General features: G+C 72.9%; 53 protein-coding genes and 3 riboswitches (1 of these 56 running past the window's edge). Of the genes, 32 read left to right on the top strand and 21 right to left on the bottom strand.

Annotation, left to right across the window (positions count from 1 at the left end; all coding sequences use genetic code 11):
• A protein-coding gene (locus ABTY56_RS13645; protein ID WP_350628937.1) for a cysteine desulfurase/sulfurtransferase TusA family protein crosses the window boundary here: on the bottom strand, positions 1–181 show its start. It extends 1,223 nt beyond the left edge of the window; the window shows 181 of its 1,404 coding nt (coding positions 1–181); its start codon is at positions 179–181; its stop codon lies beyond the left edge, outside the window.
• 369 nt (positions 182–550) lie between these two features.
• Between ABTY56_RS13645 and ctaC the strand changes: the two genes are divergently transcribed.
• The 4 genes from ctaC (at position 551) to ABTY56_RS13665 (ending at position 5,023) form a co-directional block, all read left to right on the top strand.
• The gene (gene ctaC, locus ABTY56_RS13650; protein ID WP_350628938.1) at positions 551–1,405 is read left to right on the top strand and encodes an aa3-type cytochrome oxidase subunit II; all 855 of its coding nucleotides are present in this window, start codon (positions 551–553) and stop codon (positions 1,403–1,405) included.
• Entirely contained in the window at positions 1,402–3,177 is a 1,776-nt protein-coding gene (gene ctaD, locus ABTY56_RS13655) for an aa3-type cytochrome oxidase subunit I (protein ID WP_502893100.1), read from the top strand. Before ctaC ends, ctaD begins: the two co-directional genes overlap by 4 nt.
• Positions 3,177–3,596, top strand: a complete 420-nt coding sequence (locus ABTY56_RS13660; RefSeq protein ID WP_350522550.1) for a cytochrome c oxidase subunit 4 — start codon at positions 3,177–3,179, stop codon at positions 3,594–3,596. The genes ctaD and ABTY56_RS13660 overlap by 1 nt, the downstream gene beginning before the upstream one ends.
• Positions 3,597–3,766: 170 nt before the next feature.
• Positions 3,767–5,023, top strand: coding sequence for a L,D-transpeptidase (locus tag ABTY56_RS13665; RefSeq protein WP_350628939.1), 1,257 nt, complete (start codon positions 3,767–3,769; stop codon positions 5,021–5,023).
• A 38-nt stretch (positions 5,024–5,061) separates the two neighbouring features.
• Here ABTY56_RS13665 and ABTY56_RS13670 read toward each other — a convergent pair whose 3' ends face one another.
• From ABTY56_RS13670 to ctaE, 5 genes are all read right to left on the bottom strand, one after another.
• Positions 5,062–5,433: a GntR family transcriptional regulator gene (locus ABTY56_RS13670; RefSeq protein ID WP_350628940.1), complete on the bottom strand. Its 372-nt coding sequence runs from the start codon at positions 5,431–5,433 to the stop codon at positions 5,062–5,064.
• A gap of 110 nt (positions 5,434–5,543) precedes the next feature.
• Positions 5,544–7,202: a cytochrome bc1 complex cytochrome b subunit gene (gene qcrB / locus ABTY56_RS13675; protein WP_350628941.1), complete on the bottom strand. Its 1,659-nt coding sequence runs from the start codon at positions 7,200–7,202 to the stop codon at positions 5,544–5,546.
• A complete protein-coding gene (qcrA, locus tag ABTY56_RS13680; protein ID WP_350628942.1) occupies positions 7,199–8,251 on the bottom strand; it encodes a cytochrome bc1 complex Rieske iron-sulfur subunit in 1,053 nt (350 codons plus the stop codon). Before qcrA ends, qcrB begins: the two co-directional genes overlap by 4 nt.
• A gap of 8 nt (positions 8,252–8,259) precedes the next feature.
• Positions 8,260–9,069, bottom strand: coding sequence for a cytochrome bc1 complex diheme cytochrome c subunit (qcrC, locus tag ABTY56_RS13685; protein ID WP_350628943.1), 810 nt, complete (start codon positions 9,067–9,069; stop codon positions 8,260–8,262).
• Positions 9,070–9,256: 187 nt separating this feature from the next.
• Complete coding sequence (gene ctaE / locus ABTY56_RS13690; RefSeq protein ID WP_350522544.1) at positions 9,257–9,877, bottom strand: aa3-type cytochrome oxidase subunit III; 621 nt, start codon at positions 9,875–9,877, stop codon at positions 9,257–9,259.
• Positions 9,878–10,273: 396 nt separating this feature from the next.
• On the opposite strand from ctaE, the gene ABTY56_RS13695 reads away from it, so the two are divergent.
• From ABTY56_RS13695 to ABTY56_RS13705, 3 genes are all read left to right on the top strand, one after another.
• A complete protein-coding gene (locus ABTY56_RS13695; protein ID WP_350628944.1) occupies positions 10,274–10,699 on the top strand; it encodes a response regulator in 426 nt (141 codons plus the stop codon).
• A gap of 122 nt (positions 10,700–10,821) precedes the next feature.
• Complete coding sequence (trpD, locus tag ABTY56_RS13700) at positions 10,822–11,895, top strand: anthranilate phosphoribosyltransferase (protein ID WP_502893108.1); 1,074 nt, start codon at positions 10,822–10,824, stop codon at positions 11,893–11,895.
• A 109-nt stretch (positions 11,896–12,004) separates the two neighbouring features.
• Positions 12,005–12,123: riboswitch (SAM riboswitch) on the top strand.
• Positions 12,124–12,174: 51 nt separating this feature from the next.
• Entirely contained in the window at positions 12,175–13,542 is a 1,368-nt protein-coding gene (locus ABTY56_RS13705) for an aminotransferase class V-fold PLP-dependent enzyme (RefSeq protein WP_350628946.1), read from the top strand.
• Between the two features lie 14 nt (positions 13,543–13,556).
• Here the strand turns inward: ABTY56_RS13705 and ABTY56_RS13710 are convergent, their stop codons facing one another.
• Complete coding sequence (locus tag ABTY56_RS13710; RefSeq protein ID WP_030240061.1) at positions 13,557–13,838, bottom strand: Lrp/AsnC ligand binding domain-containing protein; 282 nt, start codon at positions 13,836–13,838, stop codon at positions 13,557–13,559.
• Between the two features lie 41 nt (positions 13,839–13,879).
• On the bottom strand, positions 13,880–14,662 hold the full coding sequence (locus tag ABTY56_RS13715; protein WP_350628947.1) for a rhomboid family intramembrane serine protease: 783 nt from the start codon (positions 14,660–14,662) through the stop codon (positions 13,880–13,882).
• 202 nt (positions 14,663–14,864) lie between these two features.
• Between ABTY56_RS13715 and ABTY56_RS13720 the strand changes: the two genes are divergently transcribed.
• The 6 genes from ABTY56_RS13720 to ABTY56_RS13745 all read left to right on the top strand — a co-directional run bounded on the left by ABTY56_RS13720 (position 14,865) and on the right by ABTY56_RS13745 (position 22,142).
• Positions 14,865–15,128: a hypothetical protein gene (locus tag ABTY56_RS13720; RefSeq protein ID WP_350522539.1), complete on the top strand. Its 264-nt coding sequence runs from the start codon at positions 14,865–14,867 to the stop codon at positions 15,126–15,128.
• A 292-nt stretch (positions 15,129–15,420) separates the two neighbouring features.
• The gene (locus tag ABTY56_RS13725; protein WP_502893109.1) at positions 15,421–16,809 is read left to right on the top strand and encodes an NYN domain-containing protein; all 1,389 of its coding nucleotides are present in this window, start codon (positions 15,421–15,423) and stop codon (positions 16,807–16,809) included.
• Positions 16,810–17,009: 200 nt separating this feature from the next.
• Complete coding sequence (locus ABTY56_RS13730) at positions 17,010–18,047, top strand: C40 family peptidase (RefSeq protein WP_350628948.1); 1,038 nt, start codon at positions 17,010–17,012, stop codon at positions 18,045–18,047.
• 336 nt (positions 18,048–18,383) lie between these two features.
• Positions 18,384–18,537, top strand: a riboswitch (cyclic di-AMP (ydaO/yuaA leader).
• A gap of 10 nt (positions 18,538–18,547) precedes the next feature.
• On the top strand, positions 18,548–19,666 hold the full coding sequence (locus ABTY56_RS13735; RefSeq protein ID WP_350628949.1) for an NlpC/P60 family protein: 1,119 nt from the start codon (positions 18,548–18,550) through the stop codon (positions 19,664–19,666).
• A 227-nt stretch (positions 19,667–19,893) separates the two neighbouring features.
• Positions 19,894–20,940, top strand: coding sequence for a C40 family peptidase (locus tag ABTY56_RS13740; protein WP_350628950.1), 1,047 nt, complete (start codon positions 19,894–19,896; stop codon positions 20,938–20,940).
• 35 nt (positions 20,941–20,975) lie between these two features.
• Positions 20,976–22,142, top strand: coding sequence for a hypothetical protein (locus tag ABTY56_RS13745; RefSeq protein WP_350628951.1), 1,167 nt, complete (start codon positions 20,976–20,978; stop codon positions 22,140–22,142).
• Positions 22,143–22,166: 24 nt separating this feature from the next.
• Here the strand turns inward: ABTY56_RS13745 and ABTY56_RS13750 are convergent, their stop codons facing one another.
• The gene (locus ABTY56_RS13750) at positions 22,167–23,537 is read right to left on the bottom strand and encodes a glycosyltransferase 87 family protein (RefSeq protein ID WP_350628952.1); all 1,371 of its coding nucleotides are present in this window, start codon (positions 23,535–23,537) and stop codon (positions 22,167–22,169) included.
• A gap of 214 nt (positions 23,538–23,751) precedes the next feature.
• On the opposite strand from ABTY56_RS13750, the gene ABTY56_RS13755 reads away from it, so the two are divergent.
• Positions 23,752–24,888: a glycosyltransferase family 4 protein gene (locus ABTY56_RS13755; RefSeq protein WP_350628953.1), complete on the top strand. Its 1,137-nt coding sequence runs from the start codon at positions 23,752–23,754 to the stop codon at positions 24,886–24,888.
• A gap of 63 nt (positions 24,889–24,951) precedes the next feature.
• Here ABTY56_RS13755 and ABTY56_RS13760 read toward each other — a convergent pair whose 3' ends face one another.
• Positions 24,952–26,745, bottom strand: coding sequence for an AMP-dependent synthetase/ligase (locus tag ABTY56_RS13760; protein WP_350628954.1), 1,794 nt, complete (start codon positions 26,743–26,745; stop codon positions 24,952–24,954).
• 315 nt (positions 26,746–27,060) lie between these two features.
• On the opposite strand from ABTY56_RS13760, the gene ABTY56_RS13765 reads away from it, so the two are divergent.
• From ABTY56_RS13765 to ABTY56_RS13785, 5 genes are all read left to right on the top strand, one after another.
• Complete coding sequence (locus tag ABTY56_RS13765) at positions 27,061–27,495, top strand: SRPBCC family protein (RefSeq protein ID WP_350628955.1); 435 nt, start codon at positions 27,061–27,063, stop codon at positions 27,493–27,495.
• Positions 27,496–27,519: 24 nt separating this feature from the next.
• Positions 27,520–28,692, top strand: a complete 1,173-nt coding sequence (locus ABTY56_RS13770; protein WP_350628956.1) for an ArsA family ATPase — start codon at positions 27,520–27,522, stop codon at positions 28,690–28,692.
• Between the two features lie 93 nt (positions 28,693–28,785).
• The gene (locus ABTY56_RS13775; protein ID WP_350628957.1) at positions 28,786–29,244 is read left to right on the top strand and encodes a DUF5304 family protein; all 459 of its coding nucleotides are present in this window, start codon (positions 28,786–28,788) and stop codon (positions 29,242–29,244) included.
• Positions 29,245–29,508: 264 nt separating this feature from the next.
• A complete protein-coding gene (locus ABTY56_RS13780; protein ID WP_350628958.1) occupies positions 29,509–30,456 on the top strand; it encodes an ROK family glucokinase in 948 nt (315 codons plus the stop codon).
• Positions 30,457–30,630: 174 nt separating this feature from the next.
• Positions 30,631–31,434, top strand: a complete 804-nt coding sequence (locus ABTY56_RS13785; RefSeq protein ID WP_350628959.1) for an endonuclease/exonuclease/phosphatase family protein — start codon at positions 30,631–30,633, stop codon at positions 31,432–31,434.
• Between the two features lie 45 nt (positions 31,435–31,479).
• Here ABTY56_RS13785 and ABTY56_RS38830 read toward each other — a convergent pair whose 3' ends face one another.
• Both ABTY56_RS38830 and ABTY56_RS13795 read right to left on the bottom strand, forming a co-directional pair.
• A complete protein-coding gene (locus ABTY56_RS38830) occupies positions 31,480–32,331 on the bottom strand; it encodes a hypothetical protein (RefSeq protein WP_502893101.1) in 852 nt (283 codons plus the stop codon).
• On the bottom strand, positions 32,324–33,118 hold the full coding sequence (locus tag ABTY56_RS13795) for an alpha/beta hydrolase (RefSeq protein WP_350628960.1): 795 nt from the start codon (positions 33,116–33,118) through the stop codon (positions 32,324–32,326). The genes ABTY56_RS38830 and ABTY56_RS13795 overlap by 8 nt, the downstream gene beginning before the upstream one ends.
• 200 nt (positions 33,119–33,318) lie before the next feature.
• Between ABTY56_RS13795 and ABTY56_RS13800 the strand changes: the two genes are divergently transcribed.
• The 3 genes from ABTY56_RS13800 to ABTY56_RS13810 are packed head-to-tail and all read left to right on the top strand — an operon-like array spanning position 33,319 to position 36,088.
• Positions 33,319–34,149 (top strand): lysophospholipid acyltransferase family protein, encoded by an 831-nt coding sequence (locus tag ABTY56_RS13800; protein WP_350628961.1) that lies wholly within the window; start codon positions 33,319–33,321, stop codon positions 34,147–34,149.
• 29 nt (positions 34,150–34,178) lie between these two features.
• Positions 34,179–35,396, top strand: coding sequence for a MacS family sensor histidine kinase (gene macS, locus ABTY56_RS13805; protein ID WP_350628962.1), 1,218 nt, complete (start codon positions 34,179–34,181; stop codon positions 35,394–35,396).
• Positions 35,393–36,088 carry a response regulator gene (locus tag ABTY56_RS13810; RefSeq protein WP_350628963.1) on the top strand — a complete coding sequence of 232 codons (696 nt, stop codon included), beginning with the start codon at positions 35,393–35,395 and terminating at the stop codon, positions 36,086–36,088. The genes macS and ABTY56_RS13810 overlap by 4 nt, the downstream gene beginning before the upstream one ends.
• Positions 36,089–36,130: 42 nt before the next feature.
• Here ABTY56_RS13810 and ABTY56_RS13815 read toward each other — a convergent pair whose 3' ends face one another.
• The gene (locus ABTY56_RS13815; protein ID WP_350628964.1) at positions 36,131–38,068 is read right to left on the bottom strand and encodes an anthranilate synthase family protein; all 1,938 of its coding nucleotides are present in this window, start codon (positions 38,066–38,068) and stop codon (positions 36,131–36,133) included.
• Between the two features lie 299 nt (positions 38,069–38,367).
• Here ABTY56_RS13815 and ABTY56_RS13820 point away from each other — a divergent pair, with 299 nt between their 5' ends.
• A complete protein-coding gene (locus ABTY56_RS13820) occupies positions 38,368–39,717 on the top strand; it encodes a class II 3-deoxy-7-phosphoheptulonate synthase (RefSeq protein ID WP_350628965.1) in 1,350 nt (449 codons plus the stop codon).
• Between the two features lie 174 nt (positions 39,718–39,891).
• Positions 39,892–40,197: a (2Fe-2S)-binding protein gene (locus tag ABTY56_RS13825; protein ID WP_350628966.1), complete on the top strand. Its 306-nt coding sequence runs from the start codon at positions 39,892–39,894 to the stop codon at positions 40,195–40,197.
• Between the two features lie 4 nt (positions 40,198–40,201).
• On the opposite strand, the gene bfr is transcribed toward ABTY56_RS13825, so the two are convergent.
• The gene (gene bfr / locus ABTY56_RS13830; protein WP_097238253.1) at positions 40,202–40,681 is read right to left on the bottom strand and encodes a bacterioferritin; all 480 of its coding nucleotides are present in this window, start codon (positions 40,679–40,681) and stop codon (positions 40,202–40,204) included.
• A 244-nt stretch (positions 40,682–40,925) separates the two neighbouring features.
• Here bfr and ABTY56_RS13835 point away from each other — a divergent pair, with 244 nt between their 5' ends.
• Complete coding sequence (locus tag ABTY56_RS13835) at positions 40,926–41,555, top strand: sulfite oxidase-like oxidoreductase (RefSeq protein WP_350522518.1); 630 nt, start codon at positions 40,926–40,928, stop codon at positions 41,553–41,555.
• Between the two features lie 52 nt (positions 41,556–41,607).
• Here the strand turns inward: ABTY56_RS13835 and pknB are convergent, their stop codons facing one another.
• The 4 genes from pknB to thiO form a co-directional block, all read right to left on the bottom strand.
• Positions 41,608–43,386, bottom strand: a complete 1,779-nt coding sequence (gene pknB, locus ABTY56_RS13840; protein ID WP_350629009.1) for a Stk1 family PASTA domain-containing Ser/Thr kinase — start codon at positions 43,384–43,386, stop codon at positions 41,608–41,610.
• 113 nt (positions 43,387–43,499) lie between these two features.
• Entirely contained in the window at positions 43,500–44,297 is a 798-nt protein-coding gene (locus ABTY56_RS13845; RefSeq protein ID WP_350628967.1) for a thiazole synthase, read from the bottom strand.
• Position 44,298: 1 nt separating this feature from the next.
• The gene (thiS, locus tag ABTY56_RS13850; protein WP_350628968.1) at positions 44,299–44,610 is read right to left on the bottom strand and encodes a sulfur carrier protein ThiS; all 312 of its coding nucleotides are present in this window, start codon (positions 44,608–44,610) and stop codon (positions 44,299–44,301) included.
• Positions 44,607–45,788: a glycine oxidase ThiO gene (gene thiO / locus ABTY56_RS13855; protein WP_350629010.1), complete on the bottom strand. Its 1,182-nt coding sequence runs from the start codon at positions 45,786–45,788 to the stop codon at positions 44,607–44,609. Before thiO ends, thiS begins: the two co-directional genes overlap by 4 nt.
• 3 nt (positions 45,789–45,791) lie before the next feature.
• Positions 45,792–45,904, bottom strand: a riboswitch (TPP riboswitch).
• A gap of 85 nt (positions 45,905–45,989) precedes the next feature.
• On the opposite strand from thiO, the gene ABTY56_RS13860 reads away from it, so the two are divergent.
• The 3 genes from ABTY56_RS13860 to thiE are packed head-to-tail and all read left to right on the top strand — an operon-like array spanning position 45,990 to position 48,256.
• Positions 45,990–47,198 (top strand): NAD(P)/FAD-dependent oxidoreductase, encoded by a 1,209-nt coding sequence (locus ABTY56_RS13860; protein WP_350628969.1) that lies wholly within the window; start codon positions 45,990–45,992, stop codon positions 47,196–47,198.
• A 42-nt stretch (positions 47,199–47,240) separates the two neighbouring features.
• Positions 47,241–47,606, top strand: a complete 366-nt coding sequence (locus tag ABTY56_RS13865; RefSeq protein ID WP_350628970.1) for an Rv2175c family DNA-binding protein — start codon at positions 47,241–47,243, stop codon at positions 47,604–47,606.
• The gene (gene thiE, locus ABTY56_RS13870) at positions 47,606–48,256 is read left to right on the top strand and encodes a thiamine phosphate synthase (protein ID WP_350628971.1); all 651 of its coding nucleotides are present in this window, start codon (positions 47,606–47,608) and stop codon (positions 48,254–48,256) included. Before ABTY56_RS13865 ends, thiE begins: the two co-directional genes overlap by 1 nt.
• Before the next feature lie 21 nt (positions 48,257–48,277).
• On the opposite strand, the gene ABTY56_RS13875 is transcribed toward thiE, so the two are convergent.
• Complete coding sequence (locus tag ABTY56_RS13875; RefSeq protein WP_350628972.1) at positions 48,278–49,393, bottom strand: polyprenyl synthetase family protein; 1,116 nt, start codon at positions 49,391–49,393, stop codon at positions 48,278–48,280.
• A 287-nt stretch (positions 49,394–49,680) separates the two neighbouring features.
• Here ABTY56_RS13875 and metF point away from each other — a divergent pair, with 287 nt between their 5' ends.
• Both metF and ABTY56_RS13885 read left to right on the top strand, forming a co-directional pair.
• Positions 49,681–50,595: a methylenetetrahydrofolate reductase [NAD(P)H] gene (gene metF / locus ABTY56_RS13880; RefSeq protein WP_350628973.1), complete on the top strand. Its 915-nt coding sequence runs from the start codon at positions 49,681–49,683 to the stop codon at positions 50,593–50,595.
• A gap of 237 nt (positions 50,596–50,832) precedes the next feature.
• The gene (locus tag ABTY56_RS13885) at positions 50,833–51,702 is read left to right on the top strand and encodes a hypothetical protein (RefSeq protein ID WP_350628974.1); all 870 of its coding nucleotides are present in this window, start codon (positions 50,833–50,835) and stop codon (positions 51,700–51,702) included.
• A gap of 69 nt (positions 51,703–51,771) precedes the next feature.
• Here the strand turns inward: ABTY56_RS13885 and ABTY56_RS13890 are convergent, their stop codons facing one another.
• Both ABTY56_RS13890 and ABTY56_RS13895 read right to left on the bottom strand, forming a co-directional pair.
• A complete protein-coding gene (locus ABTY56_RS13890; protein WP_350628975.1) occupies positions 51,772–53,265 on the bottom strand; it encodes a phytoene desaturase family protein in 1,494 nt (497 codons plus the stop codon).
• Positions 53,266–53,288: 23 nt separating this feature from the next.
• Complete coding sequence (locus ABTY56_RS13895; RefSeq protein ID WP_350628976.1) at positions 53,289–53,918, bottom strand: DUF4126 domain-containing protein; 630 nt, start codon at positions 53,916–53,918, stop codon at positions 53,289–53,291.
• Positions 53,919–54,481: 563 nt separating this feature from the next.
• Between ABTY56_RS13895 and ABTY56_RS13900 the strand changes: the two genes are divergently transcribed.
• Both ABTY56_RS13900 and ABTY56_RS13905 read left to right on the top strand, forming a co-directional pair.
• Entirely contained in the window at positions 54,482–55,066 is a 585-nt protein-coding gene (locus ABTY56_RS13900) for an SAV_6107 family HEPN domain-containing protein (RefSeq protein ID WP_502893110.1), read from the top strand.
• 29 nt (positions 55,067–55,095) lie between these two features.
• Positions 55,096–55,848, top strand: a complete 753-nt coding sequence (locus tag ABTY56_RS13905; RefSeq protein ID WP_350628978.1) for a methyltransferase domain-containing protein — start codon at positions 55,096–55,098, stop codon at positions 55,846–55,848.
• Positions 55,849–56,030: the final 182 nt, after the last annotated feature.

Below are 56,030 nucleotides of genomic sequence, written 5' to 3' on the forward strand. Positions count from 1 at the left end.
CGTCGGCCCGCGCGCCCAGGACCGCGGCGACGGTCTCGCGGGCGGCGTCCAGCAGCATCCGGGCCTGTCGGCCGGAGCGGTACAGCCGGGCCGGATCGGCCCAGCCCTCGTCCAGGGCGGCGGTCAGTGCCTGCCGCGCGACGGGGTGCAGGGGGGCCGTCGAGGCCGCGTCGAAGTACACGGTCACATTTAACGACACACCCGACGCGCGTTCCGGTCCCGTCGCACGGCTCACCCGCCGTCAGTCGATCACCCCGAATGTCCGCTTCGTCCGTGTCCGACGGGTCGTCACGGATGTTGTTCGAGGTCATCCCCCGATCGGGCGTACGGACCTCGAATGCCTACGATGACCTGCGGCGTAGCCCTTGCCGGGCCTGATCGGGCGACCGGGCGGCGCGTTACCGGGGGCTGCCCGTCAGGAGCGCATAAGGCTGGAGTAGGGTTTGGCCCGCATAAGCATTCAAACCGTGCCCGTGGACGGGTCGCCGGGGAGGCTCACAATCCTCCCCGGGGCGACGCGAAGGCGGGCGAGACTTCGGGAAGGCGCTACGTGAGTCCCAACGGCTCCGACCGCTCGCCGCGGCGCACGATGCGGCGGAAGCTGCCTCAGGCGCTGGCACTGGGCCTCGTCATCGCGACCGCCACCGGCTGCTCGGCCAACGACCTCCCCAGGCTTGGCCTCCCGAGCCCCGTCACCGAGGAAGGGCCGTTGGTCCTCCGGATGTGGCAGGGGTCCTGGATCGCGGCGCTGGTGGTCGGCGTACTGATGTGGGGTCTGATCATCTGGAGCGTGATCTTCCACCGGCGCAAGCGCACCGGTGTGGAGATCCCTCCGCAGACCCGGTACAACGTGCCCATCGAGGCGCTCTACACCGCGGTCCCCATCATCATCGTCTCGGTGCTCTTCTACTTCGTCGCCCGCGACGAGTCCAAGTTGACCTCCGTCTCCGAGAAGCCGCAGCACTACGTCAACGTGGTGGGCTTCCAGTGGAGCTGGGCGTTCAACTACGAGAACACCGAGACCCCCGACCCGGCCAACAAGGATGCCGCGTTCGAGGTCGGCACCCCCGGGAGCGCTCCGACGCTCTGGCTGCCGGTCAATGAGTCGGTGCAGTTCCGTCTCACCTCGCGTGACGTCATCCACGACTTCTGGCCCGTCAACTTCCTGATGAAGATGGACGTCATGCCGGGCGTGGTGAACAAGTTCGAGGTCACCCCGAACGTCAAGGGCGAGTACATGGGCAAGTGTGCCGAGCTCTGCGGCACCGACCACTCGCGCATGCTGTTCAACGTCAAGGTCGTCGACCGCGCCGACTACGACAAGCACCTGGCCGAGCTCCGCGCCAAGGGCCAGAACGGTGCGGTGCCCTCCGGCCTCATCGGCATGGGAAGTGAAGAGAAGTGACCATCCTCAACGAGCCCGCCGCAGCCGGCGGGGGCGCCGATGCCGTCACGGTCGGGGCGCAGCGGACCCGGAAGCCGGGTTCGACCATCATCAAGTGGCTGACCACCACTGACCACAAGACGATCGGCACCCTGTACCTGGGCACGTCGTTCGCCTTCTTCCTGATCGGTGGCATCCTCGCCCTGGTCATGCGTGCCGAGCTGGCTCGTCCCGGGACCCAGATCCTGTCGAACGAGCAGTTCAACCAGGCGTTCACGATGCACGGCACGATCATGCTGCTGATGTTCGCGACGCCGCTGTTCGCGGGCTTCGCGAACTGGATCATGCCGCTGCAGATCGGCGCGCCGGACGTGGCCTTCCCGCGTCTGAACATGTTCGCGTACTGGCTGTACCTCTTCGGTTCGACCATCGCGGTCGCGGGCTTCGTGACCCCGAACGGCGCCGCCGACTTCGGTTGGTTCGCCTACTCCCCGCTGTCGGACGCGGTGCACTCGCCCGGCGTCGGCGGCGACATGTGGATCATGGGTCTGGCCTTCTCCGGCTTCGGCACGATCCTCGGTGCGGTCAACTTCATCACCACGATCATCTGCATGCGCGCGCCGGGCATGACGATGTTCCGGATGTCGATCTTCGTCTGGAACGTCCTGCTGACCTCGGTGCTGGTCCTGCTGGCCTTCCCGGTCCTGGCCGCCGCGCTGTTCGCCCTGGAGGCCGACCGCAAGTTCGGTGCCCACGTCTTCGACCCGGCCAACGGCGGGGCGATGCTGTGGCAGCACCTGTTCTGGTTCTTCGGCCACCCTGAGGTGTACATCATCGCGCTGCCGTTCTTCGGCATCGTGTCGGAGATCATCCCGGTCTTCAGCCGCAAGCCGATGTTCGGTTACTCCGGTCTGATCGCGGCCACCATCGCGATCGCCGGTCTGTCCGTGACGGTGTGGGCGCACCACATGTACGTCACCGGGCAGGTACTGCTGCCGTTCTTCTCCTTCATGACCTTCCTGATCGCGGTCCCGACCGGTGTGAAGTTCTTCAACTGGGTCGGCACCATGTGGAAGGGCTCGCTGAGCTTCGAGACCCCGATGCTCTGGACGGTCGGCTTCCTGGTGACCTTCCTCTTCGGTGGTCTGACCGGTGTCCTGCTGGCCTCCCCGCCGATCGACTTCCACGTCTCGGACTCGTACTTCGTCGTCGCCCACTTCCACTACGTGGTCTTCGGCACCGTCGTGTTCGCGATGTTCGCCGGCTTCCACTTCTGGTGGCCGAAGATGACCGGCAAGATGCTGGACGAGCGCCTCGGCCGGATCACCTTCTGGACGCTGTTCTTCGGCTTCCACACCACCTTCCTGGTGCAGCACTGGCTCGGCGCGGAGGGCATGCCCCGCCGCTACGCCGACTACCTGGCCGCGGACGGTTTCACCACCCTGAACACCGTCTCGACCATCGGCTCCTTCGTGCTGGGCCTGTCGATCCTGCCGTTCCTCTACAACGTCTGGAAGACCGCCAAGTACGGCGAGAAGGTCACCGTGGACGACCCGTGGGGCTTCGGCCGCTCCCTGGAGTGGGCGACCTCCTGCCCGCCGCCGCGGCACAACTTCCTCACCCTGCCGCGGATCCGCTCCGAATCCCCGGCCTTCGACCTCCACCACCCGGAGATCGCCGCGCTGGACTACCTGGAGAACCACGGTGAGCCGGCGAAGCACCTCGCCGGTGTGACCCCGGCGAAGTACGACGCCCCGAAGCTGGGCAAGGGCAAGCAGGAGGGTGACGCCTGATGAAGGAACAGGGAAAGATCTTCCTGGGCCTGTCGGTCTTCGTGCTGGCGATGGCCATCACGTACGGCCTGTGGACCAACAACGCCGAGGGCCCGGGTCTGGAGGCCGCCGGTACCACCGCGCTGTTCCTGGCCTTCGCGCTGTGCGCCTTCATCGGGTACTACCTCGCCTTCACCGCCCGCCGGGTGGACAGCGGCGCGGGTGACAACCCCGAGGCCGAGGTCGCGGACGACGCCGGTGAGCTGGGCTTCTTCGCCCCGCACAGCTGGCAGCCGCTGTCGCTGGCGCTCGGTGGCGCGCTCGCCTTCCTGGGCGTGATCTTCGGCTGGTGGCTGATGTTCTGGGCCGCTCCGATCATCCTGATCGGCATCTTCGGATGGGTCTTCGAGTTCTACCGGGGCGAGAACCAGAACCAGTAGGGTTCCGCATCCGACACCAGGGCCGGTCCTCCCGCACGGGAGGACCGGCCCTGGTGCGTCCACGGGGTGACGGCCTCACTCAGCCGGGTGAACGAGGGGTCCCTCGGATGTCGCTCTGCCAGCAGGCGTTCCTACGATCTGATCAATCGTGCGAACCCCCGGAGGCGGTCATGGCCGACAGGCACGGAATCGCAGGCATCGGCAGCATCTCGCTGGCCCTCGCAGTACTGGCCCCGCTGGCCGCCTGCTCGTCCGGTGACGACGAGTCCACCGGGCCTCACCGGATCGACGCGGCCCCACTGGTCCACCTCTCGGCGGACGGCAAGGTCGATCCCTCCCAGCCGATCACCGTGACGGCGGTGCAGGGCAGCCGGCTCACCGACGTCACCGTGGTCGGCCCGGACGGCCGGGTGGTCGCCGGCAAGCTCGCCGACGACCAGCGCAGCTGGCAGACCACCGGCCGGCTGAAGGCCGCCACCACGTACTCCGTCCGCATCTCGGCCGACGACGGCAAGGGCGGCCGCGGCGACACCACCGCCGGCTTCAGCACCATCGCGGCCCAGCGCCTGCTCACCGCCAAGCTCGGCCCGGACTCCTCCGGCACCGGCGTCTACGGGGTCGGCCAGCCGCTCACCGTGCAGCTCTCCGAGGCGGTGAAGGACCCGCAGGCCCGCCAGGAGGTCGAGCAGAGCCTGACCGTGACGTCGCAGCCCGCCGTCACCGGCGCCTGGTACTGGGTGGACGACAAGAACCTGCACTTCCGGCCGGAGGACTACTGGCCGGCCGGGACGACCGTCGCGCTGGCCTTCGACGCCACCGGCAGCCGGATCGCGGACGGCCTCTACGGCGGCGACCGCAGCGCGCTGAAGCTGCGGATCGGGGAGCGGGTCGAGTCGGTGGTCGACGCGGCCGCCCACGAGCTCACCATCAAGCGCGACGGCGAGGTCCTGCGGACCATCCCGGTCACCACCGGCAAGCCCGGCTTCGACACCCGCAACGGCATCAAGGTGGTGCTCGGCCAGGAGCGGTCCGTCCGGATGAGCGGCGAGACCATCGGCATAGCCGCCGGCAGCTCGGAGTCGTACGACCTCGACGTGAAGTGGGCCACCCGGGTGACCTGGAGCGGCGAGTACGTGCACGCGGCGCCCTGGTCGGTCGGCTCGCAGGGCGTGGAGAACGTCAGCCACGGCTGTACCGGCATGAGCACCGACAACGCCAAGTGGTTCTACGAGAACACCCGGGTGGGGGACCTGGTGACGGTGGTGAACAGCCGCGGCGCCGCGATGGAGCCGTTCGGCAACGGCTTCGGGGACTGGAACGTCACCTGGACGGACTGGGTCAAGCACAGCGCCGTCGGACAGCCCCTCAGCACCACGGCACCGGCCGGCCAGGCCCCCGCCTCGGGGATGATCCGCCCGGAGGTCTGACCGGGGCGTGCGGGGCCGGCGCAGGGCCCGCCGGGCCGTCAGGCCTCCGGGTAGGCCAGCCCCAGCGCGGTGACCACCGCGGCCACGGCGTCCGCGTGGGAGAGCCCGAGGCGGCTCGCGCGCTCGGCGTACTCGGTGGCGGCCGCGGCGGCCAGCCGGTGCGCGCTGTCCCCGGCGGCGGCGATCAGCGTGCCGCGCCGGCCGTGGGTCTCCACCACGCCGTCCGCCTCCAGCTCGCGGTACGCGCGGGCGACGGTGCCGGCGGCCAGCCCCAGCTCTTCGGCCAGGGCCCGTACGGTGGGCAGCTTCAGCCCGGTCGGCAGCTCCCCGGTGCGGGCCCGCTCCGCGATCTGGGCGCGGAGCTGCTCGTACGGGGGAGTGGCGGAGGCGGGGTCGACGGAGAGCTGCACGGGAGGCTCCTGGAGACGCGGTCGGGGCGGGGCTGCAGATGCGGAAAGGCCGAGGGCCGCCGACCAGACGAACTCTGGTCAGCGGCCCTCGGGGTGACGCGGGTACGGGATCAGTGGTGGCCGTGGCCGCTGGTGATCTCGTGGTGCTCCTCGGCGGTCGGCTTGGGGATCTGGCCGCCCTCGCCGTAGTAGCCGCGGGACAGCTTGGCCCGGGTGCGGGTGAGGACGCCGGCCTTGCGGGCCACGCCGTTCTCGTCCGCCTGGGCCGGCAGCTCGACCGGCTGGTTCTGCTCGTGCGCGGTGAGCTTGAACAGGTCCTTCTGCGGCAGCTGCGCGTGCACCTCGACGAACTCGCCGTGCGGCAGGCGCTTGATGACGCCCGTCTCGCGGCCGTGCAGCACCTTCTCCTTGTCACGGCGCTGCAGGCCGAGGCACCAGCGCTTGGTGACGATGAAGGTGATGACCGGGACGACGAAGAAGCCGACGCGGACGAAGTAGGTGATCGAGTTGATCGACAGGTGCAGGTGGGTGGCGAACAGGTCGTTGCCACCACCGACCAGCAGCACCAGGTACAGGCTGATCCAGGCGGCACCCAGGGCGGTGCGGACCGGGGCGTTGCGCGGGCGGTCCAGGATGTGGTGCTCGCGCTTGTCGCCGGTGATCCAGCCCTCGATGAACGGGTAGACCGCGATCGCGACCAGGACCAGCGGGAAGATCATCAGCGGGACGAAGACACCCAGGTTCAGGGTGTGGCCCCACAGGCTGATCTCCCAGCCCGGCATGACACGGATCAGACCCTCGGAGAAGCCCATGTACCAGTCGGGCTGGGCGTCCGTGGACACCTGGTCCGGGCGGTACGGGCCGTAGGCCCAGATCGGGTTGATCGAGGCGATCGCCGAGATGGCGGCGATCAGACCGAACACCAGGAAGAAGAAGCCACCGGCCTTGGCCATGTAGACCGGCATCAGCGGCATGCCGACGACGTTCTTCTCGGTCTTGCCCGGGCCCGCCCACTGGGTGTGCTTGTGGTAGAAGACCAGGATCAGGTGCGCCACCAGCAGGCCGAGCATGATGCCCGGGATCAGCAGCACGTGGATGGTGAAGAACCGCGGGATGATGTCGTGCCCGGGGAACTCGCCGCCGTACAGGAACATCTGCAGGTAGGTGCCGACCAGCGGGACGGCGAGGATCGCGCCTTCCATGAAGCGGATACCGGTACCCGACAGCAGGTCGTCCGGCAGCGAGTAGCCGAAGAAGCCGTCGAACATGCCCAGGACCAGCAGCAGGAAGCCGAAGACCCAGTTGACCTCGCGGGGCTTGCGGAACGCGCCGGTGAAGAACACGCGCATCATGTGCACGAGCATCGCGGCGACGAAGACCAGCGCGGCCCAGTGGTGGATCTGACGGATCAGCAGGCCACCGCGGACCTCGAAGCTGATGTCGAGCGTCGACGCGTAGGCCTCGGACATGCCGATGCCCTTGAGCGGGACGTACGACCCGTTGTAGATCACCTCGCCCATGGAGGGCTTGAAGAACAGCGTCAGGTAGACGCCGGTCAGGATGATGATGACGAACGAGTAGAGGCAGATCTCGCCCAGCATGAAGGACCAGTGGTCCGGGAAGATCTTCCGCAGGTTGGCCTTGGCGAGGGAGTAGATCCCCAGCCGGCCGTCCGTCCAGTCAGCCGCGGCCTCCCACTTGCTGGCGGGCTTGGCACGCGTGCTGGACGGCTTGGCGGCACCGGTCGTGGTGCTGCTCGCGCTACTCATCGAGCACGCTCCCAGAAGCTCGGGCCGACGGGCTCCGCGAAGTCGCCGGTGGCGACCAGGTTGCCCTTGTCGTCAGTGGTGATCTTCAGCTGCGGCAGCGGGTGACCGGCCGGGCCGAAGATGACGCGCGCGCCGTCCGCCAGGTCGAAGGTCGACTGGTGGCAGGGGCAGAGCGCGTGGTGGGTCTGCTGCTCGTACAGGCTGATCGGGCAACCGACGTGGGTGCAGATCTTCGAGTAGGCCAGGATGCCCTCGAAGCCCAGGTCCTTGGACGTGTCGTCCTTGATGTCCTCCGGCGCGATGCGCACCAGCATCAGGGCGTCCTTGGCGATCCGCTGCTGGAAGTCCTCGTCGTGGGTGCTCAGGCCCTCGGGCATGGCGAAGGTCAGCGAGCCGACGGCGACGTCCTGCGGCTTCAGCGGCAGCATGGTGTTCATGTTGACCAGCTGCAGCGGCTTGGCCGGCGTCGCCTCCTTCCAGCCGGTCTCCTGGAGCTTCTTCTCCGGGAGCGGGCCGAGGTCGCGGAGCAGGACCACGCCGGAGAGCGGGACCAGCGCCATCGAACCGATGAGGGTGTTGCGGATCATCTTGCGGCGGCCGAAGCCGGACTCGGCGGCGCCGGTCTTGAACTGCTCGATGACGTCCGCGCGGACCTCGTCGTCGGCCTCGATCGGGTGACGCTCGGCCGGCAGCTCGACGTCCGACATCAGGGTGCGGGCCCAGTGGACCGCGCCCGCGCCGATCATGAAGAGGGCGACACCCAGGGTCAGGCCCAGCGCGAAGTTCATCGCGCTGACGTGGCCCAGCGGGAAGATGTAGACGATCTTGTCCGGGTCGATCGCCACGTACGAGACGATGAAGCCGACGGTGGCGATCATCGAGATCACGAACATCAGCGAGACCTGGCGCTCGGCGCGCCGGGCCGCCTGCTCGTCGATGTCGGTGCGGCGGGGCTCGTGGGCGGGCAGGCCCGGGTCGGCGAACGGGTTGCCGTGCTCGGCCACCTCGCCGGCGGAGCCGTGGGACTCCGGGAGCTTCTCTTCTGACATGTCGTGGCTCATGACTTCTTGGCCTTGGTGGTGTGGGCGGCGACCCAGATCGCGACCGCGATGAGCGTGCCAAGACCGAAGATCCAGCCGAACAGACCCTCGGTCACCGGACCGAGGCTGCCGAGCGTGAGACCGCCGGGGTTGGGCTCGTCGCTAGTGGTGTGGCGGACGAAGGCCACGATCTGCTTCTTCTGCTCCTCGGGCATGGTGGTGTCCGGGAACGACGGCATGTTCTGCGGGCCGGTCTGCATGGCCTCGTAGATGTGCTTGGGATCCACGCCCTCCAGCGACGGGGCGTACTTGCCCTTGGTCAGGGCACCACCCTGGCCGGCGAAGTTGTGGCACTGGGCGCAGTTGGTGCGGAACAGCTCGCCACCCTTGGAGATGTCGTCGGGGTTGGTCGAGGTGTACTGCTCCTCCGTCGGGATCACCGGGCCGGGGCCGAGGGAGGCGACGTAGGCGGCGAGCTGGTCGATCTCGGCCTGCGTGTAGATGGCCTTCTTGCGCGGCACCTGGGCGCCGGGCTGCTGGGCCGGCATGCGACCGGTGCCGACCTGGAAGTCGACGGCGGCGGAACCGACGCCGACCAGGCTCGGACCGTCACTGCTGCCCTGGCCGTTCAGGCCGTGGCAGGAGGAGCAACCGACGGCGAAGAGCTTCTTGCCCTCATCGATCGCGAGCGACTGCGCGGCGACGTCGGCCTGCGCCTTGCCGGCGGGAGCGAACGCGGCGTACAGCCCCCCGGTTGCCGCCAGGGCGAGAAGTAGGACGACCAGCGCCGCCAATGGGTGGCGCCGTCGTGCGGAGAGCTTTTTCACGGAATAACCCCGGTGTCAGGATCTGGTCGACTGGTGGGTGCACCCGGCGGCCGGTCTGGCCGGCACGAGGCTGCCTGTCTAGGGCTGCGCGCGCGGTCGGTCGGTGGGAGCGTCGGCACCGGCAGAAGCGGCCCGTCGCCGGTGAGGGCGGGGGCCGCAGCCGGTGGCCAGCGACCTGATCAGCTGGTTACTTGATCAGGTAGATGGTCGCGAACAGGCCGATCCACACGACGTCGACGAAGTGCCAGTAGTACGACACGACGATCGCGGCGGTGGCCTGCTCGTGCGTGAAGCGCTTGGCTGCGTACGTCCGTCCCAGGACCAGCAGGAAGGCGATCAGACCACCCGTCACGTGCAGGCCGTGGAAGCCGGTGGTCAGGTAGAACACCGTGCCGTACGGGTCGGAGGACAGCGACAGACCATCCTTCTTGACCAGCTCGGTGTACTCGTAGACCTGGCCGCCGATGAAGACCGCGCCCATGACGAACGTGATGATGAACCACATGCGGAGCTTCTTCACGTCACCGCGCTCGGCGGCGAACACGCCGAGCTGGCAGGTGAGCGAGGAGAGCACCAGGACGGTGGTGTTGACCGAGGAGAACGCCACGTTGAGGGCGTGGGCCTTCTCGGTCCAGAACTCGGCTCCCTTCACGGAGCGGAGCGTGAAGTACATCGCGAAGAGGGCCGCGAAGAACATCAACTCGGAACTGAGCCAGACGATCGTTCCGACGCTGACCATGTTCGGCCGGTTGACCGATCCGTGCGCGTGCCCGGTTTCTACTGCTGTTGCTGTCGCCACGACGGACATTATGTCGGTCCCTTATTCCGTCTTCACGCCGGGGGGTGTCCCTCGGAGTGTCCGGTGCGTGCGGTATGCCCGCTTGGGGGTCGACATGGTGGCCGGACGGGGGCTGAGCAGCGGCGTGTCCCTTTTCTGACGGTTCCTCGGAGCACTCTACGACCCCGTTGCCCGGCGCGTCGCTGCACGGTCGGAGCAGCCGCGGGAGGTAGGGGAGTGGGCCCGGGGTCGGCCGTACGGGTGGACCGGGCGGGTCCGGGTGACGGGCCGTCCTCCAGGAGGGTGAGACCAGGGCGCGGCGGCTTGAGGAGGAACGTGCGCGAGGGGCACTCGGCGGAGGGTGATCGGGAGTAGCATCCGGATCAGGCGAACGTGGTCCGGATCACACTTGAGGGAGCAGGGTCCATGGCGTACACGACCGATGAGACGCTCACCGTCCTCGTCTACAGCGACGACCGCAACACCCGCGAGCAGGTGCTGACGGCGCTCGGCCGTCGGCCCGCCGAGGATCTTCCGGAGCTGTCCTACCTGGAGTGCGCGACCACCCCGGCGGTGCTCAAGGCGCTGGAGAAGGGCGGCGTGGACCTCTGCGTGCTGGACGGCGAGGCGGTCCCGGCCGGCGGGCTGGGGCTCGGGCGCCAGCTGAAGGACGAGATCTACGGCTGCCCGCCGGTGCTGGTGCTGATCGGCCGGCCGCAGGACTCCTGGCTCGCCGCCTGGAGCCGGGCCGACGCCGCGATCTCCCACCCGGTGGACCCGGTGGCGCTGGCCGAGGCGGTCGCCACCCTGCTGCGGGCGCGGGTGGCCAAGCGGGCACCGGCGGCCCGCTGAGCGGCGGCGTCTCAGTACTAGAGAAGACGGGGCCATGGGGGCCCCGCCGGTCGATAGGCTGGCTCCATCCGTACGGACGCCCCCCGGAGCGGGGGGACAGACGACAGCTGGAGTCAGCCATGGTGAACGTGAACCCTGCGAACGGCGGTAGCGACCCCGCGCAGGTGGTCCGCTCCTGGCCGGATCTCCTGACGGCGCTGTTGAAGGGGGAGGACCTCGACCGCTCCTCCACCGCGTGGGCGATGGACCGGATCATGAGCGGCGAGGCCTCCCCCGCCCAGGTGGCCGGCTTCATGATCGCGCTGCGGTTCAAGGGCGAGACGGTCGACGAGGTCACCGGCCTGGTGGACGCGATGTACGCGCACGCCGAGCCGCTGGACATCGCCGGCCCGGCGGTGGACATCGTCGGCACCGGCGGCGACCGGGCGAAGACCGTCAACATCTCCACGATGTCGGCGATCGTCGCGGCGGCGGCCGGTGCCAAGGTGGTGAAGCACGGCAACCGTGCCGCCTCCTCCTCCAGCGGGTCCTCGGACGTGCTGGAGAAGCTCGGGGTGGCGCTGGACCTCTCCGCCCGGCGGGTCGCCGAGGTGGCCGAGGAGGTCGGGCTCACCTTCTGTTTCGCGGCGAAGTTCCACCCCTCGATGCGGCACGCCGCCACCGCCCGGCGCGACCTCGGGGTGCCGACCGCCTTCAACATCCTCGGCCCGCTGACCAACCCGGCCAAGGTCACCTCCCACGCCATCGGCTGCTTCGACACCCGGCTGGCCGGGCTGATCGCCGGGGTGCTCGCCCGGCGCGGCTCGACGGCGCTGGTCTTCCGCGGCGACGACGGGCTGGACGAGCTGACCATCACCACCACCTCGCGGGTGTGGGTGGTGCGCGACGGGGTGGTCACCGAGACCTCCTTCGACCCGCGGGAGGTCGGCATCGAGCTGGTCGGCATCGAGTCGCTGCGCGGCGGGGACCCGGCGTACAACGCGGAGGTTGCGCGCCGTCTGCTGGCGGGGGAGCGCGGGCCGGTGCGGGACGCCGTCCTGCTGAACACGGCGGCGGCGCTGGTCGCGCTCGACCTGGGCGACGCGCCGCTGGTGGAGCAGCTCGCGGCGGGCATGGCGCGGGCGGCGGAGGCCATCGACTCGGGCACCGCGCAGGAGCTGCTGCGGCGTTGGTCGGAGGCCACCAGCCGTAGCTGAAGCGGTAGTCGGGAGCCCGTGCCGGAACGACCGGCGCGGGCTTCTCGGCTGTCCGGATGGTGGATGCCCGTTTGACCACCCGCCGGACCCGACCCTAGAGTCGGCGCCAGGTCATGAGTGACAGCGTCAAGCCCCAGCTTGCTGTCCGGCAACCCTCCGTCCGTGGCGGGGTGCCCTGGGTGAGGACCGGGTCGCCACGGCAAACCGTCCGTGCGACAAGCGCGGACACCCGACGAGTGGCACTCCCGGGGTCCCAGGCCCTTGAAGGAGTGCATCCTCATGTCCCTTTCGACCGAAATCTGCTCCCCGCTCGCCGTGCTCGGCTCCGACGTCCGGGTCCCGCTCGCCAGCGGTGAGAAGGTCGGCTACGCGGCGCTCGACTACGCGGCCAGCGCGCCGGCGCTGCAGCGGGTGTGGGACGACGTCGCCGCCTACGCGCCGTACTACGGCAGCGTGCACCGCGGTGCCGGGTATCTCTCGCAGCTGTCCACCGACCTCTTCGAGCAGAGCCGCCGCACCGTCGCCGAGTTCCTCGACCTGCGCGAGGGCGACCAGGTGGTCTTCACCCGGGCCACCACCGACTCGCTCAACCTGCTGGCCGCCGCCGTGCCGGCCGGCACCCGGGTGTTCGCCTTCGAGACCGAGCACCACGCCTCGCTGCTGCCCTGGGCGCACGCCGGACTGGACGTGACCTACCTGCGCGCGCCGCGCTCCCGGGCCGAGGCCGTGGCCGCCCTGGACACCGCGCTCGCCGAGGCGCCAGAGGGCCCCAAGCTGCTCTGCGTCACCGGCGCCTCCAACGTGACCGGCGAGCTCTGGCCGGTCGCCGAGCTGACCGGGACGGCGCACCGGCACGGCGCCCGGGTGGTGCTGGACGCCGCCCAGCTGGCCCCGCACCACCGGGTCTCGGTGCGCGAGCTGGACGTCGACTGGATCGCCTTCTCCGGCCACAAGCTCTACGCGCCGTTCGGCGCCGGGGTGCTGGCCGGCCGGGCGGACTGGCTGGACGCGGCCGAGCCGTACCTGGCCGGCGGCGGGGCGACCCGGACGGTGGCCCGGGAGGCGGACGGCTCGGTGGCCGTGCAGTGGCAGACCGGACCGGCCCGGCACGAGGCCGGCTCGCCGAACGTCATCGGCGCCTACGCGATCGCCTCGGCCTGCCGTGCGCTGGGCGAGGCCGGCTTCGACGCGCTGGAGGCCCGCGAGCGGCAGTTGGTCGACCGGCTCACCGCGGGGCTGGCGGAGGTTCCGCAGGTCAAGGTGCTGAACCTGTTCGGCGCCGGCTCGGCCCGGGTGGGCGTGCTGTCCTTCGTCGTCCGGGGCTGGAACAGCTCGCACTTCTCGGCCGCGCTGTCCGCCGAGTACGGCATCGGGGTCCGCGACGGCCTCTTCTGCGCCCACCCGCTGGTGCGCACCCTGCTGGACGACGAGGCCACCGCCGTCGAGTCCAGCTGTGGCGCTCCGGACCCCTCGCTGCCGGGCGAGCGCAGCCTGAACGCGATCCGGGTCAGCTTCGGCGCCGGGACTCCGGACGAGCACATCGACCGCTTCCTCGCCGCCGTCCGCGAGCTGGTCACGGACGGCGCGGCGTGGAACTACCGCAACGAGGGCGGGCGTTGCGTCGTGGACACGCGTCGGGAGGGCTGAGCGCGGGCGCTCCGCTACTCGTCCAGGCCGAGGGCGAAGGCGGCTTCCAGATCGTGCTGGGAGTAGGTGCGGAAGGCGATCTGGGTCTCGGTGTGGGCCACCCCCGGGACCTTGTTGAGCCGGCCGGGGATGACCTCGGCCAGGTCGTCGTGGCGGCGGACCCGGACCATCGCCACCAGGTCGTACCCGCCCGTCACCGAGTAGACCTCGCTGACGCCCTCGATGGCGGCGATGGCTTCGGCGATCTCCGGGATGCGGTCGACACTGGTCTTGATCAGGACGATGGCGGTGATCACTGTTCGGGCTCCTTTGTGGGGTGCCGCCAGCGTATCGGGCGTCAGCCGGGCCGTCGCGGGGGGTTGCGGGCCAGGGTGCAGGCGTAGAGGAAGCCGGCCGAGAAGCCGATCACGTGGACCAGGTAGGCCACCCCGGGGCCCGCCGAGTGCACCGACCACCACTGCAGCGCGAACCAGAGGCCGAGCACCAGCCAGGCCGGGAAGCGCAGCGGCAGGAAGAACAGCAGCGGGACGAGGGTGGTCACCCGGGCGCGCGGGTGGAAGCGCAGGTAGGCGCCCAGGACGGCGGAGATCGCACCGGAGGCTCCGATGAGCACCCGGGTGCAGTCCGGCGAGTGCGCCTCGGCGAGCGCGAAGCCGTACGTGGCCAGGCTGCCGGCGGCGAGGTAGAAGACGGCGTACCGGGCCCGGCCCAGCCGCCGCTCGACGGTGGGGCCGAAGACGTGGAGGAAGAGCAGGTTGCCCAGCAGGTGCAGCCAGCCGGCGTGCAGGAAGAGGCCGGTGAGGGCGGACAGGGCCGGGTGCTTGCCCGGGGTCGGGGCGGCCGGGCAGCCGGGAACCGGGTCGGGGGCCTCGGTCAACTGTTCGGCGGTGAGCGGCCGTCCGGTCAGCAGTTCGGCCGGAACGGCGCCCCAGCGCTGCTCGTACCGCTGCTCCGCGCAGACCCGGGTCCGGCCGGTGCCGTACAGCGGATTGAGCCCGGCGGCCGGGCCGAGGAGGAAGACCAGGGTGTTGACGGCGATCAGCGCATACGTGACCGCCGGGGCGGCCACCTCCGGCCGGCCGCCCCGCGCGGCGGTGTGGTCGGGGGCCGCGAGCGCCATGCGGCCAAGCATCCCTCCGGGCGCCGCAGGTGACACGGCGGTTTACGGCAGGTGGACTAGCCCCGCTATTCCGCTGACCGGTGGTCGCGACGGTTGCCCCAGGCAATAGGCTTGGGGCGGGCATTCCCGCCTCCCGCCGCCGACGCCGGGGCTCCGGGGGGAGCGCCTGGCCCACGCAGGGACCACCCGAGAGGACCCCCCGATGACCGTCCCCGCCCTGACCGCCGAGACGCGCTGGCGCTGCACGCTGTGTGGCAATCTCACCCGGTTCGACGTGACCCGCACCGCGCGGGTGACCGAGTTCCTGCACTTCGACCTGGCCGGAGACTCCAAGGTCGAGGAGACCGAGGTGCTGAGCGAGACCGTCGAGTCGGTGCGCTGCCGCTGGTGCAACGCCGTCGACCAGGTCGAGCTGGTGGCCCGTCCGGGCGCCGAGGGCGCGGAGGCCCCGGCCGAGCAGGGCTGATCCTCGCCGGTGCGGCGGGCGGTGCGCGGCGCGCCCGTCCGCCACGCCGGACAATGCAGAACAAGAACAAGACGCACGGAGCGTGACGACGGGGGGTCGCGGCCGTACCCCGCCGGAAAACAGGATCGGAGCCGAGGACGTGGTGGACGCAGCGAAGGAGCCCGGCGAAGCGCAGGGGCTTCGGCCCGCTGCGCAGGCGCAGGTGTCGGACGCCGGGACCGGGCCGGCGGAGGGCGCTGTGCCCGGCGCCGTCGACGCGGCGGCCGTCGGCCCCGAGGCCGTCGAGGCGGAGATCGGTTCGTCCGACCCGTCCGATCAGTCCGGCCCGTCCGACTCCTCCGATGTCTCCGAGTCCGCGTCGGAGCGTGGCGCCGAGAAGCTGGACCGGCCGCTGCCCGAGGGGGTGCGCCGACGCGTGGTCGGGCTGGCCTCGGACGCGCTGGGCGGACTGCCGCCGGGCGAGCTCCCGCAGAGCCTGCGTCAGTACGTGAAGTTCACCCCCGCGCGGCGCGCCAAGTACGCGGCCACCGCGCTGGCGGCCGCGCTGGAGGCGGAGCCGGCCTTCCGGGTGCGGATAGCGGAGCGGCTGCGACTGGGGCAGCCGGACCTGGTGAGGGCGCTGGAGTCGGGAAGCGTCCCCGGCGCCGCCGATCCGATGGATGTCGCCGCCGCCGCCTACCTGGTGCGCTCGGCGGGTTGGAGCCGGCTGGTCGCCGAGGCCGGCGAGGAGGCCGAGCGGGCCGGCGCCGAGGACGCGGCCGCGGAGGCGGCCCGGCTGGTGGAGAAGCTGCAGGCCGAGCTGGCCGAGGTGCGGGCCACCGCGCGGGCGGACCTGGACCGGCAGCGCGCGGAGTTCGAGGGTGTCCGGCGGGAGGCCGAGTCGCTGCGCAAGAAGGTGCGGTCGCTGGAGAGCGACACCCGCCGGGCGCAGGCCGAGACGCGTCGGGTGGCCGGGGAGCTGGAGGCCGCGAAGGCGCAGGGCGCGGCCGAGCGCGGCGCGGCCGAGACCGAGGCGCGGCGGCTCAAGCACCGGGTGTCCGAACTGGAGAACGCCGCCGAGCAGGGCCGCCGGTCGGCCCGCGAGGGGCGCAGCGTCGAGGACATGCGGCTGCGGCTGCTGCTGGACACCGTGCTGCAGTCCGCCCAGGGCCTGCAGCGGGAGCTGGCGCTGCCGGTCTCCCAGATCCGCCCGGCGGACCTGGTGGAGGCGGTGGTGCCGGGCGCGGCCTCGCCGCACGACGTGGCGCGGCGGGGGCTGGCCGAGGACGACCCGGCGCTGCTGGACCAGCTGCTGGCGATCCCGCAGGTGCACCTGGTGGTGGACGGTTACAACGTGACCAAGACCGGCTATCCGACGCTGCCGCTGGAGCAGCAGCGGATCCGGCTGCTGGGCGGGTTGGCGATGCTGGCCCAGCGCACCCAGGCGGAGGTCACCTGTGTGTTCGACGGGCAGGACCTGGACGTTCCGGTGATGATGGCGCCGCCGCGCGGGGTCCGGGTGCGGTTCAGCCGGACCGGGGAGACCGCGGACGAGCTGATCCGCCGTCTGGTGCGGGCGGAGCCGCAGGGCCGTCCGGTGGTGGTGGTCTCCGCCGACCGGGAGGTCGCGGAGGGCGTGCGGAAGGCGGGCGCGCGCCCGGTGGCGTCGGTGCTGCTGCTGAACCGGCTGGCGCGGCCCTGAGCGTCGGCCCGGTAGGATGACACCTGGTCAGCGTCGTGTCCGCGACGGTGTGCGGGTGTGGTGAAGTCGGTGTGGGGAACGGAGTTCACGCCTTCGGGGGAGTGGCAAAGCGGATAGATCCGCACTAGGGTCTGGCGTCAAACCTATTTTCCGGTATCTCATCCGATCGGGTGAGTCCGTTGGAAGAAGGAGCCGGTCCCTTGGCCTCCCACCGCCGTCCCAAGCAGCCGAGCCGCGCGCGGGTCTCCGTGCTCACCGCTGCCGCTGCGACCGCGGTCGCCCTCTCCGCCCAGGTGGCCGCGCACGCCGCGCCGCAGCCGAACAAGACGGACGTCAAGGCGCAGATCGACCAGCTCCAGGAGGAGCAGGAGCAGGCGGCGGAGAAGTACAACGGCGCCAAGGAGCGGGCCGACCAGCTGCGCAAGCAGGCCGACCAGCTGCAGGACCAGGTGGCCCGCGGCCAGGAGCAGATGACCCAGCTGCAGGGCGGCCTGGCCGAGGTGGCGGGCGACCAGTACCGCAGCGGCGGCATCGACCCGTCCGTCCAGCTGATGCTCTCTTCCGACCCGTCCGGCTACCTGGACAAGGCCTCCACCGTCCAGCAGGCCAGCACCACCCAGGCCGAGGCGCTCAAGTCGCTGCTGGACGAGCAGCGCCGGCTGGACCAGGAGAAGACCGAGGCGGCCGCCGTGCTGGCCTCGCTGGACAGCACCACCAAGGACCTGAACCAGGCCAAGGCGGACGTCAACACCAAGCTGCAGGCCGCCCAGGACCTGCTGAACTCGCTCAGCGCCGCCGAGCGCACCGCGCTGAAGGCCCAGCAGGCGCAGGACGACCGGGCCTCGCGCGGCAGCGACCGGGTCGACCTGAGCAACCTGCCGCCGGCCAGCGGGTACGCCGCGGTGGCCGTCGCCAAGGCGATGAGCAAGCAGGGCTCGCCGTACGTGTGGGGCGCCACCGGCCCGAGCACCTTCGACTGCTCCGGTCTGATGCTCTGGGCGTACGGCCAGGCCGGCGTCTCGCTGCCGCGCACCTCGCAGGAGCAGGGCCACTACGGCACCGCGGTGCCCGGACTGGCCGCGGCCCAGCCCGGCGACCTGGTCATCTACGGCGGCGACATGCACCACGTCGGGATGTACATCGGCAACGGCATGGTGGTCCACGCGCCGCACACCGGTGACGTGGTGAAGGTGATGAAGGCCGACGCGATGCCGATCAACACCATTCGCCGGGTCTGACGGCCCGACACGCCGGAGGGCCCCCGACGGCCCCTGTGATCCGCGCCACCTCCGACGGGGGTGGCGTTCGGGTTTTCGACCGTTTCGCGGCGGACGGGTGAGACCTGATCAGCCTTGCGTGCGGTCGCGATCACCATCGGTCATTTTCACAAAAGAACTTGGGTAATCTTCCGTCTTTTTTCTGACAAGGATTTGAACCGATCACGGTTCAGTTACTAGGGTCGTGCCCCGAACCACCGCACTGTCGATCACCCAGCCAGGGTGGCGGCGGTGGTTACCGTCGAGTTCGCAAGGCAGCGGGGCAGGTCGAAGCGACTGCCCGACAGGGGAGCCCAGTGGTCGGGGGCGCTGCGGAGCGGAGCCGGGGAACCACGTTCCTCCGGGGTGAATCGGCGCCAGGTCGGCCGCTGGAACGGCCGTGAGGCGTCGTAGGGCATGCTTCCGGCCCGAACCCGTCAGCTCACCCGGTAGGCGGACGTAGGAAGAAGGAGCCCGCCTTCGTGGCGTCCCATCGTCGTCCCAAGCCAGCCAGTCGCGCCCGGGTCTCGATCCTGACCGGTGTCGCCGCCGCTGCCGTCGCCCTCTCCGCGCAGTCCGGTGCCCACGCCGACCCGCAGCCGACCAAGGACCAGGTCAAGGAGCAGGTCGACCAGCTCAACGAGCAGGCCGAGGTGGCGACCGAGCAGTACAACGCCGCCCAGGAGAAGCAGCAGACCCTGGAGAAGCAGGTCGCCGGTCTGCAGGACCAGGTGGCCCGTCAGCAGGCCCAGGTGACCGAGCTGCAGGGTGGTCTCGCCGAGATCGCCGGGGAGCAGTACCGCAACGGCGGCATATCCCCGACCGTCCAGCTGATGTTCTCGTCCAGCCCGGACAGCTTCCTCAACCAGGCCGGCGCGCTGAACCAGGCCGGTGACACCCAGAAGAACCAGCTGAAGCAGCTCCAGGAGCAGCAGCGCAAGCTCGACCAGGACCGCACCGAGGCCCAGGGCAAGCTCGCCGAGCTGGAGTCGACCACTCAGCAGCTGAAGGCCTCCAAGGACGAGGTCCAGACCAAGCTGAAGGCCGCCCAGGACCTGCTCAACACCCTGACCGAGCAGGAGCGCCAGGCGCTGCGCGCGGCCGAGGAGAAGGCCGCCGCCGACGCCAAGGCCCAGGCCGACGCCGCCGCGAAGGCGCAGCAGAACGCCGACCGCGCCTCGCGCGACAACAGCCGCACCGACATCTCCACGCCGTCGTCCACGCCGGTCAAGCCGATCGTCGCCGGCAGCTCGCGCGGCGGCGCGGCCCTCTCGGCCGCCGCCTCCAAGGTCGGCAGCCCGTACGTGTGGGGCGCCACCGGCCCGAGCTCCTTCGACTGCTCCGGCCTGATGGTCTGGGCGTTCAACCAGGTCGGCGTGTCGCTGCCGCGCACCTCGCAGGAGCAGGCCCACGCCGGCACCCGGATCGGCACCGACCTGTCCCAGGCCCAGCCCGGCGACCTGCTGATCTTCTACGGGGACGCCCACCACGTCGGCATCTACGCCGGCAACGGCCAGGTGCTGCACGCTCCCAAGCCGGGTGCCTCGGTCCGCTACGAGGCCGTCACCAACATGCCGCTGAGCGGCATCGTGCGGGTCTGACCCCACCTCGGCTCCTCCCAGGCCCGGCCTTCCACCACGGAAGGCCGGGCCTGCGGCGTTGGCGGCCGCTCGGGCCAATGTCCGATTACGGGTCAAATATTCGGGTCCGGTGGGGTTTGGACTCGCTTGCCCGGACTCGCTAACGTCTGCCACCGGACTCCCGCTCGACGGCCGCCCGCCATGGGCGGCCGCGGGGGCCGCGCCGCAGGATTGGAGCCGCTGCCGCCATGCCCGTGCACCGCCGTTCCCAACTGCTCGCCCGTGCGCTGGTGCTGACGGCGGCCGCCACCACCGCGCTGGGCGTGGCGACCGGCGGCGGCGCCCACGCCGCCCCCGGCAGCCCGGACCCGGCCGACCGCAAGGACGTCCAGGCGCAGGTCGAGCAGCTCTACGAGGAGGCCGAGCAGGCGTCCGAGCAGTACAACGCCGCGCAGGAGGCCCAGCGCCGGCTCCAGGGGGAGACCACGATCCTGCAGGGCGAAATCGCCGTCGCCCAGGACCAGCTCAACGAACTGCGCGGCGACCTGGCGACCGTGGCCGGGGCCGAGTACCGCGGCGGCGGGATGACCCAGACCGCGCAGCTGATGCTGTCCTCCGACCCGGAGGGCTACCTCGCCCGCGCCCGCACCATGGGCCAGGCGGCGCAGCGGCAGCAGGAGACGCTGCACGAGCTCGTCATCCGCCAGCGCCGGCTCGACCAGCGGCGGACCGAGGCCACCGGCAAGCTCGCTGAGCTGGACCAGGCCCGCCGCTCGCTCGCCGACGGCAAGCAGCAGATCCAGCAGCGGCTGGCCAGGGCACAGAAGCTGCTCAACGGCCTCGGAGCCGCCGAACGGGCCAGGATGGCCGCCCAGGACGCCCGGGACGCCGAGCAGCGCGCCACCCGCGGCACCGACCGGCTGGACCTCGGCACCGCCCCGCCCGCCTCCGAGCGCGGCGCGGCCGCGCTGGCCGCCGCGGTGCGGATGATCGGCTCGCCGTACGTCTACGGAGCCACCGGGCCCCGCGCGTTCGACTGCTCCGGTCTGATGTACTACAGCTGGCGGCAGGCCGGAGTGACCCTGCCGCGCACCTCGCAGGCCCAGGCGTACGCCGGCCGGCGGATTAACCTCTCCGAAGCGCGACCGGGAGACCTGGTGATCTTCTACCGGGACATGCACCACGTCGGCATGTACGCCGGCGGTGGCGTGATCGTGCACGCCCCCTACCCGGGCGCCAAGGTCCGCTACGAGAGCGTCAACGCCATGCCGGTCTCGGGGGTGGTCCGGCTCTGAGCGCGTCGCAGTCCGGCCCCGCCGGACCCGTTCCGGTGCACATACCCCGCCGCGCGCTGTCCCGGCGGGGTGCGCTGCTGCTCGCCGTCGGCGGGCTGGCCCAGCTGTCGCTGCCGCCGCTCGCCCCGGCGGCGGCACCGGCCCGGCCGGCCGCCGACCGGCGCGCCGAGGTGGCGGCCGTGTTGGCGGAGCGGGCGCGGACGCTGTCGGCCCGGTCGGGGCTGCCGGTGGCCGAGGCGGCGTACCGCAACCTGGTGCTCGCCGCGGGCGGCGGGCCCGACCGGCTGACCGCCGCGGCCGACCTGGCGGTGCGGATCGCCGGGTACGACGACCACCCCGTGGTGTACCCGCGCCGGATCGAACTGGCCGCAGCCGCGGACGGCTGGCGGGTCGAGAGCGAGGAGAGCGCCGACGGGCTGCCGGCGCTCTGGGACTTCGGCCCCGCGCGATCGGCGCCGGGCACGCACAGCCTGGTGCTCGGTTCGGCCGACGGCCCCGACCCGGCCGGGCTGGTCGCGGTGGCCGACCGCGCGGTGCCCGCCGTCGCGGAGGTCTGGGGAGACGCCTGGCCCGGCCGGCTGCTGCTCGAACTGCCCGCCACCGAGGAGCGGTTCGCCCGGCTGCTGGAGGGCGACCCGGCCGGCTGGGCGGGCATGGCGGCGGTCACCGTGGCCGCCCCCGGCGCGCCCCGGAACACCCCGGCGGACCGGGTGCTGGTCAACCCCGAGGCGTACGGTCGGCTCAGCGACTTCGGCCGGCAGGTGGTCGTCACGCACGAGGCCACCCACGTCGCGACCAGGTCCGACACCCGGGCCTGGACACCACTGTGGCTCTCCGAGGGCGTCGCCGACTGGACCGCCTACCGCGACAGCGGCCGCAGCCCGCAGCAGATCGCCCCCGAGCTGGCCCGGGACGTCGCCGCCGGGAGACTCCCCGCCGAACTGCCCGCCGACCGGGACTTCGCCGCCGGCGCCACCGGCATCGCCCAGGCCTACGAGCAGTCCTGGCTCGCCTGCGAGCTGATCGCCCGCCGCAACGGGCCGCAGCGGCTGGTCGCCTTCTACCGGGCGGTCGGTGCGGACGACGGGCAGGGCGAGGACCGCGAGCGCCGCACGGACCGGCTGCTGCGCGCCGAACTGGGCGTCGGCCTGGCCGAGTTCACCCGGCTCTGGCTGGACGAGGTGGCGGCGCTGAAGGACTGAGGCCGGCGGGCCGCAGCGGCAGCGTCAGCGCCGCGGCTCGGCCGGCGTGCCCAGGTGGTCGATGCCGTCCAGCAGGTCCTGCTCGTACGCGATGCCCGGGCGCACCGGGTAGCCGGCGGCCGGCAGCGCGGCCGGCTCGCGGTCCAGCACCACGGTCGCGGGCAGCGGCGCCTCGCCGCGGGTGGAGCGCCAGAGCCGGACGCAGGAGAGCACGGTGGCGGCCAGCAGCAGCAGGTTGCGCAGCGCCAGCACCGTGACGGCGCCGGGGTCGCTCGCCAGGACCTGGGTGAACATGGTCGGGAACTCGACCAGCGTCAGCGGGCAGGCGAGCAGGACCAGCAGCGCCACCGGCCGCTGGCTGGTGCCGCGCACGGTCAGGCAGACCGCCGCGACGCCGACCAGCCAGACCAGGTACTGCGGGCTGATCACCCGGCTGGTCACCACGAAGATCAGCAGCGCGCACAGCGCCGCGTCGTACATGGTGGCCGCGTTGCGGCGCTTGGAGGTGAAGCGCCACAGCAGCAGCCAGAGGAAGCCCAGCACGGTGCCGGCCATCATCACCTTGCTGATCACGCCGACCCACGGCCCGAGCATCTCGGGGGAGCCGTAGTTCATGGTGACCCGGCCGTCCCAGCCCCCGGCGATCCGGGCGACGTGCAGCGGCAGCGCGCCGACCGACTCGACCTCGATGCCGCGGTCCTTCTGGAAGGCCAGGAAGTCGAAGGCGCCGTTCATGCCGGCCGCGAGCAGGAAGCCGATCGAGACGGCGGTGGCCCCCGCCAGCGTCCAGGAGCGGCGGGTCCGGCGGCCGGAGGGGGTGCCGATCAGGCCGAGCAGCGGCCAGACCTTCACGATGCCGCCCAGGCCCAGCAGCAGCCCGCCGACCGCCGGGCGGCGGATCAGCGCCAGCAGGCCGGCCAGGGCGACCGCGGTGACGATCATGTCGAAGCGGTTGTAGATCATCGGGCCGAGCAGCGGGACGCCGACCACCCACATCCAGGCGCCGGTCAGCGCCCGGCCCCGGCGCAGGCCGGTGCGGATCAGCAGCGCGGCCGCGGCGGCGTCGGCGATCCCGCAGATCACCCAGAACGAGACCAGGTACGACCAGGGCAGCAGACCCGGCAGCAGGATCACCAGGGCGGCGCCCGGCGGGTACTGCCAGGTCACGTCGTCGAACGGGAAGGTGCCGGTCTGCAGCACGCCGTACCAGGCGTGGTAGATCATCCACACGTCGGCGGTGACGTCGCCGCCGGGGGACTTCAGCACGCCGGTGATCAGCAGTACCAGCACGGTGCGGGTGGCCACCCAGGTCGCGCCGAGCGCGGCCAGCGCCCCGAGCGGGCGGCCGAGGCGGCCGCGCGAAGAACCGGGCTCGGTGGCCGGGGCCAATTCCACTGCGCTCCCTCGTTCGTCTCGGACGTCCTCACCGGAGGCGTCGTACTGACGGACGCCCGGGCCGCGTCGCACGGCGGCCTAGGTACTAGGACTGACCCGGCGGTCAAACGGTTGCCGTGCGCGCTTCCGTTCCCGGCGGGCCATGGTGTTGACCTATCGTACGGATCACCCAGCGGTACACCGAGCACCCCCCGACCGAGCGAGCCGTGGCCTGATGCACAGAACCTTGATCGTCACCAATGACTTCCCGCCCCGACCGGGAGGTATCCAGGCCTTCGTGCACAACATGGCCGTCCGTCAGCCCGCAGGAAGCATCGTGGTGTACGCCTCGACCTGGCGCGACGGCAGCGAGGTGCGGCGCTTTGACTCCGAGCAGCCGTTCCCGGTGATCCGGGACCGGACGAAGGTGATGGTTCCCACACCCCGGGTCACCCGGCGGGCCGCCGAGATCCTGCGCGCCGAGAAGTGCGACTCGGTCTGGTTCGGTGCCGCCGCCCCGCTCGGCCTGATGGCGCCCACGCTGCGCCGGGCCGGCGCCGGACGGCTGCTCGGCATGACCCACGGGCACGAGGCCGCCTGGGCCCAGCTGCCGGTCTCCCGGCAGCTGCTGCGCCGGATCGGCGCGGGCACCGACGTGCTGACCTACCTGGGCGAGTACACCCGCTCCCGGATCGCCGCCGCGGTCGGGCCGCAGGCCGCGGCCCGGATGGTGCAGTTGCCGCCGGGCGTGGACGAGACGACCTTCCACCCGGGCTCCGGGGGCGCCGAGGTCCGCCGCCGGCTCGGACTGGCGGACCGGCCGGTCGTGGTCTGCGTCTCCCGCCTGGTGCCGCGCAAGGGCCAGGACACCCTGATCGAGGCGATGCCGCAGATCCTGGCCGACGTGCCGGACGCGGTGCTGCTGATCGTCGGCGGCGGCCCGTACCGGGCGGACCTGGAGAAGCTGGCCGACGCCAAGGGCGTCCGGGACTCGGTGCGGTTCACCGGCTCGGTGCCGTGGGAGGAGCTGCCCGCCCACTACGGGGCCGGGGACGTCTTCGCGATGCCCTGCCGGACCCGGCGCGGGGGGCTGGACGTCGAGGGCCTGGGCATCGTCTACCTGGAGGCCTCGGCGACCGGCCTGCCGGTGGTCGCGGGGGACTCCGGGGGCGCCCCTGACGCGGTGCTGGAGGGCGAGACGGGGTACGTGGTGCCCGGCGGCTCGGCCGCGGCGTCGGCCGAGCGGATCGTGCGGCTGCTGCGCGACGAGGAGCTGCGCCGGCGGATGGGCGAGGCCGGGCGGCGGTGGGTGGAGCGCTCCTGGCGCTGGGACCTGCTGGCCGGGCGGCTGACCTCGCTGCTGGCGGCCTGACACGACGACGGCCCCGCCTCCTTCCCGGGAGGCGGGGCCGTCGTCGTTTCCGGTGACTTCCGGTTACTTCTGGTAGATCGCCTCGATGTCGGCCGCGAAGTCCTGCAGGACGACGTTGCGCTTGAGCTTCAGCGAGGGCGTCAGGTAGCCGCTCTCCTCGGAGAACTCGGTGTTCAGCACGCGGAACTTCTTGACCGCCTCGGCGTGCGAGACGGCCGCGTTGCCGTCGTCCACCGCGGTCTGCAGGGCGGCCAGCAGGTCCGGGTCCTGGGCGAGGTCGGCGACGGTGGCGGCGGCGGGCTTGCCGTTGAGCTCCTTCCACTTCGGGAAGAAGTCCTGGTCGACGGTGACCAGGCAGGCGATGAAGGGCCTGCGGTCGCCGACCACCATGACCTCGCCGACCAGGGCGTGGGCCCGGATCCGGTCCTCGATCACCGCGGGGGCGACGTTCTTGCCGCCCGCCGTGACGATGATCTCCTTCTTGCGGCCGGTGATGGTCAGGTAGCCCTCGGAGTCCAGCGAGCCGATGTCGCCGGTGGCGATCCAGCCGTCCTTGAGGGTGTCGGCGGTGGCCTGCGGGTTGTTCCAGTAGCCGGTGAAGACGTGCGGGCCCTTGAAGAACACCTCGCCGTCCTCGGCGATCCTGACCGAAGCGCCGGGCACCGGCTGGCCGACCGTACCGATCTTCGGCTTGTCCCACGGGTTGAAGGTGGTGGCCGCGCAGGTCTCCGTCAGGCCGTAGCCCTCCAGGACGGTGAAGCCGATGCCCCGGTAGAAGTGGCCCAGGCGCTCGCCGAGCGGGGCGCCGCCGGAGATGGCGTGGGTGGCCCGGCCGCCGAGCGCGGCGCGCAGCTTGCTGTAGACCAGCTTGTCGAAGACCGCGTGCTTGAGCCGCAGGACCAGGCCCGCGCCGCCGGCGTCCAGTGCCCGGCTGTAGGCGATCGCGGTCTCGGCGGCCTTGTCGAAGATCTTGCCCTTGCCGTCGGCCTGGGCCTTGGCGCGGGCGGTGTTGTAGACCTTCTCGAAGACTCTGGGCACGCCCAGGATCAGGGTGGGCTTGAAGGCGGCCAGCTCGGCGGTGACGTCCTTGATGTCGGAGACGTGTCCGAGCTTCATCGGGGCCATCGCCGGGCAGATCTCGGCGATCCGGCCGAGCACGTGGGCCAGCGGCAGGAAGAGCAGGACGGAGCTCTCGCCGGTGCGGAACAGCGGGGCCAGGCGATCGACGATGTTGCCGCACTCGGCCATGAAGTTGCCGTGCGTCAGCTGACAGCCCTTCGGGCGGCCGGTGGTGCCCGAGGTGTAGACGATGGTCGCGATCGAGTCGGAGGTGGCGGTCGAGCGGTACTCGGCGACGGTCTCGTCGGAGACCTCACGGCCGGCCTCGGCCAGCGCGGCGATCCCGCCCTGCTCGATCTGCCAGGTGTGCTTCAGCTCCGGGAGGCGGTCGCGGACCTCCTCGACCACGGTGCGGTGCTGGTCGGTCTCGGTGATCACGGCGACCGCGCCGGAGTCGCCGAGGATCCACTCGACCTGCTCGGCGGAGGAGGTCTCGTACACCGGCACGGTGACGGCACCGGCCGACCAGATCGCGAAGTCCAGCAGCGTCCACTCGTACCGGGTGCGGGACATGATGCCCACGCGGTCGCCGGGGCGGATGCCGGTGGCGATCAGGCCCTTCGCGGCGGCGTGCACCTCGACCAGGAACTGGGCGGCGGTCAACTCCTGCCACTGGCCGTCCACCTTGCGGCTGAGGACCGCGACGTCCGGGTGCCGCTCGGCGTTCTGGTGCACGAGGTCGGAGAGGTTACCGCCGCTCGGTACCTGGTAGAGGGCCGGAAGGCTGAAGTCGAGCAAGACTGCTCCTCGTTCGCGACGCTGCGGGACGGCAGGACGTTACTGCCCGGTAGGCAGCTTCGGCCAGGGGGGTCGGGCCCGGTGTTCGAAGTGTCACACCCGGCCTGGTCCGACCAGGCCGTGACCAGGTCGTTCGAATGGCACCCTACGGTAGCCCCGTGGTGACCGGCCGGTAGCATGCCCCGCCGCCGCTCGCCGGGCACCGACCGCGCGGCCGAGGGGATCCCCGGTCGCGATAGCCTGCTCCGGGCGGACCGGGCCGAGCGCGTCCCGGACGGACCGGCAGGCAGTAGGGACGACGCGGAGGGCCATTCCATGGCGGAGCACACCAGGTCGAGCATCACCATCGACGCGACCCCGGCCACGGTCATGGCCGTGATCGCCGACTTCGCCGCCTACCCGGCCTGGACCGGCGAGGTCAAGGAGATCGAGGTCCTGGAGACCGGCGAGGACGGCCGCGCCACCCAGGTCCGACTGCTGCTCGACGCCGGCGCCATCCGCGACGAGCACGTCCTCGCCTACACCTGGGACGGCGACCGCGAGGTGAGCTGGACCCTCGTCCGCAGCCAGATGCTCCGCTCGCTGGACGGCTCCTACACCCTCGCCCCGCTGTCCGGCGGCCGCACCGAGGTGACCTACCAGCTCGCCGTGGACGTCAAGATCCCGATGCTGGGCATGATCAAGCGCAAGGCCGAGAAGGTCATCATCGACCGTGCCCTGGCCGGACTGAAGAAGCGCGTCGAGGGCTGACACCGCGGAACGGGGGCCGACGGCATGACGGCGACACGCACCATCCTGGTCAGCGGCGACGCGGGCGCGCCCGCGGTGGCCGCCGCCACCGCCCTGCACGCCGCCCGGCGCGGCCACCGAACCTGGCTGCTGGCGGCCGACGACCCGCACCGCGCGCTGGACTCCGCCCTCGGCACCCGGCTGGAGCCCGAACCGCTCGGCTACGCGCCGGGCCTGACCGTCTCCCGGATCGACGAGCAGGCCGCCTTCCGCTACGCCGTCGGCGAGCTCACCGGCCGGCTCAAGCCCGCCCTCGACCTGCTCGGCGCCGAACAGCTCGACCCCGAGGAGCTCACCGCCCTCCCCGGCATCGCCCGGCTCGCCCTGCTGCGCGCCCTGCCCGCCGCCGACCAGGACGTCCTGGTGGTGCTCGCCCCGCCGCCCGCCGAGCTGATCGCCACCCTCGCCCTGCCCGAGCAGCTGGCCCGCTACCTGGACCGGCTCGTCCCCGAGCAGCGGCAGGCCGCCCGGGCGCTGCGACCGCTGCTGGCCGGACTGGCCGGGGTCCCGATGCCCGCCGACTGGCTGTACGAGGGCCGCGGCAAGGCCGCCGCGGCGCTCGCCGAGTCCCGCGCCGCGATCACCGACCCCGGGACCAGCGTCCGCCTGGTCGTCCCGGCCGACGGCCACCCGTACGAGGAACTGCGCCGGATCCGGGCCGGGCTCGCGCTGCACGGGCACCGGCCGGACGCCGTGGTCGTGCACGGCGCCCTGCCCGACGCCGCCGTCTCCTCGCCCGACCCCTGGCTGGCCGCGCTGGCCCGCCGCCGGCAGGAGGAGCTGACCGGGCTCGCCGCCGGGACCGACGCCCCGGTCCTGGTCGCCGGCCTGGCCGACGCCACCCTGGAGGCCGTCGCCGACCGCCTGTACGGGGACGGCCCCGGCCCCGAGCGGCTCGCCCCGGCACCCTGGACGGTCGAGGACCGGCTCGCCGCGGACGGCCTGCTGGTCTGGCACCTCGACCTGCCCGGCGCCGACCGGGCCGAGCTGGACCTGGTCCGCCGGGGCGACGACCTGGTGGTCGGCCTCGGTACCCACCGCCGGGTGCTCGCCCTGCCCTCCGCGCTGCGCCGTTGCACGGTGGCCGGGGCCGGGCTGCTGGACGGGGTGCTCTCGGTGCGGTTCGCGCCCGACCCCGCGCTCTGGCCGCAGGGCTGACGGGCCGTGCGGCCTTTCCGGGGCGTACGGCCGGTCGGGTAGCGTCGGGCCGGAGGGCCGCGGGGTGCGGCCACGGCTGAGGAGGCGCCCGCGATGACCACCACCGACGACTGCACCGAGCCCGTCGGCGACCGCGCCGAGTCGGCCCGCGACCACGCCGAGCCGGTCGGCGGCGGCGCCGAGTCCGCGGGCGGCGGTACCGGGGCGGGCGACGGGCAGGCCGGGCCGGAGGCCGACGGTCAGGCCCACCCGTTCGGGCCGGAGCTCGGCCCGCTGGTGGACGAGGTGCGCCGGTTCGCCACCGCGCTCGGGGAGAAGGCCCAGGAGACCAGCGCCACCACCCTGATCACCCTCGCCGGCCTCGCCGACCGCCTGCGCACCCAGCAGCCGGAGGTCTACGGCCACCTCGCCGCCGCCGGCTCCGGGATCGCCGCCGCGGGCGCCGAGCTGCTGGCCGCCTACCGCGCCGCCGTGGTCGGGCACGAGGGCCGCTGGACCGCCGGCGGCAGCGCGGCCGCCGAGAAGATCGACCTGGACGGGCCCGAGGCCTGACGAGCCCGAGGCCGGCCGGGCGCGAGGCCTGACGGGCCTCACGGGTCTGACGAGCCGTCCGCCAAGCAGTGAAACCGTATCTTTCGGAGGGTGATCGCGCTGCTCTCGTGCGTCACTAAGAAGGAGTCTAGGTACGACTTTTGAAGCATCGCGGCCAGGTTGCGCCAGAATTGTCTTCGAATAATGTATGCGAGGCTGTGTACGGGAGCGGACTTGGGCGGTACCGTTCCGTCCAGCGGGAACGAGTGAATAGCTGAGGGACACATGGCTCTGACCATCGGCGTCGATGTCGGCGGGACCAAGATCGCGGCAGGCGTGGTCGACGAGGCGGGCGCGATCCTGGCCCGGACCAGGGTGCCCACCCCGGCCGACCCGCAGTGGGCGGTCGATGCCATCGCGCAGGCCGTGCGCGAGCTCAAGGAGCAGCACCCCGGCGTCGCCGCGGTCGGCGTCGGCGCCCCCGGCTTCGTCGACAGCAACCGCTCCACGGTGATCTTCGCGCCCAACATCGACTGGGAGAACGAGCCGCTGCGCGGCCGCGTCGAGGAGCTCACCGGCCTCGCCACGGTGGTCGAGAACGACGCCAACTGCGCCGCCTGGGCCGAGTTCCGCTTCGGTGCGGCCGCCGACCACCAGGACATGGTGCTGATCACCGTCGGCACCGGCATCGGCGGCGGCATCGTCCTGGACGGCCGGCTGCACCGCGGCCGCTTCGGCGTGGCCGGCGAGATCGGCCACCTCAACATGGTCCCGGACGGCCTGCAGTGCGGCTGCGGCGGCAAGGGCTGCTGGGAGCAGTACGGCTCCGGCCGGGCGCTGCGCCGCTACGGCCGGGAGAAGGCGGCGGCCGACCCGGTGCGCGGCCGGCGGATGCTGGAGCTCAACGACGGCGTCGCCGAGACCATCCGCGGCATCCACATCACCGAGGCCGCCGAGGACGGCGACCCGCTCGCCCTGGAGTGCTACGCCGAGCTGGCCGACTGGCTGGGCCGCGGCATGGCCGACCTCGCCGCGCTGTTCGACCCGGGCGTCTTCGTGCTCGGCGGTGGCGTCTCCGACTCCGGCCGCCTGCTGCTCGACCCGGTCGCCAAGGCCTTCGAGCACTACCTGACCGGCGGGGTGCACCGCCCGCGCGCCGAGGTCGTGCTGGCCTCGATGGGTTCCGCCGCCGGCATCGTCGGTGCGGCGGACCTCGCCCGCATTCCCGCGTAGCCGCTCCTCCCCTTCACCTCCGGGGCGCACCCCTGCCCCCTCCCAGCCCGCCGACGGCGGTGCGACCGGGCCCCGACCGATCCCGGACGCACCGCCGCCGTCGCACGTCCGGCCCCCGCCGCGTACGGTCGGACCCGGTGACGACGCACCCGGTGACGACGTACAGGGAGGGCCATGACCGCCGCGACCACGCCCGAGGCGACCACGCCCGCAGCGACCACGACCGCTCCGAGCGCCGTGACGGCCGAACCGCTGCCGCCGGGCGGCCCGCGGCGGCTGCGCCTGCTCAGCTACAACATCCGCTCGCTGCGGGACGACCGGCGGGCGCTGGCCTGGGTGATCCGGGCCTGCGCGCCCGACGTGGTCTGCATCCAGGAGTCACCGCGCTACTGGCGCCCCGAGGGCCAGGCGGCCTGGCTGGCCCGCAGCACCGGCACGGTCGTCCTGGCGGGCGGCGGCCGCACCGCCGCCGGGCCGCTGCTGCTCGGCCGGCCCGGCGCGGTGGACGTGCTGGGCGTGCACGACCGGCTGCTGCCCAAGACCCGCGGCCTGCACGCCCGGGGCTTCGCCACCGCGCTGCTGCGGCTGCCCGGCACGGCGCCGTTCACCCTCACCAGCTGCCACCTGAGCCTCGACGCCGAGGAGCGGTACGGGCAGTTCGAGCTGCTGCTCGACCAGCTCGGGATCACCGAACACGGCGTCGTGGCAGGGGACTTCAACGAGCACCCGGACGGGCCGGGCTGGCAGCTGCTGGCCTCCCGGCTGCAGGACGGGTACCCGACCGCGCCCTGGGGCGGGGAGTACACCTCCGTACCCGAGCGCCCCTACCAGCGGATCGACGCCGTCTTCGCCACGCCCGGGATCGCCGTCCTGGGCTGCGGGGTGCCGCACGGACTGCCCGGTGTCACCGAGGCCGACCTGCGGGCCGCGACCGACCACCTGCCGGTGCTCGCGGTGCTCGAACTCCCCGAGGGCTGACGGGGGTCCGTCCTCACACCCTCGCCTGCGGGCCGACGCCGGGTCCTAGACGACCGCGCCGTTGTCCGGATCCTCCGGCTCGTCCTCGTCGCGGTCCCGCATCCGGGCCACCAGGGTGACGAAGCCGCCGAGGAAGGCGGTGATCCCGACCCAGGCGGGCCAGCCGGAGATCTCGCGCCAGACCACCGCGTCGATCAGCAGCAGGGCGGGGCCGCCGAGCACGGCGAGCCAGGCGAACTTGGCGGTCACGTCGGCGGGGGGCAGCGGCGGGGGCTCCGGCGGGACGTAGTGGTCCTCGTCGGTCTCCTCGTCCAGCTCGAAGTCGCGCGGGCCGGCGCCGGCGGCCGGCATCACCGGTCGGCCGGAGCGGGGGCGGGGCTGCGGGGCGAGGTCGGCGAGGTCGTCGCCGCCGTGGGCGCCGGTGCCGTCCTTGTAGCCGCCCTTGAGCTCGTTCTGCGCGCGGAGGTTCTCGACCTCGGGCCAGTCGGGGTTGTTGAGGTCGACCGGGTCGTCGAACTGGGCGATCAGGGCGGCGAAGATCTCGTCCTGCTCGGCCTGGCTGCGCTCGGGCGCGCGGCGCGGCCGGGGCTCGGCGGGGGCCTCCGGTCCGGCGGCGTCCTCGGCGGCGTCCTTCCCGGCCGAGGACGCGGCCGCCGATGCCGATGCCGACGCCGACGCCGAGGCGGATGTGGACGCGGGCGTCACGGCGCCGTCCGCGCCGGTCCGGTCCGCCGACGCACCGCCCCGGGCGCCGTCGTTCGTACCGTCGTCGTTCGTCGCGCCGTCCCTCGTGCCGCTGTCCCTCGTGCCGCCGTCGTTCGTCGCGCCGTCCTCGCGGGGAGCCTCGTCCCCGCCGCCCGCCGTGCTGCTCTCGTGCACTTCCGGCCCTTCAGCCATGGTGATCATCCGATTCGACCCGGGTTGCGCCCGCCGCGTGCGCGGGGGCCAGCCGTCGGATGAAGTCCTGGCTGGCCGCGAATATTTCCGCCGCGTCGTGGTCCAGCGTCGCGACGTGGAAGCTGCGTTGGCACAGCCGCTCCGTCACGTCGGTCGAGGATATCCGGGCCAGCACCAGTTCCGAGTTGGCCGGCGAGACCACGTGGTCCTGCGGGCTGTGGAAGAGCAGCACCGGCTGGGTCACCTCCGGCAGACGGCTCTGGACCTCCTGCCACAGCCGGCTCAGCGACCAGGCGGCGTGCAGCGGGGTCCGGTCGTAGCCGAGCTCGGTCGCGCCGTCCTTGGCGATGTCGTTCGCGATCCCGGGCAGGCTCGGGACGAGGTGGCGCAGCACCGGAAGCAGCACACTCGCGGGGGTGTCCGAGCGCACCGACGGGTTGACCAGCACCAGCCCGGACACCGTCGGACCGTGCAGCGCGGCGAGCCGCAGCGACAGCGCCCCGCCCATCGACAGCCCGAAGACGAAGACCCGCTCGCACTCGTCGGCCAGCGCCAGCAGCTCGCGCTCGACCTCGGCGTACCAGTCCTCCCAGCGGGTGAGCTGCATGTCCTGCCAGCGGGTGCCGTGTCCGGGCAGCAGCGGCAGCGAGACGGTGAACCCGGCCGCGGCCAGCTCCTCGGCCCACGGGCGCAGCGACTGCGGCGACCCGGTGAAGCCGTGGCAGAGCAGGACCCCCACCGGTCCGCCGTGGTGGCGGTACGGTTCGGCACCGGGCAGCAACGGCATGGCGGACTCCTTCGCGGGCGGGTGGCGCTGGGGGAGGAACGCTGAACGGGAAGCTGCAGGAATCCGCATCGTCCCACGCCCCGAGCCGGGTCGTACACCCCCGCCGACGGGGCCGGGCACCACACACTTCGGCGGGGCCGGGCACAGCGGGGGGTCGCGGGGCATTAGGATCGACCGGTCCGCATAACAGGAGGCCCGGGTTGTTCTACCGACTGATGAAGATGATCGTCGCGCCACTGCTTCGGATCTTCTTCCGGCCGTGGATCGAGGGTGAGGAGAACATCCCCACCGAGGGTGCGGCGATCATTGCGAGCAACCACCTGTCCTTCTCGGACTCGTTCTTCTTCCCCGCGCTGATCAAGCGCCGGGTCACGTTCATCGCGAAGGCCGAGTACTTCAACACCCCGGGCCTCAAGGGCCGGCTGACCGCCGCCTTCTTCAAGGGCGTCGGCCAGCTGCCGGTGGACCGCTCGGGCGTGCGCGGCGCCGGCGAGGCCGCGATCCGCAGCGCCATCGCGGTGCTGGACCGCGGCGAGCTGTTCGGCGTCTACCCCGAGGGCACCCGCTCGCCCGACGGCAAGCTGTACCGCGGCAAGGTCGGCGGTCTGGCCCGCGTCGCGCTGGCCACCGGCGCCCCGGTCATCCCGGTCGCCATGATCGACACCGAGAAGGTGCAGCCGCCCGGCCAGGTGGTCCCGAACTTCGGCACCCGCCCCGGCATCCGGATCGGCCGCCCGCTCGACTTCTCCCGCTACCACGGCATGGAGAACGACCGCTTCATCCTCCGTTCGGTGACGGACGAGGTGATGTACGAGATCATGCGGCTCTCCGGCCAGGAGTACGTGGACATCTACGCGACCGCCGCCAAGCGCCAGATCGCCGACGACAAGAAGAAGGCCGACGCCGAGCGCCGCGCTGCCGCCAAGGCGGAGAAGGCGGAGGCCGCCGAGGCCGAGAAGGCGGAGAAGGCGGCCGAGGCGGAGAAGGCCGAGAAGGCGGCCGAGACGGACAAGGACACCGGCTCGGCCTGACGGCCCGACCGGGCCAGGGGGAGGGGCGGATGACGGACGGCGGCAGAGCCGGCGAGGTGGGCGGCACGGTGGCGGCCGGCGGGATGTCCGTCGAACTCCCGCTGTGGCGGGCCATCTCCTACTTCCGGGTGCTGGCCCTGTGCTACGCGCTGCTGCGGTACTTCAACTCGTACCTGCACTTCCTGCACCCCGTCGCCGGCTGGATCTTCTTCGGCGCGCTCACCCTCTGGACCCTCGCCACCACCCGGGCCTTCGCCAACCCGCAGCGCTGCACCTGGTACGTCCTGGGCGTCGACCTCGTCCTCGCCGTGACCGGCATCGTGATGAGCGGCCTGACCGACGCCCCGGCCCGGATCAGCCACGGCGCGCCCACCCTGCCCACCATCTGGGCCGCCGGTACGGTGCTCGGCTGCGCCGCGAAGGGCGGCTGGCGTCCGGCGGCGGCGGCGGGCTCGGTGATCGGAGTCGCCAACATCCTCGGCCACGGCGGGCCGACCGGCGACAACATCCACAACATCGTGCTGCTGATGGTCGCCGGGTGCGCGATCGGCTACGTGATCGAGCTGGCCCGGGCCAGCGAGGCCACGCTCACCCGGGCGCTCCAGGTCGAGGCGGCCACCCGGGAGCGCGAGCGGCTCTCCCGGGACATCCACGACGGCGTGCTGCAGGTGCTGGCGCTGGTCCAGCGGCGCGGTGCGGAGCTGGGCGAGGGGACGGACGGCGGCACCGGCGGTGCGGACTTCGCCGAGCTGGGCCGCCTGGCCGGCGAGCAGGAACGCGCGCTGCGGACGCTGATGACCGGCGGACCGATCCCGGCCCAGCGCGGGCCGCAGCAGCCCGACGCGACCGAGCCGCGCGACCTCACCGCGCTGCTGCGCCCGTACGCCGACGAGCGGATCACGCTCTCCGCCCCCGGCACCCCGGTGCTGCTGCCCGCCCCGGCGGCGGGCGAGCTCGCCGCCGCGGTCGGTGCGGCCGTCGACAACGTCCGCCGGCACGCCGGGGAGGAGGCCCGGGCCTGGATCCTGGTCGAGGACGAGCCGGAGGCGGTCACGGTCAGCATCCGCGACGACGGCCCCGGCTTCGCCCCCGGCCGGCTCGGCGAGGCGGAGCGGGCCGGGCGGCTCGGTGTCTCCCAGTCCATCCGCGGCCGGCTGCTGGACCTCGGCGGCTCGGCCGATCTGTACTCGGCGCCCGGGGAGGGCGTCGAGGTCGAACTGCGCGTCCCGAGGAAGGCCACTCAATGACCGACCAGCTGATGACGGATCAGCCGACCGCCGACCGGACGGTGCGGGTGATGGTGGTGGACGACCACCCGATGTGGCGGGACGCCGTCTCGCGCGACCTCGCCGAGGCCGGGCTGGACGTGGTGGCCACGGCCGGCGATGGCGAGGAGGCCGTCCGCCGCGCCCGCGCCTGCTCGCCGCAGGTCGTCGTGCTGGACCTCAACCTGCCCGGGCTGCCCGGCGCCGAGGTGTGCCGCCAGGTCGTCGCGCAGGACCCGGCGGTGCGGGTGCTGGTGCTGTCGGCCAGTGGGGAGCACCAGGACGTGCTGGAGGCGGTGAAGTCCGGCGCGACCGGGTACCTGGTGAAGTCGGCCGGGCGCGACGAGCTGCTGGAGGCGGTGCGCCGCACGGCGGTCGGCGACGCGGTGTTCACCCCGGGCCTGGCCGGCCTGGTGCTCGGCGAGTTCCGCCGGCTGGCCGCCGAGCCGGCCCCGGCCTCGGCGCCGGCCGCTCCGCGGCTGACCACCCGGGAGACCGAGGTGCTGCGGCTGGTGGCCAAGGGCCTGTCGTACCGCCAGATTGCCGACCGGCTGGTGCTGTCGCACCGCACGGTGCAGAACCACGTGCAGAACACGCTCGGGAAGCTGCAGCTGCACAACCGGGTGGAGCTGGTCCGGTACGCGATCGAGCAGGGCCTGGACGACGAGATCTGACCGGCCCCGGGCGGGTGCGTCCGCCCGGGGCCCGTCGACTCCTCAGCGCTGCGCGACCGCGGCCTCGCGCAGCAGGCCGGCCACGATGTCCACGCCCTCGCGGGTGAGCACCGACTCGGGGTGGAACTGGAGGCCGGCGAAGCCGGGCCCGCGCAGGGCGTGGACGTCGCCGGTGGCGGCGTCCCGGGCGACGTCGATGCCCTCGGCGGCGAGCCTGGCCACGTCGGCCTCGGTGCAGCGCGCGGTGAACGTGTTGTAGAACCCGACCGTCCGCTTGGTGCCGAACAGGTCGATGCTCTCCTGCGCCCCCTGGTACGGGACGGCCTTGCGGCCCAGCGCCAGTCCGAGTTCGGCGGAGAGCAGCTGGTGGCTGAGGCAGACCGCGAGCAGCGGCGCCGACCGGGAGCCGGCTCGGGCGGCGGCGAGCGCGTCCGCGACGATCGGCCGCAGCACCGCCATCTTGGGGTCGTCGGCGACGGCCGGGTCGCCGGGGCCGGGGCCGAGTACCAGCGGGCCGCGGTGCGCCGCGACCAGTGCGCGCAGCTCCGGCGTGTCGTAGCGGACGACCGTCACCCGGTGGCCGAGCGAGCCGAGCAGGTGGGAGAGCATCGAGGTGAAGGTGTCCTCGCCGTCCACGACCAGGGTCGGCTCCGTCTCGGTGACCTGGGCCGGGGTCTGCATCCGCAGCCAGAACGGCGCGAGGCCGGCCCGGCGGGCGCCCAGTGCGGTCTGCACCCGGTGGTCGTCGGCGAGCCGGGGGCCGGTGGGGTGGGGCAGCCGGGCGGGCGCGGGCCGGGCGCCGATCGCGGTGAGCACCCCGGCGGCCTTGGCGTGGGTCTCGGCGACCTCGGACTCCGGGACGGAGTGGCGCACCAGGGTGGCGCCGACCCGGACGACCAGTCGGCCGGTGGCCGGGTCGATGTCGGCGGTGCGGATGCAGATCGGCGAGTCCAGCAGCTGCCCGCCGCTGGCGGAACGTCCGATCAGGGCGAGCGCACCGGAGTAGTAGCCGCGCCCGGAGGGCTCGTAGCGCCTGATGACCCGGGTGGCGTTCTCGACCGGGCTGCCGGTGACGGTGGCGGCGAACATCGTCTCGCGGAGCACCTCGCGGACGTCCAGCGAGGTGCGCCCGCGCAGCTCGTACTCGGTGTGGGCGAGGTGGGCCATCTCCTTGAGCCGTGGCCCGAGCACCTGGCCGCCGAGGTCGCCGACCGTGCACATCATCTTGAGCTCCTCGTCCACGACCATGGTGAGCTCCTCCAACTCCTTCGGGTCGTGCAGGAATTGGAGCAGCGAGTCGATGTCGGAACCGCCCGCCGGATAGCGGTAGGTGCCGGAGATCGGATTCATCACGACGGTGCCGCCGCTCTGCCGGACGTGCACCTCGGGCGAGGCGCCGACCAGGACGCGGTCACCGGTGTGCACCAGGAAGGTCCAGTAGGCGCCGCGCTCCTGTTCCAGCAGCCGCCGGAACAGCGTCAGTGCGAGCTCCGGCCCGAAGTCCTCCAGGGTGGCGTGGAAGTCGCGCCGGATCACGAAGTTGGCGCCCTCGCCGTTGCCGATCTCCTCCTCGATCACCCGGCGGACGATCGAGGCGTACGAATCGTCGTCCACGTCGAACGCGCCACCGGCAAGATTCACCGGCAACTGCGGTAGGGCGGAGGTGAATTCGGCCAACGGAAGAACGTGCTGCTCGGTGACCGAGAGGGCCTGCAGCGGGGTGCCGTCGTCGTGCGCGTCGAAACCGCGCTCGCGGATCTGCCGGTACGGGACGAGCGCGAGCAGGTCGTGCACCGGGGAGCCGCCGGCCGGGACGCCGCCGGGCACCGGGAGGTCGGCGAGGTGCTCGTAACTGCCGACGGTGCCCAGCAGCACCTCGACGGTGTCCGGGGCGAGTCGGGGGGTGCGGCGGTGCAGCACGGCGAAGGCGGGGGCGGCGGGGGCGGTGAGACGGGTGAGCAGGTCGGTGGCGGTGGTCACGGTACGGCTTCCTTCCGGGTGGATGGCGAGGGCGGTGCTGGTTCCGCTCCCGGAGGGCCGTCTGCTCAGACGCCGACGGCCGCCCCGAGGGGCGGCCGTCGTGTTCGTCTAGGAACGCGCGATCGGTGGGCCACCCTTGGGGGAGGTCCACCACCAGGAGTGGTTGTGCGGCGCGTGCATGGGTCGAGCGTAGCGGATTCGGCAGGACGGGTGAGCGAGCTCACGCCTTTGTCCGAGATGTGTCTCACCCCTCGGGCAATGGTCACGAATCGCTCGCGCCACCCCGTAGCCTTGGCCGTGTGACCGCTACGACTGACACTTCGAGGGCTGCCCACTCCTGGCAGTCCCTGCCCGCGGCGCAGCAGCCTGAATGGCCGGACCAAGAGGCTCTGCGCAAGACCCTTGCCGAGCTCGCCGCCTATCCGCCGCTCGTCTTCGCCGGCGAGTGCGACCAGCTGCGCGCCCGGCTCGGAGCCGTGGCGCGCGGGGAGGCCTTCCTCCTCCAGGGCGGTGACTGCGCCGAGGCCTTCGACGGTGTCTCGGCGGAGCACATCCGCAACAAGCTGAAGACCCTGCTGCAGATGGCCGCCGTGCTGACGTACGCAGCCTCGGTGCCGGTGGTGAAGGTCGGCCGGATCGCCGGCCAGTACTCCAAGCCGCGCTCCAAGTCGACCGAGACCCGCGACGGCGTGACCCTGCCGGTCTACCGGGGCGACTCGGTGAACGGCTTCGAGTTCACCCCCGAGTCCCGCATCCCGGACCCGGAGCGCCTGAAGCGGATGTACAACGCGTCCGCCGCGACGCTCAACCTGGTGCGCGCGTTCACCACCGGTGGTTACGCCGACCTGCGCCAGGTGCACGCCTGGAACCAGGACTTCGTCCGCAACTCGCCGGCCGGCCAGCGCTACGAGCAGCTCGCCCGGGAGATCGACAACGCCCTGGCGTTCATGAACGCCTGCGGTGTCGCGCCGGAGGAGTTCAAGACCGTCGAGTTCTTCTCCTCGCACGAGGCGCTGGTCCTCGACTACGAGACCGCGCTGACCCGCGTGGACTCGCGCACCGGCGAGCTGTACGACGTCTCCGGCCACATGGTGTGGGTCGGTGAGCGCACCCGGCAGCTGGACCACGCGCACATCGAGTTCGCCTCGAAGATCCGCAACCCGATCGGCGTCAAGCTCGGCCCGACCACCTCGGTGGACGAGGCGCTCGCCCTGATCGAGAAGCTGGACCCGGAGCGCGAGCCCGGCCGGCTGACCTTCATCACCCGGATGGGCGCGGGCAAGATCCGTGAGCACCTGCCCGCCCTGGTCGAGAAGGTCACCGCCTCCGGCGCCAAGCCGGTCTGGATCTGCGACCCGATGCACGGCAACACCTTCGAGGCCTCCAGCGGCCACAAGACCCGTCGCTTCGACGACGTCCTGGACGAGGTCAAGGGCTTCTTCGAGGTGCACCGCGCGCTCGGCACCCACCCGGGCGGCATCCACGTGGAGCTGACCGGCGACGACGTCACCGAGTGCGTCGGCGGCGGCGACGAGGTCATGGTGGACGACCTGCACCAGCGCTACGAGACGGCCTGCGACCCGCGGCTCAACCGCAGCCAGTCGCTGGACCTGGCGTTCCTGGTGGCGGAGATGTACCGGGGGCAGTGAGCCCCGCGCACGGCCGGCCCCCGGGCCGAATGTGACGAAAGCCCCTCCGGATTCGGGGTTCCCGAGCCCGGAGGGGCTTTTTCGTACCCGGATCGCCGGGTAAGGTGAGGCTTAGTGAACTAAGGCAAGCCTTAGTCAAGATCCACTCGGCGCTTCACCCTGGGAGAGACCGCGATGTACGTGTGCATGTGCCATGCGGTCACCGAGGACCAGGTGAAGAAGGCGATCGACGGGGGTGCCAACACCCCCCGCCAGATAGCGAAGGGCTGCAAGGCCGGCACCGACTGCGGGTCCTGCGTGCGCCGGATCCAGGCGCTGCTCGGCGAGCACGGCGCCCGGCCCTGCCCGACCGCCCGGCTGGCCGCGAAGCTCGGCCTCGCCGACCCGGAGCCGCAGCCCGCGCCCGCCGCACCAGCGCCGGCCGCACCGGCGCCCGCCTCCGGTCCGATCGCCGCGGTGCTCCCGCTGCGCGTGGCCTGAGGCCTCAGGACTCCGGCTGCTCGATCAGCTGGGCGAGGTAGAGCGGCTCGCCGAGCTTCGCCAGGAGCTCCAGCTGGGTGTCGAGGTAGTCGATGTGGTGCTCCTCGTCCGCCAGGATGTCCTCGAAGATGTTCGCCGAGGTGACGTCGTTCTTGGCCCGCATCACCACGATCCCGCGCTTGAGCCGGTCGATCGCCTCGACCTCGACCTGGCGGTCGGCCTCGAACATCTCCTGGACGGTCTGGCCGATCCGGACGTGGAACAGCCGCTGGTAGTTGGGCAGCCCCTCCAGGAACAGGATCCGGTCGGTGAGCGTCTCGGCGTGCTTCATCTCGTCGAAGGACTCGTGCCGGGTGTACTTGGCGAGCTTCGTCCAGCCGAAGTTCTCCTGCATCTTGGCGTGCAGGAAGTACTGGTTGATCGCGGTCAGCTCGGCGGTGAGCTGTTCGTTGAGGAACTCGATGACCTCGGGATCGCCCTGCATGGCGGTGCCTCCTGCGCTCGTTCCGGGGTGGGTCCTGTCCTGGGGTGGGTCCTGCGCTGGGAATCCTGGCACCGCGACGGGAAGGAATTCCAGTAAGTTCACACTCACTAGGACATGTGTCGGAATATCCGATTTGGGGGGAACGGGCGGGTGGGCGGCCGACTGTTGACCCGTACGGGCGGGGCGTGAATCCTCACAAAGGGGCGCGCGCCGGGGCTCGTCCGCCGTCTGTCACCATGGATCCATGGGTCAGTCCAAACACGAACCGCTGCAGCCGTCTGACCCGAGGCTCCCCCCGGGCCAGCGCGTACAGCGCGGCTGGCCCGCCCTGCACTACGGGCCGGTGCCCCGCTTCAAGCCGCTGACCTGGGACCTCCAGGTGTTCGGCGCCACCGCCTCGGCGGAGAAGCACAGCTGGGACTTCGAGGCCTTCAACGCCCTGCCGCGCACCACCGTCGTCGCGGACCTGCACTGCGTGACCAAGTTCTCGGTGCTCGGCAACGAGTGGACGGGCGTGTCGGCGGCCGCCGTGCTCGACCTGGTGCCGCCGGCGCCCGGCGTCACCCACGTGATGGTCTGGGCCGAGTACGGCTACAGCGCCAACCTGCGGCTGGCCGACTTCGCCGACCCGCGCACCCTGCTCGCCACCCACCGCAACGGTGAGGCGCTGACCGCCGAGCACGGCTTCCCGGTCCGGCTGGTCGTGCCGCAGCTGTACGCCTGGAAGGGCCCCAAGTGGGTCCGCGCGGTGGAGTACATGCGGGCCGACCGGCGCGGCTTCTGGGAGGAGCGCGGCTACCACAACCTCGCCGACCCCTGGCGCGAGCAGCGCTACTCCTACCAGGAGGAGCCCGGCGAGGGCCCGCTGCGCTGAGCCCGTCCGAAGGCCGGAACGGGTCGCCGGGAGCGGACGCGCCGGAAGGCGGCTAGAAGAGCGAGAACCTGACCGTCACCACGCTGTGCTGCGGCCGCCGCTCGCCGGCCGCCGGGGACTGGCCGTTGACCTTGACCGCGCCGAACACGTCCCAGCCGGTGGTCTGCATCGTGAAGCCCGCCGCCTGCAACGCCTTCTGCGCCTCGTCCTTGGTCAGCCCGGTGACGTTCGGGACCGGCACCATGCCCTTGCTGACCACCAGCGAGACGGCGGCGTTCTCCTGCAGCTGCTGCCCGGCCGCCGGTGAGCTGCTGATCACCGAGCCCTCTGGCACGGTGTCGTCGTACGTCTCGGTCACGCCGCCCCTGGACAGCTGGGCGGCGGCCAGGGCCGCCGCGGCGTCGGCGGCGCTCCTGCCGACGACGTCCGGCACCGCGATCCGCTTGGGGCCCTTGGAGACGGTGACGGTGATGCTGTCGCTGCGGCGGGTGCGCGCGCCCACCCCGGGGTCGGTCGAGACCACCTGCCCGGACGGAACGGACTCGCTGAACGCCTCGACGAACCTCCCGTGCAGGCCCTCCTTGTCCAGGATCCGCTGCGCCTCGGCCCGGTCCTTGCCGAGCACCCCGGGCACCGCGCCGTACAGCCCCTCGGACAGCCCGTAGGTGGCGCCGCCGACCGCGAGCACCAGCGCGGTCAGCGCGGCGGCCCAGATCATCGTCCTGCGGGGGACCCGGCGCAGCAGGCCGGGCCGACGCTCGCGCACCGGGGCGGGCTCGTCGTACGGGCGCGGCTCGGTGAGCAGCTGGTCCATCAGCTCCGGCGGCACGTCCAGCACGCTGGTGCGCTCCGTCGGCGGGGCGTCGGCGGGCTGCGGCAGCGGCTCGATCACCGAGGTCGGCTCGCTGGTCGGGTAGCGCGGACTCGGCCGGGTGGAGGCTGGCGGCTCGGCGTCCAGCTCGGCCGGGGCGAGGGTGCGGCGGGCCCGCTGGAGCGCGGCGAGCAGCTCGACCGCGTCGTACGGGCGGGCGTCGGCCACCCGGGCACAGGCGGCGGCCACTATGGCGTCCAGCTCGGGGCCGACCGCGGGGGCGATCAGGGAAGGGGCGGGGACGTCCTCGTGCAGGTGCTTGTACATGACCTGGACGGGGTTGTCGCCGGTGTGCGGGCGGCGGCCGGTCAGCATCTCGTACAGCAGGATGCCTGCCGCGTAGACGTCGACCCGCTGGTCGGTGGGGGCGTCCGGGAGGATCTGCTCGGGGGCCAGGTAGGAGACGGTGCCCAGGACGGTGCCGCCGGTGGCGGTGTCGGCCGAGGTGGGCGCGCCGTCGGCGGTGCCGAGCACCCGGACCAGGCCGAAGTCGGCGACCTTGACCAGGCCGTCCTCGGTGATCAGCACGTTCTCCGGCTTGACGTCGCGGTGGACCAGCCCGGCCCGGTGGGCGGCGCCGAGGGCGGCGAGCACCGGCTCCAGGACGTCCAGCGCGGCCCGGACGGACAGCGCGCCGCGGTCGCGCAGCAGGTCGCGCAGGGTGCGGCCGGGGACGTACTCCATGGCGAGGAAAACGTTTCCGCCGTCCGCGCCCTGGTCGAAGACGTTGACCACATTGGGGTGGGTGAGCTTGGCGACCGCCTTGGCCTCGCGGATGAAGCGGGAGGTGAAGCCCTCGTCGCCGGCGAGCGCCGGGTGCATCACCTTGAGGGCGACCACCCGGTCCAGCCGGGTGTCGGTGCCCTTGTAGACGGTGGACATCCCTCCGGTGGCGATCCGCTGCTCGACCCGGTACCGGTTGTCGAGCAGGGTGCCGATCAGGGGGTCGTGCAGTGCCATGTCCACCCGGCGAGTCTAGTGCCGGGCCGGGCGGCCGGACCCGGAGGACACCGCCTCAGGACCCGGCTGTGCCCGGCTTGTGACACGCCGGGCCCGCCCCGGACGCCGGTCGTTCAGAACGCCGGTCGTTCCCGGGTGTCGAGGTCGGCGCGGCCGGCCATCGCGGAGGAGGCCTCGGCGTGGAAGCGGCGCGGGATGCGGCCGGCCCGGTGGGCGAGCCGGCCCGCCTCGGCGGCGTGCCGCATCGCCTCGGCCATCAGCACCGGGTCCTGAGCCCGGGTCACCGCCGAGGCCAGCATCACCGCGGAGCAGCCCAACTCCATGGCCAGCGCGACGTCGGAGGCGGTGCCGGCACCCGCGTCCAGGATCACCGGAACACCCGCGGCCTCCACGATCAGCTGGAAGTTGTGCGGGTTGCGGATGCCGAGGCCGGAACCGATCGGCGAGCCCAACGGCATGATCGCGGCGCAGCCCACGTCCTCCAACTTCCGGGCCAGCACCGGGTCGTCGTTGGTGTACGGCAGTACCGTGAAGCCGTCGTCGACCAGGGTCTCGGCGGCGTCCAGCAGCTCGATCGGGTCCGGCAGGAGGGTCCGCTCGTCGGCGATCACCTCCAGCTTCACCCAGTCGGTGCCGAGCGCCTCGCGGGCCAGCCGGGCCGTCAGCACGGCCTCGCCGGCGGTGAAGCAGCCGGCCGTGTTGGGCAGCACACGGATGCCGTTGCGGGTCAGCACGTCCAGGACGGAGCCCTGGGTGGTGGCGTCGACCCGGCGCATCGCGACGGTGGTCAGCTCGGTGCCCGAGGCGAGCAGTGCGCGCTCCATGACCTCCAGGCTCGGCGCACCGCCGGTGCCCATGATCAGCCGGGAGGAGAAGGTCGTCCCGGCGATGGTGAGCAGGTCGTCGGCCATCTCAACCTCCCTGTACGGCGGTGAGGATCTCGATCCGGTCGCCCGCGCGCAGCGGCGTCTCGGACCACGAACTGCGGGGCACCACCGCCTCGTTGAGGGCGGCGGCGACGCCGGTGTTGGACCGGCTCACGGTGGCCACCACCTCGGCGAGGGTGGTCGTGGCGGGCAGCTCGCGGGGGGCGCCGTTGACGGTCAGGACGATCCCGGTCGGCGCCGTCTCGGCGGGAGCCGCGGGAGCCGCGGGAGCGGCGCCGGCGGCGGGCTCGTTCTCGGTCGCGGGCGGTGTGGATTCGGTCGGGGTGGTCTCGGTCATGCCAGGGCCTTCGTGGTGGAGCGGGCGGAGTCGGGGCCGGAGAATCGGGTGGGGGCGAACGGCTTTGCCAGATCCGGGAGTTCACCGGTGGCCAGGTACTCGGAGAGCAGGTCGGCGGTCACCGGGGTGAGCAGCACGCCGTTGCGGTAGTGGCCGGTGGCGGCGACCAGTCCGGGCAGTGCGGTCGGGCCGAGCAGCGGTGCGTTGTCGGGCGAGCCGGGGCGCAGGCCGGCCGAGGTCTCCGCCAGCGGGAGTTCGGTGATGCCCGGGACCAACTCGTGCGCATCGCGCAGGAGTTCGTACACCCCTCCGGCGGTGACGGTGGTGTCGTAGCCCTGCTCCTCGGTGGTCGCTCCGATCACCAACTCGCCGTTCTCCCGGGGCACCAGGTAGATGTGCCGGCCGCGCACCACGGCGCGGACGTTGCGGGAGAGGAAGGGCCGGAAGGCGGCGGGGACGCGCAGGCGCAGCACCTGCCCCTTCACCGGGCGGATCGCGGGCAGCACGCCCTCGGGCAGGCCGGCCAGCCGGTGGCTGTGCGGGCCCGCGGCGAGGACGACCTGCTCGGCGGTCACGGTCTCGTCGGTGCTCAGCCGGGCGCCGACCGCGCGGCCCTCCTCGACCAGCAGCTCCACCGCCTCGGCACGCCGGACGACGACGCCCGCCCGCTCCCCGGCCAGCAGGAGGGCGGTGAGCATCCGCCGGCCGTCCACCTGGTGGTCGTCGGCGACGTGCAGGCCGCCGCGTACCCCGGGGGCGAGCATCGGCTCCAGCTTGCGGGCCTCCCGGCCGGTCAGCCACGTCGAGTCCAGGCCGAGCCGCTGGTGGAAGGCGTGCAGTTCGCGCAGTTCCTCGCGGTCGTCGGAGTCCAGCGCGACGGCGACCGTGCCGCACCGGCGGTAGCCGGTGTCCTGGCCGCCACTCGCCTCGGTGAGCTCGGCGGCGAAGTCCCCGTACCGCTCGTTGGAGGCCATGCCGAGGCGCAGCAGCGGCTCCTCGCCGTACTGGAGCTCGGTGACCGGGGCGAGCATCCCGGCCGCGACCAGGCCCGCCCCGCCGCCGGGGGAGGGGTCGACCACGACGGTCCGCAGCCCGCGCCGCGACGCCCGCCAGGCGACGGCGAGGCCGATGATGCCCCCGCCGATCACCAGGACGTCGGCGTGGACGCCCGATGGCATGCGTGTCAAAGCTGCTCTTCTCCCTTCGCCGGTATGACCCGGATCAGGTTCGGACGGTCGCAGGCCGTGCCAGCCCGCCTCTCAGCCCGGTTCGCCGGGCTCCCGTGATGGTGTCCCCACCATAACGCCGGGGCCCGGGGCGGCCGAAGGGCCGTACGAAGGGTGGGACGGCTCCCGGGCGGCCGCGTGGTGCTGAGTACAGTGACGGGCGTGGCAGAGCTGAGCGGAACGGATCAGGTGGTCGTCGTCGGAGCCGGGCTGGCCGGGGCGCAGTGCGCCCTGAAGCTGCGGCAGGGCGGATGGCGGGGGCGGATCACGCTGGTCGGCGAGGAGCCGCACGCGCCGTACGACCGGCCGCCGCTCTCCAAGGACGTGCTGCTGGGCAAGAGCGACAGCACCACCCTGGACATCGACTACGCGCACCTCGGCATCGAGGTCCGCACCGGCCTCCGGGCCACCGGCCTCACCCCGGGCGTGCTGCACACCGACGGCGGCGACCTCCCGTACGGCTCACTGGTGATCGCCACCGGCGCCGTCCCGCGCGCCCTGCCCGGTGCCGAGCGGGCGCACCTGCTGCACACCCTGGACGACGCGCTGGCGCTGCGCGCGCTGCTGCGCCCCGGCCTGCGGCTGGTGCTGGTCGGCGCGGGCTGGATCGGCGCCGAGGTGTCCACCGCCGCCCGGGAGGCCGGCTGCGAGGTGACCGTGGTCGAGGCGGGCCCGGCGCCGCTGCCCGGCGCGCTGCCGACCGCGATCGGCTCGGCGATGGCCGCCTGGTACGCCGAGGCCGGCGTCGACCTGCGCTGCGGGGTCGGCGTGGCCGCCGTCGAGCCCGGCGCGGTGCTGCTGGCGGACGGCTCGCACCTGCCCGCCGACGAGGTGGTGGTCGGCATCGGCGCCCGGCCCGCGACCGCGTGGCTGGCCGGCTCCGGGATCGAGCTGGACCGCTCCGGCGCCGTCGTGGTGGACGCGCGGCTGCGCACCAACCTGCCCGGCGTCCTCGCGGCCGGCGACTGCGTCAGCTACCCCTCGGCCCGGGCCGGCGCCCGGCTGGCCGTCCAGCACTGGGACCACGCGCTGCAGTCCGGCGAGGCGGCGGCCGCCGCCGTCCTCGGCACGGACGCGCCGCCGTACGATCCGGTGCCGTACTTCTGGTCCGAGCAGTTCGGGCGGATGGTGCAGTACGCGGGCCGGCACACCGAGGGCGACCGGCCGCTGTGGCGCGGCAGCCCGCAGGACGCCTCGTGGGCGGTGCTCTGGCTGCGCGATGGGGTACCGAGCGCGCTGCTGACCGTGGACCGGCCGCGCGACCTCACCCAGGGACGGAAGCTGATCGAGCGCGGCACGGCCCTGGATCCGGCCCGCGCGGCGGACCCGGCGGTGCCGCTGAAGTCGGCGGTCGCGGGGTAGCGGCTGGTGCGCGACGGGCCGCGGAGGTGGCAGTCTGGTGGCGTGAGCGAGATCGAAAGCAAGATTGAAGAGCTGGTCCCCGAGTGGATGTACCTCCCCGACATCTCGGAGCAGTGGGGGGTGCGGGTCACCGAGGTGCGTGACCTGGTCCGCAGCGGCGGGCTGATCGCCGTCCGCCGGGGCCCGAACAAGTCGCTGCAGGTCCCTGCGGCGTTCATCGACGGCACCGGGCTGGTCAAGCACCTGTCCGGCACCCTGACCGTGCTGCGCGACTGCGGGTACAACGACGTGGAGATCCTGGAGTGGCTCTTCACCGAGGACCCGTCGCTGCCCGGCAGCCCGATCCAGGCACTGCGGGAGAACCGCGGCACCGAGGTCAAGCGCCGTGCCCAGGCGATGCTGATCTGATGGCGGCGGACACGCTGCGCGCCCGTCTGGCGGACGCGCGCCTCTACCTGTGCACCGACGCGCGCCGCGAGCAGGGCGACCTCGCCGAGTTCCTCGACGCGGCGCTGGCGGGCGGCGTGGACATCGTCCAGCTGCGCGACAAGGGCCTGGAGGCCAAGCAGGAGCTGGCGGCCCTGGAGGTCTTCGCCGACGCCTGCCGCCGGCACGGCAAGCTGCTGGCCGTCAACGACCGCGCCGACGTCGCGCACGCGGCCCGGCCGGACGTGCTGCACCTCGGCCAGGACGACCTGCCGGTGTCGGCCGCCCGGGCGATCCTCGGCGAGGACGTCCTGATCGGCCGGTCCTGCCACGCCGAGTCCGAGGTGGACGCGGCGATCGCCGAGCCCGGGGTGGACTACTTCTGCACCGGCCCGGTCTGGCCGACCCCGACCAAGCCGGGCCGCCCGGCGCCGGGCCTCGGCCTGGTCTCGTACGCGGCGAAGCAGGTCACGGACCGGCCGTGGTTCGCCATCGGCGGGATCGACCTCGGCAACCTGGACGAGGTGCTGGCCGCCGGTGCCCGCCGGATCGTCGTGGTCCGGGCCGTCACCGCCGCGGAGGACCCGCGGGCGGCGGCCGCCGAGCTGTCCCGTCGCGTGCGTTCCAGCTGATCCCCGGGCCGCCGCCGTCCCTCAGTACTTGCGGACGGTGGCGGCCTCGGCCAGCGCCAGCAGGACCCCGCGGGCCCGCTCGTCCACCAGCGGCGCCGCCGCCAGCGCGGCCAGCGACTGCCGCATCAGTTCCTCGATCCGGCGCTCCACCAGCTCGGGCGCGCCGCTGCGGGCGACCAGCTCGCGCAGCCCGGCGACCTCCTCGGGCGCCAGGTCCGGCGCGCCGAGCCGCTCGTCCAGGTGCCGGGCGTCCTCGGCGGGCAGGCCGCGCATCGCGTGCGCGACCAGCAGCGTGCGCTTGCCCTCGCGCAGGTCGTCCCCGGCCGGCTTGCCGGTGACCGCGGGGTCCCCGAACACGCCGAGCAGGTCGTCCCGCAGCTGGAAGGCCTCGCCCAGCGGCAGCCCGAACGCGCCGAGGGCCTCGACCAGCTCCGGTCCGGCCCCGGCCAGCAGCGCGCCGACCTGGAGCGGGCGCTCGATGGTGTACTTCGCGGACTTGTAGTGCAGCACCGTCCGGGCCCGGTCCAGCGCGCCGTCGTCCGTCGAGTCGCCGGCCACCGGCTCCAGCACGTCCAGGTACTGGCCGAGCATGACCTCGGTGCGCATCAGGTCGAACACCGGCTTGGCGGCCAGGACGGCGGCCGGCTCCAGGCCCGAGCGCAGGAACAGCTCGTCGCACCAGATCAGCAGCAGGTCGCCGAGCAGCACCGCGGCCGAGGCACCGTACTGCTCGCGGTCGCCGCGCCAGCCGCTGTCGCGGTGCAGCGCCTCGAAGCGGCGGTGGATCGAGGGCAGGCCGCGGCGGGTGTCGCTGCGGTCCATCAGGTCGTCGTGCACCAGGGCACTCGCCTGGAGCAGTTCCAGGGCGGCGGCCGCGTTGGCGATCGCGTCGCCCCCGGGGGCCGTGGCCGGGCCGCCGGCGGCGCGCCAGCCCCAGTAGCAGAAGGCCGGGCGCAGCCGCTTGCCGCCGTCCAGCAGGAAGTCGCGCAGCGCGTCCGAGGCGGGGACCAGCTGGGCCGAGATCTTGCCGAGCAGCGCGGACTGGCCGTCCATGAACGCGGAGAGCGCGGCGTTGACGCGTGTGCGGACGTCCTCCACGTCAATGGGGTTGGCCGGCCGGGTGCTGGACGAGGTCACGATGGGGCTCCGCTGGTTCTCTGGGGTGCAGCAAGCGTAGCGGGGCGGCCGGGAACGGGCGTGCGAGCGGGCCCGCGGGGGTGGTGGGACGGCCTCGGCAGGGGTGATGCGCGGGGCCTGCGGGAGCCGGTGCGGGGCGGCGGGGCCTGGGTGCCGGGCACGTGCCGCACGGTTGCCGCGGAGTTGCTGCGGAGTTGCCCGGGGCCAACCGGAATGCCGTCCATCAGTTGTCTCAATCCGTGGAACCGGGTTGTCCGGCCTCCTCGAAGGCCGGATAGCCTGCCAGCATGGCACTTGGAATCGCTTCCACGAGAACGGACCGCGCACTGACCGTCCGCGAGCTCCTGGCGGCCGGCAAGCGCTCCTTCTCCTTCGAGTTCATGCCGCCGCGCACCGAGGTCGGCGAGCAGAAGCTCTGGGACGCCATCCGTCGACTCGAACCGCTCGACCCGAACTTCGTCTGCATGACGTACGGCGCGGGCGGCTCCTCGCGCGAGCGCACGGTCAACATGGTCGGCCGGATCGCCACCGAGACCACGCTGACGCCGGTCGCCCACCTGACCGCCGTCGACCACTCGATCGCGGAGCTGCGCAACATCATCGGCCAGTACGCGGACCAGGGCGTGCGGAACGTCCTCGCGGTCCGGGGCGACCCGCCCGGCGACCCGATGGGCGAGTGGGTCAAGCACCCGGAGGGCGTCACCTACGCGTACGAGCTGGTGGAGCTGATCAAGGGCATCGGCGACTTCTGCGTCGGTGTCGCGGCCTCGCCGAACATGCACCCGCGCTCGACGAACTGGGACGACGACATCCGGCACTTCGTGGCGAAGATCCGCTCCGGGGCCGACTACGCGATCACCCAGATGTTCTTCGAGGTGGACGACTACCTGCGGCTGCGCGACCGGGTGACGGCCGCGGGCTGCGAGACGCCGATCATCCCGGAGATCATGCCGGTCACCAACGCCAAGCAGCTGGAGCGCTTCCCGCAGCTCAGCGGCTCGGCCTTCCCGGCCGAGCTGGAGGCCCGCCTGCGGGCGGCCATCGACGACCCGGCGGCGCTGCGGGCCGTCGGCATGGAGCACGCCACGGCGATGGCCGAACGGCTCCTCGCCGAGGGCGCGCCCGGTCTGCACTTCATCACGCTGAACCACTCGACGGCGACGCTGGAGATCTACCAGAACCTCGGGCTGCACCAGCGCTGAGGTCCCGCGGCCGGCCCCGGTTCGGGTGGGTCCGGTCGTCCGGGTGGTCCTTGCGACCGCGGTGCTGACGTGGGGTGTTCACGAGCCCGTCACCGTCCCGACGGTGACGGGCTCGGTCGTGTGCGGCCGGTTCCGTTGCGCCGGGAACGCGATGCGGCACCCCGGCCGTTGAACCGGTACAGTCGCCGCACACCCGCGGCGGACACGTGCGGGCACGCGACTGGAGGTAGCGGGCGGATGGGCATCGGATACCTGCTGCTGTACGCCGCGTTGGCGGTGGTGGCGCTCTGGCTGGTCGCCGAGGTGCTGCTGCAGAACCGGGCGCCGGTGCATTGGCGGGTGCTGGCCCTGGTCGGCTTCCTGGGCGTGGCCGGCGGGATGGGTGCCGGGTCGGTCGTGGTCATCGGGGCCGGTGCGGCGCTGTTCGCGGTCGGCCAGACCTTCGTCACGCTGTCGGTCAAGCGCGGCTACCGCGACGGCTGGTCCCTGCGGAAGGCCGACGGCAGCCTGCCGGGCCCGCTCGCCAAGGTGCCGCTGCTCGGCGCCCTCACCGGCGGGGCCGCGGTGGCGGCGGCCGTGGTCGCCGAGGAGCGGATCGGCGAGGTCAGCGCCGTCGAGGAGCCCCCGGCCGTCCAGCCGGTGCCCGAGGACGTGCCGCAGGTCGAGCAGACCGCCGCGTTCGAGATGCAGGAGCTCGCCCAGGACGGCGTCTACGCCCCCGCGTACTACGAGCAGCAGCCGCAGCAGCAGGTCCAGGACCCGTACGCCCCCGCCTACCAGGGCGGCTACGACCAGCAGCAGTGGCAGGCCCAGCAGCAGCCCGCCTTCGCCTACGACCAGTCCTACGACCAGTCCTACGGCGCCTACCCGCAGCAGCAGAGCCCGCAGCAGGACCCGTACGGCGGCTACCAGCAGCAGGGCCTGCAGCAGGACCAGTACGCGGGCTACCAGCAGCAACAGCAGGCCTGGGACCCGAACGCCCAGCAGGAGCAGCACCAGCAGCAGTGGCAGCCGCAGGCCGACCCGCAGGGCCAGGGCATCCCGCAGCAGCCGGCGTACGACCAGAACTACGGCTACCAGCAGCAGAACACCTGGCACCAGGGCTGACGCGCCCGGGGTGGGACGGCGGGCCGGTCCCGGCCCGCCGTCGGCCTCTGCGGGCCGCCGGGCAGGACTCTAGGCAGGCCCCACCAGGTTGGCGGCGATGCAGGCCGACATGCCGACGCGGGCCAGCCCGCCGCCGGGGTGGGCGGTGCCGCCGATGAGGTACAGACCGGGGACGGGCGACTCGTTGGCCGTCTTCAGCCAGTCCCCGTCCGCTCCGGCGAGCACCGGCAGGGCGACCGAGCCGCCCGGGGCGCCGGTCTCCCGGCGGGTGTCCTCGGGAGTGCGCACCACCCGCCACAGCATCCGCTCGCGCAGGCCCAGTCCGGCCGCGTCGACGTGGGCGAGCAGCCGGTCGGCGTAGCGCTCGGCGACACCGGGGGCGGTCCAGTCGACGACGCCCTGGGCCGGGACGGTCGCGGTCAGCACCACGCTCTCGTGCGCGTCGTCGGGGCGCAGCGCGGGGTCGTCCGGGCGCAGCACCTGCACGGTGGGGCGCTCGCAGAGCGGGGCCCGGCCGGTCAGTGCCCGCTCCTCGGCGGCGAGGTCGGGCGCGTGCACGACGGTGCGGTGCGCGGTGCCCTCCGGCCGGGGGCCGCGCAGGGCGAGCAGCACGCCGAACCGGCCGGGGGCTCCGGACGGTCGCCACGCCTCGGCCGGCTTCCCCGGCCACTCGGCCAGGCCGCGGCCGAACAGCGCGTCGGCGTCCATCGCCGAGAGCACCAGGTCGGCCTCGATCCGGCCGTCCGCCGTCTCGACGCCCCGGGCGCGGCCGTCCTCGACGACGACCCGGGTGACGGGCGTGTCGAAGCGGAAGTCGACCTTGCGCAGCTCGCAGCGCCGGTACACCGCCTCCGCCAGGGCGCGCAGGCCGCCCCGGACGTACCAGACGCCGAAGGACTGCTCCATGTACGGCAGCACGGTGGCCCCGGCCGGGGCCAGGCCCGGGACGAAGCCGTAGCGGACCGCGGACTCGAACAGCAGGGCGGTCAGCCCGGGGTGGCCGTCCAGCCGGCGCGCCGCCACGTCGTGGAGGGTCCACGGGGCGGCGCGGCGCAGCCGGGCCAGGCCGGTGCGCGCCGGGAGGGGGTACGGGTCGGCGCCCAGGAAGCCCCGGTCGGCCGGGAGCGGCTCTTCGAGCAGCGGGCGGCGGGTGGCCTCCCAGACCGTCCGGCCGTCGTTCATCACCGCGCTCCAGCGGGCGCCGGAGCCGGCCCCGAAGGCCGCGTCCAGGGCCTGGCCGACCCCGCCCCGGGAGGCGTTGGGCAGGGTGACGGCGGTGCCGTCGGGGAACAGGTGCCGGCTCTCCGGATCGACCGGGGCCAGTTCGACCAGCTGCTCCAGCGGCTCCTTGCCGGTCTTCAGCGCGAGATCGCGGTAGACCGCGGGGAGGGCGAGCAGCCCCGGCCCGGTGTCGAAGGCGAAGCCGTCGCGCTCGTAGCGGCCGACCATGCCCCCGTACGTGCCGCTCGACTCGCAGACCGTCACCCGGTGGCCGATGGTCGCCAGCCGGGAGGCCGCCGCGAGCCCGCTCATTCCTGCGCCGATGATGACGATCCGTGCCATGGCACCCGATCCTAGGGCGTGCGTCAGACCCCCGGCTGCCGGGCGTACGTGCCCTGGGCGCCCAGGGCGGCCTTGGCGGCCCGGCGCTCGCGGCGGCGGGCCCGGAAGGCGCGGATCTTGGTGATCACCAGGCGGACCAGCAGCAGCCCGACGGCCAGGACCACGGCGGCGATCGAGGCGGCCAGCCACGGGTGGAAGATCGCCAGCGTGACCAGGCCGGCCACCGAGAGGTCCTCCGCCATGCTGACCACGATGTTGCTGGCCGGCTCGGGGGAGGTGTTGACGGCCATCCGCAGCGAGGCCTTCACCAGGTGGCTGACCAGCGCCGTCGTCCCGCCCATCGCACCGGCCGCGACCTCGCTCAGCGAGCCGGGGTCGTTGCTCGCGATCAGCACGCCCACGGTGGCGCCGGCGATCGGCCGGATCACGGTGTGCACGAGGTCCCAGACGCTGTCCACGTACGGGATCTTGTCGGCCACCGCTTCCAGCGCGAACAGCACGGCGGCCACGATCAGCACGTCCGTGCGCTCCAGCGCGTGCGGCACCGACTGCGCGTCGGCGAACCGGCCCAGCAGGCCGAGCAGCAGCACCACCGCGTAGGCGTTGATGCCGCTGGCCAGTCCGCTGGTGAAGATCAGCGGCAGGATCGTCATGGCCTCCCCCTTCTCGTGAGCCGGGCCGGTTCCGTCCGGCCCCGCCGTACCGTACCGGGAGCCGGGACGCCGCGCGGCCCCGCGCCGGTTCCGCGCGGGGGACTGAGTACGGATACTCAGATCCGCGGTTGAGTACGTCAGCGGATGGCCTCCGACCTGCGGAGACGGGAGAGTGGTGACACCCGGGAGGAGCGGCGCGTCGGGCGCCGTCCCGCCCGGGTGGCGGATCCGACCGTCCCCCTCCGGCCGCGAGTGCCAGGGGGACGGCGGCGGAGATCCGCGAACGGGGCTGGTCACGGTCCCCGCACCGCCGACACGGGGCGGCGGAGCGGGCCGGGGGGAGACCGGCCACGGGGGAAGTTCGCCACCGCCGCCCGTGGGGGGAACGGCGGGGCGACGGCACACGGCGGCGGCGCGGACCGGGGGAGGGCCCGCGCCCGCCGCCGCACTGCGTTTCCGGGGCTCCGTCCCGGAACGGACGGATTGTCAGTGGTGCCGTTCACGATGGAAGGGCACGGACCACCCGGTCCGCGCGCTGCCTCGGAACGGGGGAGACCATGACCATCAGCCACCCTGAGCCCGTCACCGCCCGCCTCCACTCCGCCGCCCTCCCGTACAGCCCGGACCCGTCGGGCGCGCGCCCCGCCGGCCGGGACGTCCACCCCGTGGTGCGTCGGATCGCCGCGCCGCCGGCCGCCCTCGACCTGCTCGCCGACGCCCACCGCACCCTCGCCCGCGCCCGCGCGCTGGAGGACCCGCTGGAGCGCTACGCCACCGCGCACCTGGCCGCGCTGCGCACGGTGGCGGCCGTCCTGGCGGTGCGCGGGCGCCCGGAGAAGAACCCGCGCCGGCGCAAGGCCATCCGCAGCGCCTGGGAGGTGCTGCCCGAGGTGGCGCCGGAGCTCGCCGAGTGGGCGCTCTACTACGGCGCCGGCGCCCGCCGCCGGGCCGCCGCCGAGGCCGGGATCCGGGGCGCCGCCTCGGCCCGCGACGCCGACGACCTGATCCGCAACTCCGCCCTGTTCCTGCGCCTGGTCGAGCGGCTGCTGGGCCTGCGGGCCGTCCCGCCCGCGCCTCGGCTGCCGCTGGACGGCGACGAGCCGCCGGGCGCCGCCGGACCGGCCACCCGTAAGGTGGAGGCATCCTGATCGAACTGCACGTGCCAAGGAGCCGCACCTTGTACCCGACGCGTCCCCGCAGTGCCCTGCGTACCGCCGTGGTGTGGGAGGTGGTGCGGGCAGCCCTGGAGAAGCGGGCGGCCGAGCTGGACCAGCCGGTGCTCGACGTGGTCGACACCGGCGGCGGCACCGGCAACTTCGCCGTGCCGGTGGCGAAGCTCGGCCACCGGGTCACCGTCGTCGACCCGAGCCCGGACGCGCTGTTCGCGCTGGAGCGCCGGGCGGCTGAGGCCGGCGTGACGGACCTGGTGCGCGCCGTCCAGGGCGACACCCAGACGCTGCCCGAGCTGGTCGCCCCCGGCACCGTGGACGCGGTGCTCTGCCACGGCGTGCTGGAGGTCGTGGACGACCCGGCCGAGGCGCTCGGCAGCCTGGCCGGCACCCTGCGCAAGGGCGGCCTGGTCAGCCTGCTGGCCGCCAACCGCAACGGCGCCGTGCTGGCCCGCGCACTGGCCGGCCACTTCACCGAGGCCCGCACGGTGCTCTCCGCCACCGACGGCCGCTGGGGCGAGAACGACCCGATGCCGCGCCGCTTCACCGGTGAGGAGCTGTCCGGCCTGGCCGAGGCCGCCGGCCTGCGGGTGGAGTCGGTGCACGGCGTCCGGGTCTTCGCCGACCTCGTCCCCGGGGTGCTGGTGGACACCGAGCCGGGCGCGCTGGAGGCGCTGCTGAAGCTGGAGGAGGCCGCCGCCGAGCAGCCCGCCTTCCACGCTGTGGCGACCCAGCTGCACCTGCTGGCCACCCTGGCCTGAGCCGCCCCTCGCCGGGCCTCCGTGAAACCTCCGCGAGACCTTCCGCCGCCGTACGGTTCGCACACCGTACGGCGGCGGTTCGCGTGCCCGTTGCCCGCCGGTTCCCGGCCCGGCCGACCGGCCGGTTTCCGCTCGCCTGCGGTGAAGCTGCCCAGGTCCGGGCTGATTCCACCGGGTCGGGC

The sequence above is a fragment of the Kitasatospora sp. NPDC097691 genome (assembly GCF_040302665.1).
Lineage (GTDB): Bacteria > Actinomycetota > Actinomycetes > Streptomycetales > Streptomycetaceae > Kitasatospora.

Bases quoted from the DNA above. Each gene is read 5' to 3' on its own strand.
- ABTY56_RS13660 (WP_350522550.1), top strand. From the start codon at position 3,177: ATGAAGGAACAGGGAAAGATCTTCCTGGGCCTGTCGGTCTTCGTGCTG.
- ABTY56_RS13665 (WP_350628939.1), top strand. From the start codon at position 3,767: ATGGCCGACAGGCACGGAATCGCAGGCATCGGCAGCATCTCGCTGGCC.
- qcrB (WP_350628941.1), bottom strand. From the start codon at position 7,202: ATGAGTAGCGCGAGCAGCACCACGACCGGTGCCGCCAAGCCGTCCAGC.
- qcrA (WP_350628942.1), bottom strand. From the start codon at position 8,251: ATGTCAGAAGAGAAGCTCCCGGAGTCCCACGGCTCCGCCGGCGAGGTG.
- ctaE (WP_350522544.1), bottom strand. From the start codon at position 9,877: ATGTCCGTCGTGGCGACAGCAACAGCAGTAGAAACCGGGCACGCGCAC.
- ABTY56_RS13695 (WP_350628944.1), top strand. From the start codon at position 10,274: ATGGCGTACACGACCGATGAGACGCTCACCGTCCTCGTCTACAGCGAC.
- ABTY56_RS13705 (WP_350628946.1), top strand. From the start codon at position 12,175: ATGTCCCTTTCGACCGAAATCTGCTCCCCGCTCGCCGTGCTCGGCTCC.
- ABTY56_RS13715 (WP_350628947.1), bottom strand. From the start codon at position 14,662: ATGGCGCTCGCGGCCCCCGACCACACCGCCGCGCGGGGCGGCCGGCCG.
- ABTY56_RS13720 (WP_350522539.1), top strand. From the start codon at position 14,865: ATGACCGTCCCCGCCCTGACCGCCGAGACGCGCTGGCGCTGCACGCTG.
- ABTY56_RS13740 (WP_350628950.1), top strand. From the start codon at position 19,894: ATGCCCGTGCACCGCCGTTCCCAACTGCTCGCCCGTGCGCTGGTGCTG.
- ABTY56_RS13755 (WP_350628953.1), top strand. From the start codon at position 23,752: ATGCACAGAACCTTGATCGTCACCAATGACTTCCCGCCCCGACCGGGA.
- ABTY56_RS13765 (WP_350628955.1), top strand. From the start codon at position 27,061: ATGGCGGAGCACACCAGGTCGAGCATCACCATCGACGCGACCCCGGCC.
- ABTY56_RS13770 (WP_350628956.1), top strand. From the start codon at position 27,520: ATGACGGCGACACGCACCATCCTGGTCAGCGGCGACGCGGGCGCGCCC.
- ABTY56_RS13775 (WP_350628957.1), top strand. From the start codon at position 28,786: ATGACCACCACCGACGACTGCACCGAGCCCGTCGGCGACCGCGCCGAG.
- ABTY56_RS13780 (WP_350628958.1), top strand. From the start codon at position 29,509: ATGGCTCTGACCATCGGCGTCGATGTCGGCGGGACCAAGATCGCGGCA.
- ABTY56_RS13785 (WP_350628959.1), top strand. From the start codon at position 30,631: ATGACCGCCGCGACCACGCCCGAGGCGACCACGCCCGCAGCGACCACG.
- ABTY56_RS38830 (WP_502893101.1), bottom strand. From the start codon at position 32,331: ATGGCTGAAGGGCCGGAAGTGCACGAGAGCAGCACGGCGGGCGGCGGG.
- ABTY56_RS13795 (WP_350628960.1), bottom strand. From the start codon at position 33,118: ATGCCGTTGCTGCCCGGTGCCGAACCGTACCGCCACCACGGCGGACCG.
- macS (WP_350628962.1), top strand. From the start codon at position 34,179: ATGACGGACGGCGGCAGAGCCGGCGAGGTGGGCGGCACGGTGGCGGCC.
- ABTY56_RS13810 (WP_350628963.1), top strand. From the start codon at position 35,393: ATGACCGACCAGCTGATGACGGATCAGCCGACCGCCGACCGGACGGTG.
- ABTY56_RS13825 (WP_350628966.1), top strand. From the start codon at position 39,892: ATGTACGTGTGCATGTGCCATGCGGTCACCGAGGACCAGGTGAAGAAG.
- bfr (WP_097238253.1), bottom strand. From the start codon at position 40,681: ATGCAGGGCGATCCCGAGGTCATCGAGTTCCTCAACGAACAGCTCACC.
- ABTY56_RS13835 (WP_350522518.1), top strand. From the start codon at position 40,926: ATGGGTCAGTCCAAACACGAACCGCTGCAGCCGTCTGACCCGAGGCTC.
- pknB (WP_350629009.1), bottom strand. From the start codon at position 43,386: ATGGCACTGCACGACCCCCTGATCGGCACCCTGCTCGACAACCGGTAC.
- ABTY56_RS13845 (WP_350628967.1), bottom strand. From the start codon at position 44,297: ATGGCCGACGACCTGCTCACCATCGCCGGGACGACCTTCTCCTCCCGG.
- thiS (WP_350628968.1), bottom strand. From the start codon at position 44,610: ATGACCGAGACCACCCCGACCGAATCCACACCGCCCGCGACCGAGAAC.
- thiO (WP_350629010.1), bottom strand. From the start codon at position 45,788: ATGCCATCGGGCGTCCACGCCGACGTCCTGGTGATCGGCGGGGGCATC.
- thiE (WP_350628971.1), top strand. From the start codon at position 47,606: ATGGCGGCGGACACGCTGCGCGCCCGTCTGGCGGACGCGCGCCTCTAC.
- metF (WP_350628973.1), top strand. From the start codon at position 49,681: ATGGCACTTGGAATCGCTTCCACGAGAACGGACCGCGCACTGACCGTC.
- ABTY56_RS13885 (WP_350628974.1), top strand. From the start codon at position 50,833: ATGGGCATCGGATACCTGCTGCTGTACGCCGCGTTGGCGGTGGTGGCG.
- ABTY56_RS13890 (WP_350628975.1), bottom strand. From the start codon at position 53,265: ATGGCACGGATCGTCATCATCGGCGCAGGAATGAGCGGGCTCGCGGCG.
- ABTY56_RS13895 (WP_350628976.1), bottom strand. From the start codon at position 53,918: ATGACGATCCTGCCGCTGATCTTCACCAGCGGACTGGCCAGCGGCATC.